At 68.8% G+C, this 57671-nt stretch carries 3 protein-coding genes (1 of these 3 running past the window's edge); all 3 read left to right on the plus strand.

The features are described 5' to 3' along the window. On the plus strand, positions 1–4097 hold a 4097-nt coding region (locus tag GGR61_RS04195; protein ID WP_184620562.1), incomplete at its 5' end, for a non-ribosomal peptide synthetase. Further along, positions 4094–42421 (plus strand): non-ribosomal peptide synthase/polyketide synthase, encoded by a 38328-nt coding sequence (locus GGR61_RS04200; protein WP_184620563.1) that lies wholly within the window; start codon positions 4094–4096, stop codon positions 42419–42421. The genes GGR61_RS04195 and GGR61_RS04200, both read left to right, overlap by 4 nt. Before the next feature lie 6 nt (positions 42422–42427). Further along, positions 42428–57671: the 5' portion of a non-ribosomal peptide synthase/polyketide synthase gene (locus tag GGR61_RS04205; protein WP_184620564.1), read on the plus strand. 7424 nt of this gene lie beyond the right edge of the window; the window shows 15244 of its 22668 coding nt (coding positions 1–15244); the start codon lies at positions 42428–42430; its stop codon lies off the right edge, out of view.

Genomic DNA, 57671 nt, shown 5'->3' on the forward strand with positions numbered 1-57671 from the left:
AGGCGGTGTTCGCCACCCTGCTGTTCGGACGCATGCATGCCAGCGCCGGCGTGGACCGCGTGCTCGGCATGTTCCTCAACACCTTGCCGATCCGCTTGGACACTGCGCGCGGCAGCGTGCTGGACGCGCTGCGTCACACCCAGCTCAGCCTGGCCCAGTTGCTGCATCACGAACATGCCCCGCTCGCGCTGGCCCAGCGCTGCAGCCCGCTGGACCCGTCCACACCGCTGCTCAACGCCTTGCTCAACTACCGCTATGCCGGCGGCAGCGCTGTGCTGGACGAGAACCTGCCACACCACGATCTGCTGCAAGAGGTGCAGCAGTTGGGTGGCCAGGAGCGCACCCACTATCCGCTGGTCGTGTCGGTCAACGACGAACAGGCCAGCGGCGGATTTTCACTGGACCTGCAGTGCGTGCAGCAAATCGGCGCCGAACGCATCGCGGCGATGCTGCTGCAGACCGTGCACATGCTGGTCCAGGCACTGGAGCAAGCACCACAGACCGCCTTGCACGCACTGGATCTGCTGCCGGAAAACGAACGCATGCAGCTGCAGCACTTCAACGCCACCGCCGTCGATCTCGCCGCTAGCGGCTACCTGCACCGGCAGATCGAAGTGCAAGCGCAACGCACGCCGAAGGCCATCGCCCTGGTCGACGGCGAGGGTGAACTGAGCTACGCCGCGCTCGACGCATGCGCCAACCAGCTCGCCCATCACCTGATCGCGCTGGGCGTGGCGCCCGAACAGTGCGTGGCCGTCTGCCTGCCGCGCGGTATCGACCTGGTCGTCGTCCTGCTGGCGGTTCTCAAGGCGGGCGCCGCGTTTTTGCCGCTGGATCCGGATGCGCCACCCGCCCGCCTGGACGGCATGCTCGCCGACGCGCACCCCGCTGTGTTGCTCGCCCGTCGCGACACCGCCGCGCCGCTGGCCCTACGCGACGATCTGCATAGCCTGTTGTTGGATGCCGACCAGGCTTCCTGGAATGACCGGCCCACGCACGCCCCCATCGTGTCGGCGTTGCATCCGCAGCATCCGGCCTACGTCCTCTACACCTCCGGTTCCACCGGACAGCCGAAGGGCGTGGTCATCCCCCATGCTGGCATCGACAACCGCCTGGCATGGGGACAACGGGTGCTGGACCTGCAACCCACGCAGACCGTGCTGCAGAAAACCCCGATCGGCTTCGACGTGTCGGTCTGGGAACTGTTCTGGCCGTTGCGCGTCGGCGCGCGCCTGGTGCTGGCCCAGCCCGATGGCCACAAGGACCCGGTCTATCTGATCGGACTGATCGAGCAGGCAAGCATCGACACCGTGCACTTCGTCCCGTCGATGCTGCGGGTGTTCCTGGAGGCCTTGCCGGAAGGCGCTTGCGCCAGCCTGCAGCGCATCGTCTGCAGCGGCGAAGCCTTGCCGGCGGACCTGGTCCGCACCGTCCACGAACGTTTGCCACAGGCCCGCCTGTACAACCTCTACGGCCCGACCGAAGCCTCGGTGGAGGTCAGCGTCTGGGAATGCACCGACGCCGATGTCAGCAGCGTGCCGATCGGCCGACCGATCGCCAACACCCGCCTGCACGTGCTCGATGCGCATCGCCGGCTGGCCCCGATCGGCGTAACCGGCGAACTGCAGATCGCTGGCGTGCAACTGGCGCGCGGCTATCTGGGCCATCCCGACCTGACCGCCGAACGCTTCGTGCCCGACCCGTTCGCCGACCAGCCCGGCCAGCGCATGTACCGCACCGGCGATCTGGCCCGCTGGCGCGCCGACGGCGCGCTGGACTACCTCGGCCGCAATGACGATCAGATCAAGCTGCGCGGCGTGCGTATCGAGCTGGGCGAAATCGAAACCGCCCTGCGCGGCTGCGCCGGCGTGCGCGAGGCGACCGTGCTGCTACGCCAGGACACCGCCGGCGAGCCGCGCCTGGTCGCCTACCTGGTCACCGACCAGCCCGAACACGCCGATCCGCTGGCACTGCGCGACACGCTTGCCGCAGGATTGTCCGAGGTGATGCTGCCGACCGCCTATGTGCGGCTGGATGCACTGCCGCTGAGCACCAACGGCAAGCTCGATCGCCGCGCACTGCCGGCGCCGGACGCAACGGCAATGATCTGCGGTCAGTATCTGCCGCCGGCCAATGCAATCGAGCGCAGCCTGGCCAAGCTGTGGGCCAGCGTGCTGGGGCCGCAGCGCATCGGTCGCGACGATCACTTCTTCGAACTGGGCGGTCACTCGCTGTCGGCCCTGCGCTTGATGACTGCGGCCAATCGCCTCGGCCTGCCACTGACGCTGAATCTGGTGTACGCGCATCCCACCTTGCGCATGCAGGCCGACAGCCTGCTCGGCGGCGCGCATCGCTGGGGCACCCGCGCCCTGGCCGCGCGCCGCCAAGGCACACGGCCACCGTTGTTCGTGGTACCCACCGGCGTCGGCGATATCGCATATGCGTTCGAACTGGCGGCCCATCTCGATACGGACATCCCGGTCTATGCACTGCCCTGGCCCGATCCGTTACCGGCCACATTGGAGGCACTGGCCGCGCAGATGGTCGAGCTGATCCAGGCGGTGCAGCCGCAGGGCCCCTATCACCTGCTCGGCTACTCCTCCGGCGGCCTGCTCGCCTACGCCATCGCCCAGCACTTCGGCCTGCACGACCAGCCCATCGCCTTCCTGGGCCTGCTCGATTGCGACTGCCCCGACCGCGCACCGGATCCTTTGCCATTGGAGGAGGCGACCAAACAGCGTCTGCTCGATCGCGTCGAGACCATGCTGGAACATGGCGCTTATCGCGATGACGCCATCCATGCCGCCTGCCGCGATCTGCTCGCGAAAGCGGAGCAGGCATCGCTGCAGGAACTGGCCGAACATGCGGCCGAGGATGCGGTCCTGAACGCGCTGGCCGCGCAGGAACAGACCAGCCTGGCCGAGGTGATCGCCACGGCCCGCATGACCGCGGCGTTCGCACGCATGTGGCCCACCTATTGGGTGCAGGCGCTTGCGCCGCAGTGCCCACTCACCGTGTTGCATGCCTCCGAGCCGTTGCCCGACGAGGTGACGCTGGGCTGGACACGCGTCTTGCCGGCGGGCCAGGTGCGAACGATTGCGGTGCCCGGCAATCATGTCTCGTTGATCGAAGCCGAACATCTGCCACGCCTCGGCCAGATCGTCTCCACGGCCATGGCCTGGCGCGGTCCCGAAGCCTCCAGACACCGCGACGAACCGGCCTTCGCGCTGCAATCGGCGCATTCGCATGCCCCGGTCGTCGTCTGCGTCCCCGGTGCTGGCGATAGCGTGACCAGCTTCGTCGATCTGAGCAGCGCCCTCGGCGAGGCCTGCAACGTCATCGGCATGCAACCGCGCGGCACCGATGGCTGCCAGCTGCCATTCGGCTCGGTCGAACTGGCCGCGCAGCGCTATCTCGATGCCTTGCCCGCGATCACGGCCGGGGGCTCGCCACTGCATCTGATCGGCCATTCGTTCGGCGGCTGGGTCGTGTACGAGATGGCGCTGCGTCTGCATGCCCTTGGCCGCCCGGCCGCCAGCCTGACCCTGATCGATACCCGGCCCCCGAACCAGGCCCGCGTGCCGCACGACGCCAGCCGCGACACCATCGTGGACTACTTCCTCGATGCCTTGCAGCTGCGCCTGCACACCCCCTTGGAGATCGACCGGCAGACCCTGCACCGACTCGGCCAGGATGCGCTGCTCCAGGCGCTGCACCAACTCATGGTCAAGCACCGCCTGATGCCGCCACGCTCGCGGCCCGATTCGCTGCGCGGCAGTCTGGCCACCTTCGCGCATTGCTGCCGTACCGCCTACATTCCCGCCAGGCCCTACCCCGGCACCTTGCATCTGGTGCTGGTCGCCGATACCCGGCTGGACCCGGAGCAACAGGCCACCGAGCGCCTGCGGCTGCGCCAGGCCTGGGCCGCCCACGCCGCCGACCTGCATCCCTGGCACGGGCCCGGCAACCACATGAGCGTGCTCGCCAAACCGCATAGCCAAATCTTGGCGCAGTGGTGGACCTCCAGCGTGCGCGACAACGCACGTCCATCTGACCCCCATGCGCCCCTCCCGCCGGGCACGACGGTGAGTGCATGAGCCCTTTCGATCTCGCTCCGGCTGCCAGAGACGCCGTGTACCCACTCAGTTCGACCCAGCAGGCCATCTGGCTCGGTCAGCTGTTCGCACCGGACCAGCCCAGCTACACCATCGGCTGCGTGATGACCTGCGATGGCAGCGTGCGTCGCGCTGTCTGGGAACAGGCAGTCGCGGCAGTGATCGCTCGCCACGACGCGCTGCGCATGGTGCTGGTCGAAGGCTCGCCCTTGCCGAGCCAACGGGTGCTGGAGCAGCTGCCCTTCGCGCTGCCCTGGCACGATTATTCGGCCGACGCCGATGGCGAGCAGCGCGTGCGCGAGCACATCCAGCAGGCGCTGACACGCTCGTTCGCGCACTATGGCCAACCGTTGTGGGACATCCAGTGGTTGCAGGCCACCGCCACCCGCGGCTATTGCGTGTATCTGTGCCACCACATCGTCCTCGATGGCGTCTCGCTGGGAATGCTGTCCCAGCAGGTGGTCGATTGCTACAACCAGCGCCTGCGCGGCGAGCCCGACCAACCGCCTGCCCCCTCCTACCTGCAAGCGCTCGACGCCGATCTGGCGTATATCGACTCAAAGCGTTACCAACGCGACCTGGACTACTGGCGCCAGGCACTGCGTGCGCGGCCGGAGCCGCTATATCCCAGCCCAAACGCCGCCCTCGGCCGCCAGCCGATCGTGCAACGCAGTTGTACGTTGCAGCCGGACCTCTTCCCGGCCTTGAATGCGCTGGCCGAGCGTCTGGATGGCTCGTTCACCACACTGATCGTCGCCTGTGTGACCAGCTGCCTGGCGCGCCTGAACGACCACCAGGCGCCGCTTGCCCTCGGCCTGACCGTCCACAATCGCCACAACGCCGCCGAACGCGCCATGTTCGGCATGCTGTCCACGCAACTGCCGCTCTACCTTGCGGTACCGCCGCACGCGGATATCGCCGCGGCCATGCGTGGCGTGGCCAGCGCGCTGCGCCCGGCCATGCGCCATGCACGCCTGCCCCTGCAACATGCGCTGCGCGAGCTGGGCGAGGCCGGACAGCAGGCACCACGGCCTTTCGACATCAGCGTCTCGGTCGAAGACTTCACCGCCTTCTGCGACGTCCAGATCGAGGGCGGCATGCGCACCATGATGCCGCTGCACGGCGACTACGAAGACGCTGCGCTGGGCATCGTGGTCTGGCGCTACAACGCCGCCTGTCCCACCACCATCCTGTTCAACATCGACCCGCAGCGCGTGCCGTTGCCGCTGGCCGAACGCATCCTGGCCGCGTTTCGGCACATGCTGCTGGCCTTGCTGGAAGCGCCGCACGTGCCGCTGAGCCAACTGCCGCTGCTGTCTGCGGACCAATCCGCCCAGCTGCAAGGCTTCAACGCGACCAGGATCGACCTGGGCGACAGCGCCTGTGTGCACCACCGGATCCAGGCGCAGGCGCAACGCACGCCGCAGGCCATCGCCCTGGTCGACGATGCGCTCGCACTGAGCTACGCCGATCTCGACGCGCGTGCCAACCAGCTCGCCCATCACCTGATCGCCCTGGGCGTGGATCCGGACGTGCGTGTCGCGGTCTGCCTGCCGCGCGGCGTCGATCTGGTCGTCGCCTTGCTGGCCGTGCTCAAGGCCGGCGGCGCCTATGTGCCGCTGGACCCGGTCTATCCGCCCGCACGTCTGGACTTCATGCTCCAGGACAGCGCGCCGCGCTGCCTGCTCACCCACACCGCGCTGGCCGATCTGCTGCCGGGCAATCAGCTTGTGCGCGTCTGCATGGACGATACCGCCAGTTGGGCGATGCACCCCGCGCACACTCCGGCGACGCAGGACGTCAGCCCGCAGCACCTGGCGTATGTCATCTACACCTCCGGCTCCACCGGACACCCCAAGGGCGTGATGATTTCGCATCATGCGCTCAGCCAGTTCCTGGCCGCGCTGCACACCCAGGTGCCGCTGTCGCCCGAGGACCGTCTGTTGGCGGTCACCACTGTCTGCTTCGATATCGCCGGCCTGGAACTGTTCGCCCCGTTGGTCCATGGAGCGCGCGTGGTCATCGCCGGCGACCAGGCGATCCAGGATCCGGCCTACTGGTCGCAATTACTGGACCGGCATGCCATCTCGGTGCTGCAGGCCACCCCGGCGTTCTGGCAGATGCTGCTGGACGCCGGCTGGCAGAGCCGTCCGGGCCTGCGCCTGCTCTGCGGCGGGGAAGCCTTGAGCCAGGAACTCGCGCAGCGCCTGCGTGCCGGCGGCGGCCAGTTGTGCAACCTGTACGGACCGACCGAGGCCACCATCTGGGCCAGCCTGCACCCGGTGCTTGGCGACGACACCGGCAGCGTCGTGCCGCTGGGCCGGCCGCTGGCCAATACCCAGCTGTGGGTGCTCGACACCTCTCACCAGTTGGTCCCGCTGGGCGTGGCCGGCGAGCTGTATATCGCCGGTCCGCAACTGGCGCGCGGCTATCTCGCCCGCCCGGACCTGACCGCCGAGCGCTTCGTGCCCGACCCGTTCGCCGAGCGGCCGGGCGAGCGCATGTACAAGACCGGCGACCTGGCGCGCTGGCGCGCCGACGGCGTGCTGGAGTATCTCGGCCGCAACGACGCGCAGGTCAAGATCCGCGGCTTCCGCATCGAACTGGGCGAGATCGAAGCGGCCTTGCGCGCCTGCGATGGCGTGCGCCAGGCGGCGGTGGTCATGCGCGAGGATAGCCCCGGCGACAAGCGCCTGGCCGCCTACGTGGTCGGCGACACCGATGCCGCCTTTCATGCCGACGCATTGCGCACCCAGCTCGGCGCCCGTCTGCCCGACTACATGCTGCCAGCGGCCTATGTGCCGCTCGCTGCGCTGCCGCTCACCGCCAATGGCAAACTCGATCGCCGCGCCCTGCCCGCACCGGACGTGCAAGCGTTCGACGCGCAGGCCTACCAACCGCCGGAAGGCGAACGCGAAATCCTGCTGGCTGCGTTGTGGAGCGAACTGCTCGGTATCGAGCGGGTCGGCCGCCACGACAGCTTCTTCGCGCTGGGCGGACATTCGCTGCTCGGCGTGCAACTGGTCTCGCGCCTCCGCAGCGCGCTGGGCCTGGAACTGCCCCTGGCTGCGCTGTTCGCCCACCCGCGCCTGGCCGAGCTGGCCCAGGCTCTGGACCACGCGGCGGCCAGCAAACTGCCGGCCATCGTGCCGGTGCCGCGCACAGGCAAACTGCCGCTGTCCTTCGCCCAGCAGCGGCTGTGGTTCCTGGCCCAGTTCGACAGCCGTGCCGCCCTGGCGTACCTGATGCCCGGCGGGGTCGATCTGCACGGCGAACTGCACCTGACCGCACTACGCCAGGCGCTGGATCGCATCGTCGCGCGCCATGAAGCACTGCGCACCACCTTCGTTGCCGGCGACGACGGCGCCACGCAGGTCATCGCACCGCCGGAGATCGGCTTTGCGCTGGACTGCATCGATCTGCGCCAGGCCGCCGATCCTGAGGCCGAGGCCCGCCACCATGCCGAACGCGAGGCCGGCACCGCCTTCGATCTGGCACATGGCCCGCTGATCCGCGGCCGCCTGCTGCGCCTGGCCGAGCATGAGCATCGTCTGCTGGTCACCGTGCACCACCTGGTCGCCGACGGCTGGTCGATCGGCGTGCTGCTGCAGGAACTCGGCGCGCTCTACACCGCCTTCGTGCAAGGCCAGCCCGATCCGCTGCCGCCGCTGCCGCTCCACTACCCCGACTACACCCTGTGGCAGCGCCGCTGGCTCGATGGCCCGCTGCTGCAACGCCAGTTGGCCTTCTGGTGCGACCATCTGCGGGAGGCACCCGCACTGCTGGAACTGCCCAGCGACCGCCCGCGTCCAGCCGAACAGGACTACGTCGGCGACGCGCTGCCGGTGCGCTTGGATGCAGCACTGACCCAGGCGCTGATCGCCCTGAGCCAGCGCCACGGCACCACGCTGTTCATGGCTATGCTCGCCGCCTGGGGCGTGCTGCTGGCGCGTCTGGCCGGCCAGGACCAGGTAGTCATCGGCGTCCCGATCGCCCACCGCACCCGCGCCGAGACCGAGCCGCTGATCGGCCTGTTCGTCAACACCCAGGCCCTGCATATCGACCTGCGTGGGCATCTCTCGGTCGCTGCATTGCTGGCCCAGGTCCGCGCCACCGCGCTGGCCGCACAGGACCATCAGGATCTGCCCTTCGAGCAGCTCATCGAAGCACTGCACCCCGTGCGCAGCCTGGCTCATTCCCCCGTGTTCCAGGTCATGTTCACCTGGCAGAACACGCCCCGGATGGATCTCGCGCTGCCCGACCTGCACAGCCAGGTCACGCTCGGGCCGGCCCACGATGCCAAGTACGATCTGGACCTGGATCTGCGCCTGGAAGACGGGTGCATCGTCGGCAGCCTGCGCTTCGCCACCGCGCTGTTCGACCCGGCCACCATCCAGCGTCAGCTCGACAGCCTGGCCGTGCTGCTGGCGGACATGGCCCGCGACGACCAGGCACGCGTGGCCGGGCTGGCATTGCTGCCGCACGCCCAGCGCCAGCAGTTGCAGACGTTCAATCCCGGCGACACCGCCGCGACCGACCACCGCTACCTGCAGCACTGGTTCGCCCAGCAAGCGGCGGCGACACCGGACGCCATCGCCCTGGTCTGCGGCGATACCGAACTCAGTTACCGCCAGCTCGACCGGCAAGCCAACCAGCTGGCGCACCGGCTGATCGCGCAGGGCGCGCGCCCCGACAGCTGCGTGGCGCTGTGCCTGCGAAGCGGCATCGCGCAACTGGTCGCCGTGCTGGCCGTGCTCAAGGCCGGCGCCGCGTATCTGCCGCTGGAGTCCAGCCAACCGGTCGAGCGCCTGGCCGTGGTGCTGGCCGATGCTCGCCCGTCCCTGCTGATCGTCCACGACGCCGACAGCGCTGGCTGGGCAGTGGATCCGGCGATACCGGTGCTGGCCATCGCCGCCGAGCAGGCCGCCGCCGCGGCCTGGCCGGACCACCCGCCGGTCCTGCCGCCGCTGCATCCGCAACAGCTGGCCTATGTGATCTACACCTCCGGCTCCAGCGGCCGGCCCAAGGGCGTGATGGTCTCGCACCAGGGACTGGTCACGCGCCTGCAGGCCTTGATCGCCACCTATGGGCTGGGCCCGCAGGACCGCGTGCTGCAATTCGCCACGCTGGCCTTCGACGCCTCGGTCGAGGAACTCTTCGGCGCCCTGTGCAGCGGCGCCAGCCTGGTGCTGCGCGACGACACCTGGCTCGACACCGAGCAGTTCTGGCCGAAGTGTGCGCAGGCCGGCATCAGCGTCGTCGATCTGCCGACACGCTTCTGGGCGCAGCTGTGCGCGCAGTCGCTGCAGATCCCCGACGGCGTGCGCCAGGTCATCATCGGCGGTGAAGCGCTGACGCCGGCCATGCGGCAACGCTGGCTGCAGGGCGCACGCACACCGCTGCTGGATACCTACGGCCCGACCGAAGCCATCGTGGTGGCAACCACCCAATCCGTCGCTGCCGACACATCGAGCGGCATCGGCCGTCCGCTCGCAGGCACGCAGGCGCATGTGTTGGATCGCCACGCTCAGCCGCTGCCGATCGGCGCGCGCGGCGAACTGCATCTGGCCGGCGCAGCGCTGGCACGCGGCTACCTGGGCCGCCCCGACCTGACCGCCGAACGCTTCGTCCCCGACCCGTTCGCCGACCAGCCCGGCCAGCGCATGTACAAGACCGGCGATCTGGCCTGCTGGCGTGCCGACGGCAGCTTGGGCTTCCTCGGCCGCAGCGACCGTCAACTCAAACTGCGCGGCTTCCGCATCGAACCCGGCGAGATCGAAGCGGCGTTGCTGGCCTGCGGAGGCATCGACGATGCGCTGGTGCTGGCGCGCGAGGATCAGCCGGGCGAACCGCGCCTGGTGGCCTACATCGCGGCCGAACGGATCGACACCGAGGCAGTGCGCGACCACCTGCGTGCGCGCCTGCCGGACTACATGCTGCCGGCTGCCTACGTGCGCCTGGATGCCCTGCCGCTGACACCCAGCGGCAAGCTGGACCACCGTGCATTGCCGGCACCGCAAGGCGAAGACCTCGGACAGCGGCCGTACGAGGCACCCGATGGTCCGCTCGAGCAAACGCTGGCCGCGCTGTGGTGCGAGTTGCTCGGCATTGAACGCGTCGGCCGCCACGACAGTTTCTTCGCCCTGGGCGGGCATTCGTTGCTGGCCGTGCGCCTGGTCTCGCGCATCCGCAGCACGCTGGGGCTGGAACTGACCCTGGCCGCGCTGTTCGCCCAGCCACGCCTGGCCGAGATGGCCCAGGCCCTGTCCAGCGCCGCCGCCAGCACCCTGCCGGCTATCGTGGCGCTGCCGCGTCCCGCAGCGCTACCGCTGTCCTTTGCCCAGCAACGGCTGTGGTTCCTGGCCCAGCTCGACGCCCGCGCCGATCTGGCCTATCTGCTGGCCGGCGGGGTGAACCTGCACGGCGAACTGGATCTGCCCGCGCTGCAACGGGCGCTGGATCGCATCGTCGCCCGTCACGAAGCGCTGCGCACCAGCTTCGCCTCCAGCGACGACGGCGCTACGCAGCTCATCGCACCGCCGGACATCGGCTTTGCGCTGCACTGCATCGATCTGCGTCAGTCAGCAGATCCGTACGCCGATGCCCAACGCCATGCCGAACAGGAGGCCAGCACCGCCTTCGATCTGGAACACGGCCCGCTGATCCGTGGTCGCCTGTTGCGTCTGGGCGAGCACGCACATCGCCTGCTCGTGACCATGCACCACATCGTCACCGATGGCTGGTCGATCGGCCTGTTGCTGCGGGAGCTCGGCGCCCTTTACGCCGCCTTCGTTCAGAACCAGTCCGACCCGCTGCCGCCGCTGCCGATTCAATACGCCGACTACGCGCTGTGGCAGCGTCGCTGGCTCGAAGGCCCGCTGCTGCAGCGTCAGCTCAGCTTCTGGCGCGCGCATCTGCACGGCGCCCCGGCGCTGCTGGAACTGCCCACTGACCGCTCGCGTCCTGCGCTGCAGGACTATCGCGGCGACAGCATCGAAATCGCCCTCGATGCGGAACTCACCAGCGCCTTGCGCGCCTTGAGCCAGCGTCACGGCAGCACCGTCTTTATGACCGTGCTGGCGGCCTGGTCGGTGCTGCTGTCACGCCTGTCTGGCCAGGATGAAGTCGTGATCGGCGCGCCGGTGGCCAACCGTACCCGCAGCGAACTGGAAACGCTGATCGGCTTCTTCGTCAACACCCAGGCACTGCGCATCGACCTGCGCGCCGCCCCCTCGGTCGCCGAGCTGCTGGCGCAGGTGCGCCGCACCGCCCTGGCCGCGCAGGACCATCAGGACCTGCCGTTCGAGCAGGTCATCGAAGCGCTCAACCCGGCGCGCAGTCTCAGCCATCACCCCGTCTTCCAGGCCGTGCTGGACTGGCAAGACGCCGCCGAGACCGCGCTGGATCTGCCCGGCGTGCGGATTCGCTCGCTGGAGCAAGGCAACTCCACTGCCAAATTCGATCTGCAATTGACCTTGCAAGCGCAGGACGACCGCATCGCCGGCCAGCTCACTTACGCCACCGCACTGTTCGAGCGCAGCACCATCGAACGCCACCTGGCCCAGTTCGTCACGTTGCTGCGCGGCACGGTCGCCGACGACAGCGCACGCGTCGATCGGCTGCCGCTGCTGAGCGCACCCGAGCGCCAGCAATGGCTGCAGACGCTGGCGCAGACGCAGCGCGTGTTCGCCGACGCTCCCTGTCTGCATACATTGTTCGAACAGCAGGTCGCTCAGGCGCCCCACGCCATCGCCGTGGTGCACGACGACCTCGCGCTCAGCTATACCGACCTCGACGCCCGCGCCAACCAGCTCGCCCATTATCTGATCGCCCACGGCATCGGTCCTGAAGATCGCGTGGCGTTGTATCTGGAGCGCGGCATCGATCTGATCGTAGCCATCCTGGCCGTGCTCAAGGCGGGTGCCGCCTATCTGCCGCTGGACCCGGCCTACCCCGCGCAGCGGCTGGCCTTCATGCTCGACGATGCGCAGCCGCGCCTGCTGCTGGCCCATCGGGCGCTGGCAGCCACGCTGCCAACCGATTCCGAGATCGCCACCGTGCTGCTCGACGCCGATGCCGAAAGCTGGGCACAACAGCCGACACACGCGCCGCAGCGCAGCGACGTGCTGCCGCAACACCCGGCCTACGTCATCTACACCTCCGGCTCCACCGGCACCCCCAAGGGCGTGGTCGTGGCCCATGCCCAGGTCGTGCGCCTGCTGCATGCCACCCGCGCCTGTGTCGCACCCAGCGCCGAGGATGTCTGGACGCTGTTCCACTCCTGCGCCTTCGACTTCTCGGTCTGGGAACTGTGGGGCGCGCTGGCCCACGGCGGACGCCTGGTGGTGGTGCCGCAGCACACCGCACGCGACCCGGTCGCGTTCCATGCCCTGCTCTGCCAGCAGCGCGTGAGCGTGCTCAATCAGACCCCCAGCGCCTTCCAGGCACTGCTCGATGCGCAACGTGAGAGCTCTTTGCAGCACAACCTGCGGATGGTGATCTTCGGCGGCGAAGCGCTGCAACCGGCCACCCTGGCGTCGTGGTTCGCCCAGCACGGTCAGCGCACCGCGCTGATCAACATGTATGGCATCACCGAAACCACTGTGCATGTGACCACGCATGCGCTGACTGCGCAGGATGCGCAACGCGCCGGGCGCAGCCCGATCGGCGTGCCGCTGGCCGACCTGCGTGCCTATGTGCTGGCAAGCGACGGCCAGTGCCTGCCGGTTGGCGTGGCTGGCGAACTGCACGTGGCCGGTGCCGGCCTGGCGCGTGGCTATCTGGGCCGTCCCGGCCTGACAGCCGAGCGCTTCGTGCCCGATCCGTTCGCCGAACAAGCCGGCGAGCGCATGTACCGCACCGGCGACCTGGCGCGTTGGCAGGCCGACGGCAGCCTCGAGTATCTCGGCCGTAACGACGAGCAGGTCAAGATCCGTGGCTTCCGCATCGAACTGGGCGAGATCCAGGCCGCCTTGCGCGGCTGCGATGGCGTGCGCCAGGCAGCAGTCATCGCCCGCGAAGACAACACCGGCGACAAGCGCCTGGTCGCCTATCTGGTCGGCGACACCGATATCACGCTCAACGCCGACACGTTACGCACCCAGCTCGGTGCCCGTCTGCCCGACTACATGTTGCCGGCCGCCTATGTGCAGCTCGATGCGCTGCCGCTGACCGCCAACGGCAAGCTCGATCGCCGTGCCCTGCCGGCACCCGATGCCGACGCACTTGCCGCGCAGGCCTACGTTGCACCGGAAGGCGAGCTGGAACTGCTGCTGGCCGCGCTGTGGAGCGAACTGCTCGGCGTCGAACAAGTCGGTCGCAACGACAGCTTCTTCGCCTTGGGCGGTCACTCGTTGCTGGCGGTGCGGCTGTGCTCGCGGATTCGCAAGCAACTCGGCGTGGAGGTCGTCCTGGCCGACCTGTTCGCGCAGCCGCAGCTAGCCGCACTGGCTGCGCGCGTGGCGCGCACGCAACCCAGCGCGCTGCCGCCGATCGTGCCGGTCCCGCGTACCCAGCCGCTGCCCTTGTCCTTCGCCCAGCAACGCCTGTGGTTCCTGAGCCAGCTCGACCCCACTGCCGGTCTGGCCTACCTCATCGATGTGGGCCTGCGCCTGCACGGCAGGTTGCGGCCGGATGCGCTGCAACGGGCGCTGGACCGCATCGTCGCCCGCCACGAGGCGCTGCGCACGCGTTTCAGCAGCGGCGATGGCATGCCTGTGCAACACATTCTGCCCGCCTGCGACGTCGCGCTGGACTACCACGATCTATCGCAACAGCCCGATCCCGACGCTGCGCTGCGCGAACATGCGCAGCTGGAAGCATCGCGGGCCTTCGATCTGGCAGGCGAATCGCTGATCCGCGGCCGGCTGCTGCGCCTGGCCGAGCACGAACACGTCTTGTTGCTGACCCTGCACCATCTCGTCGCCGACGGTTGGTCCATGCGCATCCTGGTCGAAGAATTGGGCGCCCTGTACACCGCGTTCGCCCAAGGACGTCCCGACCCGTTGGCGCCGCTCGCCCTCCACTACGCCGATGTCGCTGCCTGGCAACGGCAATGGATCGACACCGACACCCTGCAGCGACAACGCGCCTTCTGGCAGGCGCACCTGGAGGGCGCGCCGACACAACTGGCCTTGCCAACCGATCGACCACGGCCGGCCATCCATGACTACCGTGGCGCATCGATCCCTGTCGTGATCGACGCGGACCTGACCGCTGCGCTGAAGACACTGAGCGCACGTCACCGCACCACCTTGTTTATGACGGTACTGGCCGCGTGGGGCATCGTGCTGGCGCGCCTGTCCAATCAGGATCAGGTGGTCATCGGTAGCCCGATCGCCAACCGCAGCCGCAGCGAGTTGGAGCCGCTGATCGGCCTGTTCGTCAACACCCAGGCGCTGCGCATCGACCTGCGCGGCAACCCCTCGGTCGCCGAGTTGCTGGCGCAGGTCCGCGGCACCGCCCTGGCGGCCCAGGACCATCAAGACCTGCCGTTCGAACACGTCATCGAAGCCCTCAACCCGCAGCGCAGCCTGGCGTATCACCCCGTGTTCCAGGCGATGCTGGCCTGGCAGGAGCAACTGGATGCAGCGCTGGATCTGCCGGAGCTGCAGGTTCGCTCGCTGGAGCTAGGCGACGCCAGCGCAAAATTCGATCTGCAACTGACGCTGCAAACACAGGACGCGCGCATCGTCGGTCAGCTCACGTATGCCACTGCTTTGTTCGACCACAGCACCATCGAACGCCACCTGGCCCAGTTCGTGACGCTGCTGCACGGCATGGTCGCCGAACAGAGCATCCGTGTCGGCGCACTGCCGCTATTGCCGGCTAGCGAACGCGCGCAGCTGCAGACGTTCAACGCCACCGATGCCGAGCTGGATGGCAGCGGCTATCTGCATCGCGCCATCGAAGCGCAGGTCCGGCGCACGCCGCAGGCCATTGCCTTGGTCGAAGAAAACATCGCGCTCAGTTACGCCGAGCTGGATATGCGCGCCAACCAGCTCGCGCATCACTTGATCGACCTGGGTGTGACACCCGAGGACCGTGTGGCGGTGTGTCTGCCACGCGGGATCGATCTGGTCGTGGCCCTGCTCGCTGTGCTCAAGGCCGGCGCTGCGTACCTGCCGCTGGATGGCGATGTGCCAGCGGCGCGCCTGGACGGCATGCTCGCCGACGCACGTCCCGGGTTGCTGATTGCCCATCGCGAGACCGCCGCAGTGTTGGCCAAACGCGATGATCTGCACACCGTGCTGTTGGATGCCGAACCGGTTGCGTGGGCCTCGGCTCCCACCCATGCTCCAAAGGTCACGGCGTTGCACCCGCAGCACCCGGCTTACGTCATCTACACCTCCGGCTCCACCGGACAGCCCAAGGGCGTAGTCAACACCCATGCCGGCATCGACAACCGCCTGCAGTGGATGCAGCAGGCATTGCAACTGCTGCCCGAGCAGACCGTGTTGCAGAAAACCCCGGTCGGCTTCGACGTCTCGGTGTGGGAACTGTTCTGGCCGCTGCGCGTGGGCGCACGTCTGGTCCTGGCTCAGCCTGGTGGCCACAAAGACCCGACCTATCTGATCAACCTGATCGAGCAGGCTCGGATCGACACCGTGCACTTTGTGCCCTCGATGCTGCGGGTGTTTATGGACGCCTTGCCGCACGGAGCGTGCCTCACTCTGAAACGCATCATCTGCAGCGGCGAAGCCTTGCCTGCGGATCTGGCCCTGGCAGTCCGCGAGCGCCTGCCACAGGTCCGCCTGTACAACCTCTACGGCCCAACCGAAGCGGCGGTGGATGTCAGCATCTGGGAATGCACCGATGCGGATACCAGCAGCGTGCCCATCGGCCGACCCATCGCCAATACCCGCCTGCACGTGCTCGATGCCCATCGCACACTGGCCCCCATCGGCGTGGCCGGCGAACTGCAGATTGCCGGCGTGCAGCTGGCACGCGGCTATCTGGGCCGACCCGACCTGACCGCCGAACGCTTCGTCCCCGATCCGTTCGCAGAGCAACCCGGCCAGCGCATGTATCGCACGGGCGACCTTGCATGCTGGCGCGCGAACGGCGCGCTGGACTATCTCGGCCGCAACGACGATCAGGTCAAGCTGCGCGGATTCCGCATCGAGCTGGGCGAAATCCAGGCCGCCTTGCGTAGCTGCGACGGCGTGCGCCAGGCCGTGGTCGTCGTGCGCGAAGACAACACCGGCGACAAGCGCCTGGTCGCCTACCCGGTCGGCGACACCGATATCACGCTCAACGCCGACGCGTTGCGCACCCAGCTCGGCGCGCGTCTGCCCGACTACATGTTGCCGGCCGCCTACGTGCAGCTCTATGCACTGCCGTTGACCGCCAACGGCAAACTGGATCGCCGTGCCCTGCCCGCGCCGGACGCCGACGCACTCGCAGTGCAGGCCTACGTCGCACCGCAAGGCGAGCTGGAACTGCTGCTGGCCGCGCTGTGGCGCGAGCTGCTCGGCGTCGAACAAGTCGGCCGCCACGACAGCTTCTTCGCACTCGGCGGCCACTCCCTACTTGGCGTGCGCCTGATCTCGCGCATCCGCAGCACCCTCGGCCTGGAACTGCCGTTGGCCGCACTGTTCGCCCAACCGCGCCTGGCCGATCTGGCCCAGGCACTGGCACACGCCGCGACCAGCACGCTGCCGGCCATCGTGCCGGCCGACCGCAGCGCATCACTGCCGCTATCCTTCGCCCAACACCGCCTGTGGTTCCTGGCCCAGCTCGACGCCCAGGCCGACCTGGCCTACCTGATGCCCAACGGCCTGCGCCTGCACGGCCCGCTCGATCGCCAGGCACTACGCCAGGCGCTGGATCGCATCGTCGCCCGTCACGAGACCTTGCGCACCCGTATCGCCCTGCACAACGACGAACCAGTGCAGATCATCGATGCCGACAGCGCCGGCTTCCGGCTGTCCGAATACGACTTCAGCGCTCATCCTGATCCAGAAGCACAGGCCCAACGCCACGCCCAAGAAGAAACGCTGACTGTCTTCAATCCGGCCAACGACACCTTGGCACGCGGCAGCTTGCTGCGTCTGGCCGACGACGACCATCTGCTGTTGATCACCCTGCATCACCTGATCGCCGATGGTTGGTCCATGGGGTTGCTGGTGCGCGAACTGAGCACCCTCTACACCGCCTTCGCGCAAGGCCTGCCCGATCCCTTGCCGCCGCTGCAACTGCAGTACGCCGATATCGCCGTGTGGCAGCGCCGCTGGATCAGCGGCGAGGTGTTGCAACGCCAGCGCGACTTCTGGATCGAGCACTTGCACGACGCCCCGGCACTGCTGGAATTGCCGACCGATCGCCCCCGTCCGGCACTGCCGGACCACTGCGGCGATACGCTGGAATTTGCCGTGGATACGGAACTGAGCGCGGCCCTGAAAACCTTGAGCCAGCGCCACGGAACCACCGTGTTCATGAGCCTGCTCGCCGCCTGGGGCGTGCTGCTGGCGCGCCTGTCCGGCCAGGACCAGGTCGTCATCGGCACCCCGATGGCCAACCGTCACCGCAGCGAATTCGAACCGCTGATCGGTCTGTTCGCCAACACCCTGGCGCTGCGCATCGACCTGCGCGCCAATCCATCGGTCGCCGAACTGCTGGCCCAGGTCCGCGCCACTGCCCTGAACGCGCAAGCGCACCAGGATCTGCCCTTCGAACAGGTCATCGAAGCGCTCAACCCGGCGCGTAGCCTGTCCCACCATCCGGTGTTCCAGGTGATGTTCGCCTGGCAGAACACGCCCGGCACAGACATCGCCCTGCCTGGACTGGCGCTGCAGCCGATGCAGCAGACGCTGGCAGTGCGCAAGTTCGATCTGGAACTGACGCTCGAAGAGCGGCACACGGGCATCTTCGGCGCCATCGGCTATGCCAGCGCATTGTTCGAACGCAGCACCGTGCAGCGCTTCCTCGCCTGCTTCCTCCAACTGCTTCGGGCCATGAGCACGCAAGACAGCGTCCGTGTGGCCCAGTTGCCCTGGTTGCCCGCAGAGCAACGCGACCAGCTGCTACATGTCTTCAACGCCAACGAGACCATCCAGCCCGCGCCCGCGACCCTGACCCAGGGACTGCACGCACAGGTCCAGCGCACCCCTGCGGCACCCGCACTGATCGACGGCGAGCGCGTGGTCAGCTATGCCGAGTTGCAGGCGCAGGCCACTGTGCTGGCCCAACGGCTGCTCGCCTCCGGCGTCACGCCGGGTGCCTGCGTGGCGCTGCTGCTGCCGCGCTCGGCGCTGTTGGTCGTGGCCGAACTGGCGGTGCTGATGTGCGGCGCCGCCTATGTCGCCCTGGACCCGGCGCAGCCGCAAGCGCGCCTGCGCGCACTGCTGCACGACTGCGCCGCCGCCGCGCTGCTGTGCAACGCCGATAGCCCGCTCGATGAGCTGTCTATTCCTCGTTTGGAGCTGGACTGGGCAGCCCTCGCGGGAGAAGTCGACGCACCGCTCATCAGCGTCACGCCCGGCAGCCTCGCCTATGTCGTCTATACCTCCGGCTCCACCGGCACTCCGAAAGGCGTGGCCGTCTCGCATGCAGCCGTGCTGGCCTTCGCGCTCAGCCAGCAACATGCGCCGTTGCAGCCGCAGGACCGGGTCGCCTTCCTCGCCAATCCTGCCTTCGATGCCAGCACGTTCGAAGTGTGGGCCACGCTGCTGCATGGCGCGGCCATCGTCGTCGTCGATCAGCAGACCCTGCTCGATCCGAGCGCACTGGCGCAGTACCTGAGCGCCAGCGAGGTCAGCATCCTGCATCTGACCGCCGGCCTGTTGCCCGGCTACTGGCAGGCCATGCGTACCTTCCTGCCGGGGTTGCGCTGCCTGCTCACCGGCGGCGACAGCGTCGATGCCGGCACCGTCGCCGCGATCCTCGCCCAGGCCGCACCGCAACGGCTGCTGCATTGTTATGGCCCGACCGAGACCACCACCTTCAGCGTGGTCCACCCGGTCGCGACAGTGGCCGCGGACGCGGCGCGGATTCCGCTCGGCCGGCCATTGCCGGGCAGCCGTGCCTATGTGCTCGACCACCACGGTCAGCCGGTTCCGATCGGCGTGGCCGGCGAACTGCATCTCGCCGGCGCGCAGCTGGCGCAGGGCTATCTGCACCGCCCCGACGTGACCTCCGAACGCTTCGTCCCCGATCCGTTCGCCGCACAAGCCGGCGAGCGCATGTACCGCAGCGGCGACCTGGCGCGCTGGCGCGATGACGGGCTGCTGGAGTTCCTCGGACGCAACGACGATCAAGTCAAGATCCGTGGCTTCCGCATCGAACCGGGCGAGATCGAAGCGGCCTTGCGCGGCTGCGCTGGCGTGCAGGAAGCAGTGGTCGTCGCGCGCAATGACAGCGGCGAAAAACGCCTGGTCGCCTATCTCGTCGGCGACGGGTCGGCGTTGGAACCAGCCAAACTGCGTGCCGACCTCGCCGCGCGTCTGCCCGAGCACATGCTGCCGGCCGCGTACGTGCAGCTGGACGCGCTGCCGCTGACGCGCAACGGCAAGCTCGATCGCGCCGCGCTGCCGGCACCCGACGCGCAGGCACTCGACCTGCACACCTATGTCGCCCCGCAGGGCGATCTCGAACACGTGCTGGCCACGCTATGGAGCGAGCTGCTCGGCGTCGAACAGGTCGGCCGCAACGATGATTTCTTCGCACTCGGCGGTCACTCGCTGCTGGCGGTCAAACTGATCGAACGCCTGCGCCGGCTTGGCTGGCAGCTGGATGTACGCAGTCTGTTCAGCACACCGACCCTGTCGCGCTTGGCAGCAACGTTGGCGGCGGCGTCCGACGTGATCGTCCCGCCCAACCCGATTGGTCCCGACTGCACGCGCATCACCCCCGAGTTGCTGCCGCTGGTCGCGCTGACCCAGCCGGAGATCGATACGGTCCTGGCCAGCGTCGACGGCGGTGCGGCCAACGTGCAGGACATCTATCCGCTGGCGCCGTTGCAGGAAGGCCTGCTGTTCCACCACCTGGCCGATCCGCTCGCCGATCCGTATCTGCATTCGTTCCTGCTCAGCTTTCCGTGCCGCGACCAACTCGATGCGTTCCTCGACGCGCTCGATCAGGTCATCGCCCGCCACGACATCCTGCGCACCGGATTCGTCTGGCAAGGCCTGCCTGCACCGCTGCAGGTGGTCTGGCGCCAGGCCACGCTGGCGCGTCGCCTGCATGTCTTCGACGGACCCGAGCCTGCGGCTCAGTTGCAGGCTTGGATGCATGCGCCGACCGCCGCGCTCAGCCTGCAGCAAGCACCGCTGATCCGCGCCCATCTGGCCCACGACCCGAACGCCGGACGCTGGTTGCTCGGCCTGCAACAGCATCATCTGGTGATGGACCACACCAGCCTGGAACTGGTCATCGAGGAGGTGCGCGCCTACCTGGGCGGGCAGCAGCGGCATCTGCCGGTGCCACTGCCGTTCCGCGATTTCATCGCCAACGCGCGCAATGGAATGTCCGAGCAGGACCACCAGGCCTTCTTCACCACGATGCTTGCCGACATCGATGCGCCCACCGCCCCGTTCGGCGTGCTCGCACCGGTACACGACCCGGAGACCCTGCAGCAGATTCACCGGCCGTTGCCCGCAGCGCTGGCCCAGGCGCTGCGCACCCAGGCACGCCGCTGGGGCGTCAATGTCGCCAGCCTGTTCCACCTGGCCTACGCGGTGCTGCTGGCCCGTACCAGCGGGAGCGACGAGGCGGTGTTCGCCACCATGCTGTCCGGGCGCATGCACGCCAGCGCCGGCGTGGACCGCGTGCTGGGGATGTTCCTCAACACCTTGCCGATCCGCCTGGGTGGCGCACACCACACCGTCCTGGATGCCGTACGCCATACCCAGGTCTGCCTGGCCCGGCTGCTGCAGCACGAACGTGCCCCGCTCGCGCTGGCACAGCGCTGCAGCAACCTGGACCCGGCGCTGCCGCTGCTGTCTGCCCTGCTCAACTACCGCTTTGCCGGCGGCAGCAAGGTGCTGGCGCCTGACGCTCTTCCGAGGCACGATCCCTTGCGCGAGGTGCAGGAAATCGGTGGCCAGGAGCGCACCCACTATCCGCTGGCAGTGTCGGTCAACGACCACGTCGAAGAGGGCGGCTTCTCCCTGGACGTGCAGTGCGTGGCCCGGAGCGGCGCCGAGCGCATCACGGCGATGATGCTGCAGATCGTGCACGCCCTGGTCCAGGCGCTGGAGCAGGCGCCGGATGCCCCGCTGCACGCACTGGAACTGCTGCCCGCAGACCAACGCACGCAATTGCTGCAGCAGTTCAATCGCAGCAGCGCGCCATGGCCGCAGGTGCCCTTGCTGCAGCCGCTGTTCGACGCGCAGTGCCGGCGCAGCCCCGACGCACCGGCCCTGTCCGATGCGCAGTTGCAACTCACCTACGCCCAGCTCGATGTGCGCGCCAACCGCCTGGCCCATCGCCTGATCGCCGCCGGCGTGCGTCCGGATACCCGCGTGGCGCTGTACCTGCCACGCGGCGCCGAGCGCCTGGTCGCCCTGCTGGCCGTGCTCAAGGCAGGCGGTGCCTATGTGCCGCTCGACCCCGATCACCCCACCGAGCGCCTGGCCTTCATGCTCGCCGATGCGCGCGTGCGCGTGGTGCTGACCGACGCCCAGCTGCAGCAGCAACTGCCCGCCAGCCGCGCCCTGCAGCGCACCACCGTGATGCTGCTCGATGCGCCGCTCCCCGCAGCGGACCCGGCCCACGACCATGCGCCGCTCATCGACGGCCTACACCCGGACCACCTGGCCTACGTCATCTACACCTCCGGCTCCACCGGACAGCCCAAGGGCGTCATGGTCAGCCATCGCGGCCTGGTCAACCTGGCGTTGGCCCAGATCGCCGCCTTCGCTGTGCAGCAGGACAGCCGCGTCTTGCAACTGGCCAGCATCGGCTTCGACGCCTGTATTTCCGAACTGTTGATGGCCTGGCTGGCGGGTGCCTGCCTGCACGTCCCGCCCGCCGAGGCGCTGGCCGGACAGGCGCTGCTGGAGGTCATCAACGACCAGCGCATCACCCATCTGACCGTGACCCCGACGGTACTGGCCTCGCTGCCCGCGCAGGCCCGCTGCCCCAGCGTGCAGACCCTGGTGCTGGCCGGCGAGGCGGCCGACGCCGACCTGGCCCGCGACTGGCAGGCGCAGACACGGGTGATCAACGCCTACGGCCCCACCGAGGCCAGCGTCTGCGCCAGCCTGCATCTGGACGGGGTCCAGGACGGCGAGCACCTGCCGATCGGCCGGCCGCTGGCCAACGTGCGCCTGTACGTGCTCGATCCGCGCGGCCGCCCCGCGCCGATCGGCGTGAGTGGCGAACTGCATATCGCCGGCCATGGCCTGGCGCGCGGCTATCTCGGCCGTGCGGACCTGACCGCCGAGCGCTTCGTGCCCGACCCGTTCGCCGAGCGGCCGGGTGAGCGCCTATACCGCACCGGCGACCTGGCACGCTGGCGTGCCGACGGCACGCTGGACTTCCTCGGCCGCAACGACGCGCAGGTCAAGATCCGTGGCGTGCGCATCGAGCTGGGCGAGATCCAGGCCGCCCTGCGGACGTGCCACGGCGTGCGCGAGGCGGTGGTGCTCGCCAGTGCCGACAGCAACGGCGACAACCGCCTGGTCGCCTATCTGGTCGGCGACGCCGAGGTCACGTTCGAGGCCGACGCCGTGCGTACCCAGCTCGGCACCCGCCTGCCCGAGGTCATGCTGCCGACCGCCTATGTGCAGCTGGATGCGCTGCCGCTGACGCCCAACGGCAAGCTCGATCGCCGTGCGCTGCCGGCACCCGATGCCGATGCGCTCGCCGCGCAGGCCTACGTCGCACCGGAAGGCGAACTGGAGATCCTGCTGGCTGCGCTGTGGAGCGAGCTGCTTGGCGTCGAACGGGTCGGCCGCCACGCCAACTTCTTCGCCCTGGGCGGGCACTCGCTGCTGGCGATCAAGCTGATCGAACGCCTGCGCCGGCATGGCTGGGAGCTGCAGGTGCGGGCCCTGTTCGGCGCCACCACCCTGGCCGAGCTGGCCGCCGCGCTGCGTCCCAGCGGTGCGGTGGAGGTGCCGCCCAACCGTATCCCGCCCGACTGCACCCGCATCACCCCCGAGTTGTTGCCGCTGGTCCAGCTGACCCAGGCCGAGATCGACGCGGCCGTGGCCAGCGTCGAAGGCGGCGCGGCCAACGTCCAGGACATCTACCCGCTGGCGCCACTGCAGGAGGGCTTGCTGTTCCATCACCTGGCCAGCCCTCAAGGCGATGCCTACCTCGGCACCAGCGTGCTGGCCTTCGACACCCGACCACGACTGGACGCCTTCGTCGCGGCGCTCAATGCAGTCATCGCCCGCCACGACATCCTGCGTACCGGCTTCACCTGGCAAGGCCTGCGCGAGCCGATGCAGATCGTCTGGCGCCATGCCTCGCTGCCGCTGCACGAACACACCGCCAGCGACTCCGATGCCCTGGCCGCGCTGACGGCCCGCATCGATCCCAGCCACTGCCGGCTCGATGTCACCCAGGCGCCGCTGCTGCGCGGACACATCGCCCAGGACACCGCCCAGGACCGCTGGCTGCTCGGCCTGCAGACCCATCACCTGGTGATCGACCACACCACCCTGGAACTGCTCGTCGAGGAAATCCAGTTGCACCTCGGCGACCGCGCCGAGCAGTTGCCCATCGCATTGCCGTTCCGCGACTTCGTGGCCCAGGCGCGCCTGGGCGTGAGCGAGGACCAGCACCGCGCCTTCTTCACCCGACAACTGGGCGACCTCGATACGCCCACCACGCCATTCGGGCTGCGGGAGGTGCACGGCACTGGCGCGGACATCGAACAAGCCATGCTGCCCCTGCCGGCTCCGCTCTGCGCCGCCGTGCGCCTGCAAGCGCGCCTGTGCGACGTCAGCCCTGCCAGCCTGTTCCATCTGGCCTATGCGCTGGTGCTGGCGCAGGCCAGCGGCCAGGACGACGTGGTGTTCGGCACCGCCCTGTTCGGGCGCATGCACGCCGGCGCAGGCGCGCACCGCGCGCTAGGCATGTTCCTCAACACCCTGCCGATCCGCCTGCGGCGCGACGGCAGCAGCGTGGCCGACGCCGTGCGCCACACCCAGGCGCGGCTGGCCGAGTTGCTGCATCACGAACATGCGCCCTTGGCACTGGCCCAACGCTGCAGCGGCATTGCGCCGCCTGCACCGCTGTTCACCGCATTGTTCAACTACCGCCATGCCGGCGGCAGTTCGGTGCAGGCGGCGGCAACCGAAACGCCGCACGCGGACTGGCGCGGCATCGAGATGCTGGAGGTGCAGGAGCGCAACAACTATCCGCTCACGCTGTCGGTCGACGACATCAGGACGAACGGCGAGTTCGCGCTGATCGTGAAGGTGCACCCGCGCATCGGCGCCGAACGTGTCGCGGCGATGATGCTGCAGGCCATGCAGGCGCTGGTGCAGGCGCTGCAAGATGCCCCGGACACCGCCTTGCACGCCCTGGATCTGCTGCCGCCGGACGAACGCGCCCGATTGGAAGGCTTCACGTCCACCGCGGCCGCGCCGCACCAAACGGACTGCCTCCATCAGCTGTTCCAAGCACAGGTCCGCCGCACCCCACACGCCATCGCGCTACTCGCCGGCGGCAGCGAACTCAGTTATGCCGCGCTTGAGGCCCACGCCAATCAGCTGGCCCACCAGCTCCGTCGCTTGGGTGTCGGGCCAGAACATCGCGTGGCCTTGCATCTGCCGCGTAGCCTCGTGCTGGTGGTGGCGCTGCTGGCCACGCTCAAGGCCGGCGCTGCCTACCTGCCGCTGGACCCGGACCTGCCCGACGAACGCCTGGCCTTCCTGCTCGCCGACAGCGGCGCATGCACGGTGCTGACCTGCGCCGAGCTGCAAGATCGGCTCCCGGCCAGGGACACCATGCCCGACATCGGCGTGCTGTGCCTGGACGCGCTGCCTACGCCCTGCGCCGCAGATCCCGGTGCGCCGAATGTCCCGGGCCTGTGCCCGGACAACCTGGCCTATGTGATCTATACCTCCGGTTCCACCGGACAGCCCAAGGGCACCCTGCTCACTCACCGCGCGGCCGCACACTACCTGCAGTGGGCGGCCGAGACCTATCGTCCGCATCCCAGTGCGCTGGTGTCTTCCTCGCTGGCCTTCGACGCAACCTTGACCAGCGTGCTGGCACCGCTGCTGTGCGGCGCACGGGTCGAACTGCTGCCCGAGCGCGACACCCTGGACGCGCTGCGCCGCCGCCTCTGCGACTCCACTCCATTGGGTCTGGTCAAACTGACCCCGGCCCATCTGGAGGTGCTGGGCCAGCAACTGGCCGGGCATGCGGAACCGCTCAGTCCCGCGACGATGGTGATCGGCGGCGAAGCCTTGCCGGTGGCCACCCTGGCGCGCTGGCAGACGCTGATGCCGCAGCTGCGTCTGGTCAACCAATACGGCCCCACCGAGGCGGCGATCGCATGCGTGATGCATGAGACCACCGCTGCGGATGCCTTGGCATCCAACGAGCGGGTGCCGATCGGCCGACCCATCGCGCACATGCGCATTTACCTGCTCGACCAGCGCGACCGGCTCGCCCCGATCGGAATCGCCGGGCATCTGCATATCGCCGGGGTGCAACTGGCGCGCGGCTACCTGGGCCGCCCCGATCTGACCGCCGAGCGCTTCGTCCCCGATCCGTTCGCAGAACAACCCGGCCAACGCATGTACCGCAGCGGCGACCTGGCCTGCTGGCGTGACGACGGGAGCCTGGACTTCCTAGGCCGCAACGACGACCAGATCAAGCTGCGCGGCTTCCGCATTGAACCCGCTGAGATTGCCGCCGCCCTGCGCGATTGCCCCGGCGTTCAAGACGCCACCGTGCTGCTGCGCGAGGACACCCCGGGCGAGCCGCGTCTGGTCGCTTATGTGGTCGGCGCAGCCCGGCATCTGGCCGCCGAAACGCTGCGCACGCAGCTGGCCGCGCACCTGCCGGAGTACATGCTGCCCACCGCCTACGTCACGCTCGATGCGCTGCCACTGACCGCCAACGGCAAGCTCGATCGTCGTGCCCTGCCGGCGCCGGACGCCGACGCGCTCGCCCTCCAGGTCTACGAAGCACCCAACGGCGAGTTGGAAACCCTGCTGGCCGATCTGTGGCGCGAGCTGCTCGGCGTCGAACGCGTCGGTCGCCACGACGACTTCTTCGCCCTCGGCGGGCACTCCTTGCTTGCGGTGCGCCTGATCTCGCGCATCCGCAGCAGCCTCGCCCTGGAACTGCCCCTGGCCGCGCTGTTCGCCCAGCCAAGCCTGGCCGGACTGGCGGCGGCTCTGAACAACGCCGCCGCCAGCACCTTGCCGGCCATCGTGCCGGCCGACCGAAACGCGCCGCTGCCGCTGTCCTTCGCCCAACACCGTCTGTGGTTCCTGGCCCAGCTCGACGCCCAGGCCGATCTGGCCTACCTGATGCCCAGTGCCCTGCGCCTGCGCGGTCACCTCGATCGCGACGCCCTGCGCCGGGCCCTGGACCGCATCGTCGCCCGCCACCAGACCTTGCGCACCCGCATCGTCCTGCACCACGACGAACCGGTGCAACGCATCGACGCCGACAGCGTCGGTTTCTCGCTGTCCGAACACGATCTCAGTCGCTCTCCCGATCCGGAAGCACAGATCCAACGCCACGTCGAAGAAGAAACGCTAACGCCCTTCGACCTGGCCCACGACACCCTGGCACGCGGCCAATTACTGCGCCTGGCCGACGACGACCATGTCCTGCTCGTCACCTTGCACCACCTGGTCTGCGATGGCTGGTCGATGGGACTGCTGGTGCGCGAACTGAGCACCCTCTACGCCGCCTTCGCGCACGGCCTGACCGATCCGCTGTCGCCGCTGGCGCTGCAGTACGCCGACATCGCCGTGTGGCAACGCCGATGGATCACCGGCGAGATCCTGCAGCGCCAGCGCGACTTCTGGGTCGCGCATCTGCAGGGCGCCCCGACCCTGCTGGACCTGCCCACCGACCGGCCACGGCCAGCGCTGCAGGACGCCCGCGGCGACACGCTGGCCATCGCGCTGGAAGCGCCGCTGACGGCGGCACTCAAAACCCTCAGCCAGCGGCACGGCACCACGCTGTTCATGACCCTGCTCGCGGCCTGGGGCGTGCTCCTCGCGCGCCTGTCCGGCCAGGAGCGGGTGGTCATCGGCACCCCGGTGGCCAACCGTCATCGCAGCGAGGTCGAGCCGCTGATCGGCCTGTTCGTCAACACCCAGGCCCTGTGCGTCGACCTGCGCGCCGATCCCTCGGTCACCGAACTGCTGGACCAGGTTCGCACCACCGCCCTGGCCGCCCAGCACCACCAGGACCTGCCCTTCGAGCAGGTCATCGAAGCGCTCAACCCACCGCGCAACCTGGCCCACCCGCCGGTGTTCCAGGTCATGTTCGCCTGGCAGAACACCCCCGAACGCAGCATCGACCTGCCTGGACTGGTCGCCGAGCGCATCGGGTCGACCTTACCCACGATCAAGTTCGATCTGGACCTGTCCCTGCAAGAGGTCGATGGCCGCATCGCCGGCAGCCTGAGCTATGCCACCGCCCTGTTCGACCGCCGCACCATCGAGCGGCACCGGGCGCAGTTCGTCCAGCTGCTCGCCGGCATGGTGGCGGCCGACGCACAGGCCCGCGTCGCGCAGCTGCCGCTGCTGCCCGCCGACGAACGCGCGCAGTTGCAGCGCTTCACCGTCACCGAGACCGCGCCATGCGCAGCGGCCACGTGCATCCATCACCTGTTCGAAGCGCAGGTGCGCCGCACGCCCGAGGCCATCGCCCTGCGCGAAGGCACGCGCACGCTGCGCTATGCCGAACTGGAGGCACGCGCCAACCGGCTGGCGCTTCGGCTCCGCCGCGCGGGGGTCGGCCTGGAGAGCCGGGTCGCCGTGTACCTGCCGCGCAGCATCGACCAGGTCGTCGCGGTCCTCGCCACGCTCAAGGCCGGTGCCGCCTATCTGCCGCTGGATCCGGAGCTGCCCCGCGAGCGGCTCGCGTTCATGCTTGCCGACAGCCGTCCGCGGGCGGTGCTGACGCGCACCGACCTGGGCGCGCGCTTGCAGGCCACGCACGGCATGCCCGACAGCCGCGTATTGCGCCTGGATCTGCAGGCCGATGCGGGCTCGGAAACCGAACTGGCACTGCACGATGCCGCTGCAGCGTCAGTCCCCGGCCTGTGCCCGGACAACCTGGCCTACGTCATCTACACCTCCGGCTCCAGCGGCCAGCCCAAGGGCACCTTGCTCACGCACGCCAGTGCCACGCACTACCTGCAATGGGCCGTGCAGACCTATCGGCCGCACCCCAGCGCGGTGGTGTCCTCCTCCTTGTCCTTCGACGCCACCCTGACCAGCCTGCTCGCCCCGCTGCTATGCGGCGCCCAGGTCGAACTGCTGCCCGAACACGACACCCTCGATGCGCTGCGGCAACGCCTGTGCGACCCCACCCCGCTGGGCCTGGTCAAACTCACCCCGGCGCATCTGGAAGTGCTCGGTCAGCAGTTGGCCGAGCACCAGGAACCGCTCAGCCCGGCGGTGATGGTGATCGGTGGCGAAGCTCTGTCCGCGGCCACCTTGGCGCGTTGGCAAACGCTGGCGCCGCATACCCGCCTGATCAACGAATACGGCCCCACCGAGACCGTGGTCGGCTGCGTGGTGCATGAAGCCACTGCGGGCGACGCTCACGCCGCGCATGGCCGCGTGCCGATCGGCCGGCCGATCGCCCATCTGCGCATCTACGTCCTCGATCCCCACGGCCAGCCGGCGCCGATCGGCGTGGCCGGACACCTGCATATCGCCGGCCCGCAGCTGGCCCGCGGCTATCTCGGGCGCCCGGACCTGAGCGCCGAATGCTTCGTGCCCGATCCGTTCGCCGAGCAGCCCGGTGCGCGCATGTACCGCAGCGGCGACATGGCTTGCTGGCGCGCCGACGGCACACTCGAGTATCTCGGCCGCAACGACGATCAGCTCAAGCTGCGCGGCTTCCGCATCGAACTCGGAGAAATCGCCGCCGCGCTGCGTGCGTGTGCCGGCGTCGTGGACGCCGCCGTGCTGCTGCGCGAAGACAATCCGGGCGAGCCGCGTCTGGTCGCCTATCTGATCGGCGCTATCGACGCGCACAGCGCCGACAGCCTGCGCAGCCAGTTGGCCGATCGCCTGCCGGAGGTGATGCTGCCGACCGCCTATGTCTGGCTCGACACCTTGCCGCTGACTTCCAACGGCAAACTCGACCGCGGTGCCCTGCCGGCGCCCGACGCCAACGCGCTCGCCGCACAGCGCTACGCCGCCCCCGAAGGCGCGCTGGAAACCCTGCTGGCCGAACTCTGGCGCGAGTTGCTCGACGTTGCACAGGTCGGCCGCCACGACAACTTCTTCGCCCTGGGCGGTCACTCGCTGCTGGGGGTGCGGCTGATCTCGCGTCTGCGCAGCGCCCTTGGAGTGGAACTGCCATTGGCGACGCTGTTTGCGAAGCCATGCTTGGCCGATCTGGCACTGGCCGTGGAGAGCAGCGCCGCCAGCACCTTGCCGGCCATCGTGCCGGCCGACCGAAACGCGCCGCTGCCGCTGTCCTTCGCCCAACACCGTCTGTGGTTCCTGGCCCAGCTCGACACCCAGGCCGACCTGGCCTACCTGATGCCCAACGGCCTGCGTCTGCACGGCCCGCTCGATCGCCAGGCCCTGCGCCAGGCCTTGGACCGCATCGTCGCCCGGCACGAGACCTTGCGCACCCGTATCGCCCTGCACAACGACGAACCGGTACAGATCATCGACGCCGACAGCGTCGGCTTCCCGCTGTCCGAACACGATCTCGGTGGCTCTCCCGATCCGGAAGCACAGGTCCAACGCCACGCCGAACAAGAAACGCTGACGGCCTTCGATCCGGCTCACGACACCTTGGCACGCGGCCGCTTGCTGCGTCTGGCCGATGACGACCATCTGCTGTTGATCACCCTGCATCACCTGGTCTGCGATGGCTGGTCCATGACCGTGCTGGTGCGTGAACTGAGCACGCTCTACACCGCCTTCGCCCAAGGCCAGCCCGATCCCTTGCCGTCGCTGCAACTGCAGTACGCCGATATCGCCGTATGGCAACGCCGCTGGATCGGCGGCGAAGTGCTGCGACGCCAGCGCGACTTCTGGGTCGAGCACCTGCAAGACGCCCCGGCGCTGCTGGAACTGCCGACCGACCGCCCGCGCCCGGCGCGACAGGACGCCGGCGGCGACACGCTCGCGTTCGCGCTCGACGCCGAGCTCAGCGCCGCGCTGACAGCGCTGAGCCAGCGCCACGGCAGCACTTTGTTCATGACCCTGCTGGCCGCCTGGGGCGTGCTGCTGGCGCGTCTGGCCGGCCAGCAGCAGGTGGTCATCGGCACCCCGGTCGCCAACCGCACCCGCAGCGAACTGGAGCCGTTGATCGGCCTGTTCGTCAACACCCAGGCGCTGCGGATCGACCTGCGGGGCCAGCCCTCGTTCGCCGACCTGTTGGGCCAGGTGCGCGCCACCGCGCTGGCCGCACAGGCGCATCAGGACATTCCCTTCGAGCAGGTGATCGAAGCGCTCAACCCGGCGCGCAACCTGGCCCACCATCCGCTGTTCCAGGTCATGTTCGGCTGGCAGAACACCCCCAGCGTCGCGCTGGAGCTGCCCGATCTGCGCCTGCACAGCGTGCAACGCCCATCTCCCGTCAGCAAGTTCGATCTGGAGCTGACGCTGCAGGAAGACGGCGCGTGCATCGTCGGCAGCCTGCGCTATGCCACCGCCCTGTTCGATGCGGCCACCATCCAACGCTGGTGGCACTGCTTCGATCAGCTGCTGCATGCGCTGACACGCTCGGAAGACATCAACGTCTGGCAACTGTCCTGGCTGGATGCGCCGCAGTGGCAACAGCTGTTGGCTGACGTCGGCATGGGCGCGATCACCATGGTGCCCGCGCAGCCAGTGCACCGGCTGTTCGAAGCGCAGGCGCAGCGCACGCCCGATGCCATCGCCGTGGTCGCCGACCAGCAGTGCGTGCGCTATGCCGCACTCGATGCCCGTGCCAACCAACTCGCCCATCATCTGGTGGCGCTGGGCGTGGGGCCGGAAAGCGTCGTGGCCGTGTGCCTGCCACGCGGCATCGACCTGATCGTGGCCTTGCTGGCGATCCTCAAGACCGGCGCGGCCTATCTGCCGCTGGACATCAACGCACCGCCCGCGCGTCTGGACGACATGCTTGTCGCCGCACGCGCGCAGGTCCTGCTCGCGCAGCGCCAGATCGCCGTGCAGCTGGCACCACGCGAGGAGCTGCAGCGTGTGCTGACGGACGCCGACGCGGCGTTGTGGGCATCGTCTCCCACCCACGCTCCCGCCGTTGCCGCATGGCATCCGCAGCACCCGGCCTACGTCATCTACACCTCCGGCTCCACTGGCCAACCCAAGGGGGTGGTGATCTCCCATCACGCCCTGGTCAACTTCCTCGCCGCCCTGCACGCCCAGCTGCCGCTGTCGCCGCAGGACCGCCTGCTGGCCGTCACCACCATCTGCTTCGACATCGCCGCCCTGGAACTGTTCGCACCGCTGATCCATGGCGCCTGCGTCGTCATCGCCGCAGCGCAGATCCAGGAACCGGCGCAGTGGATGCAGCTGCTGGCCGAACAGCGCATTTCGGTGCTGCAAGCGACCCCGACGTTCTGGCAGATGCTGCTGAATGCCGGTTGGCAGAGCGCGCCGAGCTTGCGCCTGCTCTGCGGCGGCGAAGCCTTGCCGCAGGATCTGGCCCAACGCCTGCAAGCGGGCGGCGGCCGGCTGTGGAATCTGTACGGTCCCACCGAGGCCACCATCTGGGCCAGCGCGCACCCGGTCCTCGGCACCGAACCCGGCACTGTCATGCCGCTGGGACGGCCCTTGTCCAATACCCGGATGCATGTGCTCGACGCGCATCGGCAGTTGCTGCCGTTGGGCGTGGTCGGCGAGCTGTGCATCGCCGGCCCGCAGCTGGCGCGCGGCTATCTGGGCCGGCCCGATCTGACCGCCGAACGCTTCGTCCCCGATCCGTTCGCCGAGCAACCGGGCCAGCGCATGTACCGCAGCGGCGATCTGGCGCGCTGGTGCGCCGACGGCAACCTGGAGTATCTGGGCCGCAGCGACCAGCAGATCAAGCTGCGCGGCTTCCGCATCGAACCGGGCGAGATCGAAGCGGTGCTGCGTGGATGCGACGGCGTGCGCGAGGCGGCGGTCGTGGTGCACGCGCACGGCGACGACAACCGCCTGCTCGCCTATCTGGTCGGCAACGACACGTTGAGCACCGAGCAGCTGCGTGCCGCGTTGGCCGCGCGCCTGCCCGACTACATGATCCCGGCCGCCTATGTGCAACTGGATGCGCTGCCGTTGACCCCCAACGGCAAGCTGGATCGTGCTGCCTTGCCCGCGCCGGATACCGACGCGCTGGCGACGCAGACCTACGTCGCTCCCGAAGGCGAACTGGAAACCCTGCTCGCCACACTGTGGAGCGAGCTGCTCGACGTCGCACAGGTCGGCCGCCACGACAGCTTCTTCGCCCTCGGCGGTCACTCGCTGCTGGCGGTGCGGCTGATCTCGCGCGTCCGCGCCGCGCTCGGCCTGGAACTGCCCCTGGCCACGCTGTTCGCGCAGCCGCGCCTGGCCGATCTGGCCCAGGCCCTGGCCAGCGCCGCTGCCAGCACCTTGCCGGCCATCGTGCCGGCCGAGCGCAGCGCACCGCTGCCGCTGTCCTTCGCCCAGCAACGGCTGTGGTTCCTGGCGCAGCTCGATCCTCAGGCCGACCTGGCCTACCTGATGCCCAACGGCCTGCGCCTGCACGGCACGTTGGATCGCCATGCCCTGCGCCAGGCACTGGACCGCATCGTCGCCCGCCACGAGAGCCTGCGCACCCGCATCGCCCTGCACCAGGACGACCCGGTCCAGATCATCGCCCCCGCCACGATCGGCCTGCGCGTGCGCGAACACGATCTCAGCGGCCATCCAGCGCCCGAGACCGAGCTGCTGCGTCTGGCCGAACAGGAAACGCGCACGCCCTTCGACCTGGCCCACGACAGCCTGGTCCGCGGCCAGCTGCTGCGCCTGGGCGAGGAGGAACATGTCCTGCTCGTCACCTTGCACCACCTGGTGACCGACGGCTGGTCGATGGGCGTGCTGGTGCGCGAACTGGGCACGCTCTACGCCGCCTTCGCCCAAGGCCAGCCCGATCCGCTGCCGCCGCTGCCGATCCAGTACGCCGACTACAGCCTGTGGCAACGCCGCTGGCTCGATGGGCCGCTGCTGCAACGCCAGCTCGACTTCTGGCGCGAGCATCTGCAGGACGCGCCGGCGCTGCTGGAACTGCCCACCGATCGCCCGCGCCCGGCGCGACCGGACGCGCGCGGCGACACCGTCGCGTGCGCGCTCGATGCCGAGCTCAGCGCTGCGCTGACAGCGCTGAGCCAGCGCCATGGGAGCACTTTGTTCATGACCCTGCTGGCGACCTGGGGCGTGCTGCTGGCACGTCTGGCCGGCCAGGAGCAGGTGGTCATCGGGATGCCGGTCGCCAACCGCACGCGCAGCGAACTGGAGCCGTTGATCGGCCTGTTCGTCAACACCCAGGCGCTGCGCATCGATCTACGTGGCGAACCCTCGTTCGCCGACCTGTTGGACCAGGTGCGCGCCACCGCACTGGCCGCACAGGCGCATCAGGACGTGCCCTTCGAGCAGGTGATCGAAGCGCTCAACCCGGCGCGCAACCTGGCCCACCATCCACTATTCCAGGTCATGTTCGCCTGGCAGAACATCCCCAGCGTCGCGCTGGAGTTGCCCGATCTGCATCTGCACAGCGTGCAAGCTCCATCTGCGATCAGCAAGTTCGATCTGGAGCTGTCGCTGCACGAGCGCGACGGAACCATCGTCGGCACGCTCGGCTATGCCACGGCGCTGTTCGAGCGCAGCACCGTGCAGCGCTTCCTCGCCAGCTTCGTCCATCTGCTGCGGGCCATGCCCTCGCACGACCACGTGCCGGTGGGCCGCTTGCCGTTGCTGGATGCGCCGCAGCGACAGCAGCTGTTGGCCGTGTTCGGCACGGGGCCGACCGTCGCCATGCCGGCGCAGCCGGTGCACCGGCTGTTCGAAGCCCAAGCGCAGCGCATGCCCGACGCTATCGCCGTGGTCGCCGGCCAGCAGTGCGTCAGTTATGCCGCCCTCGACGCACGCGCCAACCAGCTAGCGCAGCGCTTGCTCGCGCTGGGCCTGCGCGCAGGCGCGCAGGTGGCCATCGCGCTGCCGCGCTCGATCGAATTGATCGTCGCGCAATTGGCCGTGCTCAAGTGCGCGGCGGCCTATGTGCCGCTGGATAGCGCGCATCCGCGCGAGCGCCTGCTCGCGCTGATCGCCGATGCACAGGCCACGGTGCTGATCCAGGAACGCGACGGCACGCTCGCTCCGGCAGGCGTGGCCTGCCTGAGCTTGACCGCTCTCGACGAGGCGAACACGGCCGCGCCACCGGCCATCGCCGTGCCGCCCGCGGCCACGGCCTACGTCATGTACACCTCCGGCTCCACCGGCACGCCCAAGGGCGTGGCGGTGTCGCATGGCGCCATCCTCAACCTTGTGCTGCAGGACGGGCCGGCGCGGTTGCACTCCCAGGACCGGGTCGCCTTCGCCTCCAATCCCGCCTTCGACTCGGCCACACTGGAGGTCTGGGGCAGTCTGCTCAACGGCGCCACCGTCGTCGTCGTGCCGGCGGCGGTGATGCGCGATCCGGCCGCATTGGGCGCCTTGCTGGAACAGCAACGCCTGTCGGTGCTGATCCTGGTCGCCGGTGTGCTGCGTGCCTATGCACCGTCGATGGCCTCGCCATTGAGCGCCCTGCGCCTGCTGTTGACCGGTGGCGATGTCGCCGATCCGCACGCGCTGGCACAGGTCCTCGATGCCGGCGGCCCGGTGCGCGTGCTGCAGACCTACGGCCCCACCGAGAGTACCCAGTTCGTCACCGCATTGACCGTGGACAGCGCACCCGATCCACGGCAGCGCGTGCCGATTGGCCGACCGCTGGCCAATACCCGGCTCTACGTCCTCGATCGCACTGGTCAACCGACGCCGATCGGCGTGGCCGGCGCACTGCATATCGCCGGCGCGCAGCTGGCCCACGGCTATCTGCAGCGGCCGGACCTGACCGCCGAGCGCTTCGTCCCCGATCCGTTCGCCGAGCAGCCCGGCCAACGGATGTACCGCAGCGGCGACCTGGCCCGCTGGCGTGCCGACGGCAGCCTGGACTTCCTCGGCCGCAACGACGAGCAGGTCAAGCTGCGCGGCTTCCGCATCGAGCCCGGCGAGATCGAGGCCGCCTTGCGTGCCTGCGGCGTGCGCGAGACGGTGGTCGTCGCCGATGGCGCCGAAGACAAACGGCTGATCGCCTATCTGGTCGGCGACAGCGCGGCCGCAGATCCGACCGCGCTGCGCGCCCAGCTCGCCACGCGCCTGCCGGAGCACATGATCCCCGCGGCCTTCGTCCAGTTGGACATGTTGCCGCTCACGCCCAATGGCAAGCTGGATCGTGCCGCCTTGCCTGCGCCGGACACCGACGCACTGGCCGTGACTGTCTATGCCGCGCCCGAAGGCGAACTGGAAATCCTGCTCGCCGCGCTATGGCGCGAGTTGCTCGAGGTCGCACAGGTCGGCCGCCACGACGACTTCTTCGCCCTCGGTGGACACTCGCTGCTTGCGGTCCGCTTGGTTTCGCGGCTGCGCGAGCGCCTGGGGGTGGAACTGGCCCTGGCCGACGTCTTCGCCCATCCGCGGATTTGTGCCCTGGCCAGCGTACTCGCCGGGGCTACGGCCCAGAGCCTGCCCGCGATCGTTCCGGTACCGCGCGATCGCCCGCTGCCGCTGTCCTTCGCCCAGCAACGGCTGTGGTTCGTCGGCCAGCTCGATCCGCAGGCGCATCTGGCCTATTTGATGCCCCTGCGCATCCGCCTGCAGGGGCCGCTGCACGTCCCGGCCTTGCGCCGCGCACTCGATCACCTGGTTGCCCGGCATGAGCCACTGCGCACGCGCATCGACGTGATCGACGGCAGCGCGGTGCAACAGATCGCGACGGCCGACATCGGCTTCGCACTGACCGACATCGATCTATCGCGGCATACCGCGTACGACGAGGCCATCCAGCAGCACGCCGAACAGGAGACGACGATCCCGTTCGATGGCGCCGATCGCGCGCTCGTGCGCGGGCGCCTGCTGCGTCTGGCCGATGCGGATCACGTCCTGCTGCTCACCGTGCATCACCTGGTGGCCGACGGCTGGTCGATGGGCGTGCTGGTGCACGAACTTGGCACGCTCTATGCCGCCTTTGTGCAAGACCAGCCCGATCCGCTGCCGCCGCTGCCGATCCAGTACGCCGATATCGCCGTGTGGCAACGCCGCTGGCTCAGCGGCGAGGCGCAGCAGGGCCAGCGCCGGTTCTGGGTCGAGCACCTGCACGCTGCGCCGTCCGTGCTGGAACTGCCGACCGATCGCCCGCGCACCGCAGCGCAGGACTACCGCGGCGACAATGTGCAAATCGCCCTGGATCCCGGCCTCACCGCCGCACTGACGGACCTTGGTCAGCGCCACGGCAGCACTCTGTTCATGACTCTGCTGGCCGCCTGGGGCGTGCTGCTGGGGCGCCTGGCCGGCCAGGAGCAGGTGGTCATCGGCACGCCGATCGCCAACCGCACCCGCAGCGAACTGGAGCCGTTGATCGGCCTGTTCGTCAACACCCAGGCGCTGCGGATCGACCTGCGCGGCAACCCCTCGTTCGGCGACCTGCTGGGCCAGGTGCGCACCACCGCGCTGGCCGCACAGGCGCATCAGGACCTGCCGTTTGAACAGGTCATCGAAGCGCTCAACCCGGCGCGCGACCTGGCCCATCACCCGGTGTTCCAGGCCATGTTCGCCTGGCAGAACGCGCCGACGCCCACCCCCGCGTTGCCGGGTTTGACGGTGCAGCCGATCGTCGTTGCCGAGAGCTCGATCAAGTTCGATCTGCAACTCACCCTGCAAGTGCACGACGACCGCATCGTCGGCAGCCTGAGCTACGCCACCGCGCTGTTCGACCGCAGCACCATGCAGCGCCACCTGGCCCAGTTCGTGACGTTGCTGCAGGGCATGGTCGCTGACGACCACGCATGCGTCGCGCAACTGCCGCTGCTGCCGGCCGACGAGCACGCGCAGTTGCGAGGCTTCAACGCCACCGTCACCGATATCGACGGCACGGGCTATCTGCACCGCGCCATCGAAGCGCAGGCGCAGCGCTCGCCCGACGCCATTGCCGTGACCGACGACCACGGCACCCTCAGCTATGCCGACCTCGTTAGCCGCTCCAACCAGCTCGCCCATCATCTGATCGGCTTGGGCGTGGTGCCGGAAAACAGGGTCGCCGTGTGCCTGCCGCGCGGTATTGACCTGGTCGTCGCCCTGTTGGCGATCCTCAAGGCCGGCGCCGCCTACCTGCCGCTGGACGTCGACGCACCGCCCGCGCGCCTGGACGGCATGCTCGCCGATGCCAAGCCCTGTGCATTGCTCGCCCATCGCCTCACTGCCGCCCTGCTGGCGCAACGCGACGCGCTGCACACCGTGCTGTTGGATGCCCAACCCGCTGTGTGGACCGCGGCCCCCGCACACGCTCCGATCGTGACCGCGCTGCACCCGCAGCATCCGGCTTACGTCCTCTACACCTCCGGCTCCACCGGCACACCCAAGGGCGTGATCAACACCCATGCAGGCATCGACAACCGCCTGCAATGGATGCAGCAGCACCTGCAGTTGCAACCCGAGCAGCGCGTCCTGCAGAAGACCCCGGTCGGCTTCGACGTGTCGGTCTGGGAACTGTTCTGGCCGCTGCGTGTCGGCGCGCGCCTGGTGCTGGCCCAACCGGATGGCCACAAGGACCCGGCCTATCTGATCGACCTGATCGAGCAGGCCGGCATCGACACCGTGCACTTCGTGCCCTCGATGCTGCGGGTCTTCCTGAATGTCTTGCCCGAAGGCGCATGCGCCAGCTTGCAGCGCATCGTCTGCAGCGGCGAAGCCTTGCCTGCGGATCTTGCCAACGCCGTACGCCAGCGCCTGCCACACGCCCGCCTGTACAACTTGTATGGCCCGACCGAAGCGGCGGTGGATGTCAGCGTCTGGGACTGCACCGACGCCGACACCCACAGCGTGCCGATCGGCCGGCCGATCGCCAATACCCGCCTGCACGTGCTCGATGCGCAGGGCCAGCTGGCCCCGATCGGCGTGGCCGGCGAACTGCAGATCGCTGGCGTGCAACTGGCGCGCGGCTATCTCGGTCGTCCCGACCTGACCGCCGAACGCTTCGTCCCCGATCCGTTCGCCGAGCAACCCGGCCAACGCATGTACCGCAGCGGCGATCTGGCGCGCTGGCGCGCCGATGGCGCCTTGGACTATCTCGGCCGCAACGACGATCAGGTCAAGTTGCGCGGGGTACGCATCGAACTCGGCGAGATCGCAGCCGCACTGCGTGCTTGCGCCGGCGTGCGCGATGCGGCCCTGATGCTGCGCCAGGACAACCAAAACGAACCGCGCCTGGTCGCCTACGTGGTCGGCGAGGCCGAGGGGCTCGCCGCCGAGACGCTGCGCACGCAGCTGGCCGCGCGCCTGCCCGACGCCATGTTGCCCAGCGCCTACGTGCACCTGGACGCGCTGCCCCTGAGCGCGAACGGCAAGCTCGACCGACACGCCCTGCCCGCACCGGATGCCGACGCACTGGCGACGCAACCCTACGCTGCCCCCGACGGCGAGCGCGAAATCCTGCTGGCCGGCCTGTGGAACGAGCTGCTCGGGGTCGAGCAGGTCGGCCGTCACGACAGCTTCTTCGCCCTCGGCGGGCATTCGCTGCTGGCGATCGCCTTGATCGAGCGCCTGCGCCAGCACGGCCTGACGCTGGAGGTGCGCACCCTGTTCGGCCACCCGCGGCTGCTGGACATGGCCGCCCGGCTACATCGCGGACAGGTAACCGTTCCGCCCAACCGCATCGCCGCCGACTGCACCCGGCTCTCTCCCGACCTGCTGCCGCTGCTGCAGCTGACCCAGGCCGACATCGACAGCATCACCGTTGCGGTGGATGGCGGCGAGGCCAACGTCCAGGACATCTATCCGCTGGCGCCGCTGCAGACCGGCATGCTGTTCCATCATTTGGCCAACGCCGGTGCCGACGCGTATCTGCAAACCAGCCTGATGGCGTTCGACACGCGCGAGCGTCTGGACCGTTTCCTGGCTGCACTGGATTGGGTGATCGCGCGCCACGACATCCTGCGCACCGGCTTTGCATGGAACGGCCTGCCGCAGCCGGTCCAGGTGGTCTGGCGGAATGCGCCGGTGCAGGTGCATACGCATGCGCTGGACGGCGCGAGCGAAGTGGCGGCGGCGCTGCAGGCCATCCTGTCGTCCAGGCACTACCGGATCGACCTGCAGCGGGCGCCGCTGCTGCAGGCGCATCTCGCCTACGATCCCGTGCAGGCGTGCTGGCTGTTGAACCTGGCCCATCACCATCTGGTCATGGATCACACCACGCTGCAGATCGCGATGCAGGAAATCGACGCGTACTTGAGCGCCCGCACGCATGTGCTGCCAGCCCCCGTGCCGTTCCGCAACTTCATCTTCGAGACAAGCAACGGCGTCCCGGAAGCCGAACACGCACGCTTCTTCGCACAGACGCTCGGCGACGTCGACACGACCACCGCGCCGTTCGGCCTGACCGACATCCACGGCGATGGCGCGCGGCTGCGCACTGCGCAACAAGCGCTCCCCGCAGAACTGGCAACGGCGATCCGTCGGCATGCGCGGCGGCTCGGCATCAGCCCTGCGGCGGTCTTCCACCTCGCCTACGCGCTGGTGCTGGCCAGCGCCAGCGGCCAGGACGACGTGGTGTTCGGCACCGTGCTGTTCGGCCGCATGCGCGGTGGCGCAGGTGCCGACCGCGCCATGGGCATGTTCCTCAACACCTTGCCACTGCGGCTGCGCCGCGACGCCACGCCGGTCGAACAGGCGCTGGCGCAGACCCATGCGCGCCTGGCCGCCCTGGTCGGACACGAGCATGCGCCACTGGCCCTGGCCCAGCGCTGCAGCGGGCTGGATGCGACGCATCCGCTGTTCTGCGCGTTGATGAACTACCGCTACAGCAGTAGCCGCGATGCCGTCCGGCAGGCGGCCGACGCCGGGCCACACGCGCTGGCGTTCTGGGAGGGCGTGCAGACGTTGGGCAAACGTGACGTCAACAACTATCCACTGACCCTTTCGATCAACGATGGCGGCGAGGGATTCACGCTGGACGTGAGCCTGGACCAGAGCGTGCCCGCCGAACGCCTGTGCGACCTGATGCAGCACACGCTGACGCACCTGATCCAGGCGCTGGAGCAGCGTCCGCAGGCCCCGTTGCATACGCTGCCGATCCTGCCTGCGTCCGAACGCGACGCCGTGCTGCACGGGGCCGGCGCTGCGCCGGCCAGCATCGCGGCCCGCTGCGTGCATGCGGCAGTGCAGGCCCAGGCGCAGCGCACGCCGCAGGCGCTGGCGCTGGTGCAAGGCCAGCAGTCGTTGACATACGCGCAGCTGGACGCCCAGGCAGCGCAACTGGCCCGGCAACTGCAGACCCTGGGCGTCGGGCCGGATACGCGGGTGGCGATCTACCTGACCCGCAGCAGCGCGATGGTCGTGGCCTGGCTGGCCACACTGAAGGCCGGCGCCGCCTACGTGCCCCTGGATCCGGCCTATCCGCCCGAGCGCCTGGCCTACATGCTCGACGACTGCCGGCCGCGCGCCGTGGTGACCTGCGCCGCGCTGGAAGGGCAATTGCCGAGCTGCCGTGCGATGCGCAGCGCACGGGTGCTCACGATCGACCCCTCGCAGCCGACCGAGGCAACCGAGCCGACGACGATCGCGGCCAGCACCGTCACCGACGCCGCGCTGGCCTATGTGATCTACACCTCCGGCTCCAGCGGCCGTCCCAAAGGCGTGATGGTCGAACACCGGCAACTGGACAATCTGGTCCGCTGGCATGGCGAACGCTTCGGCCTGCAAGCGGGCGTGCACTGCAGCGCCGTCGCCGGCCTGTCCTTCGACGCCGCCGCCTGGGAGCTGTGGCCGGCGCTATGCCATGGCGCCAGCGTGCACCTGGCCCCGGCCGACGCGTCAGCAGACCCCTCGGCCCTGCTCGCCTGGTGGCAGGCGCAGCCGGTGCAGATCGGCTTCCTGCCGACGCCGCTGGCCGAACTGGCGCTGCAACAGGCGCAGTGGCCCGCTGGCCTGCGCACCCTGTTGACTGGCGGCGATCGGCTTGGTCCGCTACGCCAGCCGCTGCCGTTCGAGCTGATCAACAACTATGGCCCGACCGAAAACGCGGTGGTCGCGACCTCGGGGCCAGTCGAAACCAGCGCCACCCTGCCCGACATCGGCATGCCCATCACCGGCGTGCGCGCCTATGTGCTGGATTGCTGGGGCCAGCCGGTTCCGCTCGGTGCGGTCGGCGAACTGCATGTGGCTGGCGCCAGCCTGGCCCGCGGCTACCTGGGCCGCCCCGGATTGACCGCCGAGCGCTTCGTGCCCGATCCGTTCGTGGCGCAGGCCGGGCAGCGGATGTACCGGACCGGCGATCTGGTCCGCTGGACATCCGCGCGCACACTGGACTTCGTGGGCCGCAACGACCAGCAGGTCAAGGTGCGCGGCGTGCGCATCGAACCGGGCGAGATCGAAGCGGTGCTGCGTAACGCGCCGAGCGTGCGCGAGGCGGCCGTGGTCGCCCATCCGGCGCCAGAAGGCGGCATCCGCCTGATCGCCTACGTGACCGGCCAGGCGCAGATCGAGGCGCTGCGTGCGCATGCGGCTGCGCAGCTTCCCGAGGCGATGCGCCCGCTGGCGTACGTCGCGGTGGATGCGCTGCCGCTGACACCCAACGGCAAGCTCGATCGCAACGCCTTGCCGGCGCCGGACGAACACGCCTTCGGCGTGCGCCCCTACGCGCCCCCGCAGGGCCCGGTGGAGGAGCGCCTGGCCGCCCTGTGGAGCGACTTGCTCGGCATCGAGCGCATCGGACGTTACGACAACTTCTTCGAAATCGGCGGGCATTCGCTGCTGGCCATGCAACTGGCCTCGCGCGTGCGCACCGGCTTGCATGCCGAGATGCCGCTGGATCGCTTCTTCGCCAATCCACAGCTGCATGAACTCGCGCAACAGGTGCTCGCCAGCCGCCTGCAACGGCGTGCGCAGACAGATGCCGACACGCTGCTCGCCAAAGCCAAAACCGGAGCCTGACCGACCATGCCATCGCCCCCCGCACTGCCTGCAGACCTGTCCGCGTTGAGCGCCGATGAAATCGAGCGCCTGTGGAATCTGTTGGAGGACGCCGATGCGGCCGATGCGGACAGCGACAGCATCCCGCAGCGCGACCCGGATCGGCCGATACCGTTGTCGTTCGCCCAGCAGCGCTTGTGGTTGCTCGCACAACTGGATCCAGGCAGCGCGTCGGCCTACCTGATCCCGGCCGGAGTGCGCCTGCGCGGCGCGTTGCAGGTAACGGCATTGCAGCAGACGCTGGAACGGATCGTCGCCCGCCACGAGGCCTTACGCACCCGCATCGTGACGGTGAACGGCGCTGCCGAACAGTTGATCGATCCGGCGGGCAGCGGCTTCGCACTCACCCACGTCGACCTCTCCCGGCACAGTCCAGCGGAGGCCCAGGCCGAGGCGCATCGGCATGCGTTGCAGGAGGCCTCCACCCCGTTCGACCTGGCACACGGTCCGCTGATCCGCGGCCGTCTGCTGCGTCTGGCCGCAGACGATCACGTGCTGCTGTTGACCATGCACCACATCGTCTCCGATGGCTGGTCGATGCAGCTGCTGATCCGCGAACTGGGCACGCTGTACACCGCCCTGGCGCAGGGCGTGGACGATCCGTTACCAGCCTTGTCCCTGCAATACGCCGATATCGTGGCCTGGCAACGGCGCCAGGCCGAGGGTCCCGGGTTGCAGCCGCAGCTCGATTTCTGGCTTGCGCATCTTCGCCAGGCACCGACGTTGCTCAGCCTGCCCAGCGATCGCCCACGCCCAGCGGTGCAGGATCACGCCGGCGATCGCGCGGAGATCGTGCTCGATGCCGATCTCGGCCACGCACTCGCCGCACTGAGCAAACGCCATGGCGTAACGGTGTTCGTGACCTTGCTGGCGAGCTGGGCCATCTTGCTGTCGCGGCAGTCCGGTCAAGACAGCGTGGTGATCGGCAGCCCAGTGGCCAATCGCCATCGCGCCGAGTTCGAGCCGGTGATCGGTTTTTTCGCCAATACCCAGGCGCTGCACGTCGATCTTTCCGGCAATCCCACCGTCGCCGCGTTGCTCGCCCAGGTGCGTGCTCTCGCGGGAGCAGCGCAGGCACATCAGGATCTGCCGTTCGAGCAACTCGTCGAAGCGCTCAATCCGGTCCGCGACCTCTCCCGCCATCCGCTGTTCCAGGTGTTGCTGAGTTGGCAGGAGGGTGCACCGGAGACGTTCGCGCTGCCCGGACTGAGCCTGGAACGTTTCCGCGCCGACCATCACAGCGCGAAGTTCGACCTGGAACTGTCGTTGCGCAATACCGGCGGGCGCATCGCCGGCCAGCTCACTTACGCCACCGCACTGTTCGAGCGCAGCACCATCGAACGCCACCTGGCCCAGTTCGTCACGTTGCTGCGCGGCACGGTCGCCGACGACAGCGCACGCGTCGATCGGCTGCCGCTGCTGAGCGCGCCCGAGCGCCAGCAATGGCTGCAGACGCTGGCGCAGACGCAGCGTGTGTTCGCCGACGATGCCTGTCTGCATACATTGTTCGAACAGCAGGTCGCGCAGACGCCCCACGCCATCGCCGTGGTGCACGACGACCTCGCGCTCAGCTATACCGAGCTCGACGCCCGTGCCAACCAGCTCGCCCATCACCTGATCGCCCAGGGCATCGGGCCGGAAGATCGCGTGGCGTTGTATCTGGAGCGCGGCATCGATCTGATCGTAGCCATCCTGGCCGTACTCAAGTCAGGCGCCGCCTATCTGCCGCTGGACCCGGCCTACCCCGCGCAGCGGCTGGCCTTCATGCTCGACGATGCGCAGCCGCGCATGCTGCTGGCCCATCGGGCGTTGGCAGCCACGCTGCCAACCGATTCCGAGATCGCCACGGTGCTGCTGAACGCTGACCCGGTATGGGCGCAGCAGCCGACACACGCGCCGCAGCGTAGCGACGTGCTGCCGCAACACCCGGCCTACGTCATCTACACCTCCGGCTCCACCGGCACCCCCAAGGGCGTGGTCGTGGCCCATGCCCAGGTCGTGCGCCTGCTGCATGCCACCCGCGCCTGCGTCGCACCCAGCGCCGAGGATGTCTGGACGCTGTTCCACTCCTGCGCCTTCGACTTCTCGGTCTGGGAACTGTGGGGCGCGCTGGCCCACGGCGGCCGCCTGGTGGTGGTGCTGCAGCACACCGCACGCGACCCCGCCGCGTTCCATGCCCTGCTCTGCCAGCAGCGCGTGAGCGTGCTCAATCAGACCCCCAGTGCCTTCCAGGCGCTGCTCGATGCGCAACGTGAGAGCCCTCTTCAGCACAGCCTGCGCCTGGTGATCTTCGGTGGCGAAGCGCTGCAACCGGCCAACCTGGCGCCTTGGTTTGCCCAGCACGGCCAGCGCACTGCCCTGCTCAACATGTATGGCATCACCGAGACCACGGTGCATGTCACCGCGCATGCGCTCAGTGCGGACGATGCGCAACGCCCGGGGCACAGCCCGATCGGCGTGCCGCTGGCCGATCTGCGCGCCTATGTGCTGGCAAACGATGGCCAGTGCCTGCCGGTTGGCGTGGCTGGCGAACTGCACGTGGCCGGTGCCGGCCTGGCGCGTGGCTATCTGGGCCGTCCCGGCCTGACAGCCGAGCGCTTCGTGCCCGATCCGTTCGCCGAACAAGCCGGCGAGCGCATGTACCGCACCGGCGACCTGGCGCGTTGGCATGCCGACGGCAGCCTCGAGTATCTCGGCCGTAACGACGAGCAGGTCAAGCTGCGCGGCTTCCGCATCGAACTGGGCGAAATCCAGGCCGCCTTGCGTAGCTGCGACGGCGTGCGCCAGGCCGTGGTCGTCGTGCGCGAAGACAACACCGGCGACAAGCGCCTGGTCGCCTACCTGGTCGGCGACACCGATATCACGCTCAACGCCGACACGTTACGCACCCAGCTCGGTGCCCGTCTGCCCGACTACATGTTGCCGGCCGCCTATGTGCAGCTCGATGCGCTGCCGCTGACCGCCAACGGCAAGCTCGATCGCCGTGCCCTGCCGGCACCGGACGCCGACGCACTCGCAACGCAGGCCTACGTTGCACCGGAAGGCGAGCTGGAACTGCTGCTGGCAACACTGTGGAGCGAACTGCTCGGCGTCGAAAAAGTCGGCCGCCACGACAGCTTCTTCGCCTTGGGCGGTCACTCGTTGCTGGCAATCAAGCTGATCGAACGCCTGCGCCAACACGGCTGGCAACTGGACGTGCGTGCACTGTTCACCCACGCGACCCTGGCCGCGGTGGCCGGCACGCTGAAACCCAACTCCGACGCCGCGATTCCACCGAACCGTATCGCAGCCGACTGCACCCGCATCACCCCCGCCTTGTTGCCACTGGTGCAGCTGACGCAAGCCGAGATCGATGCCATCGTCCGCAGCGTCGACGGCGGCGCGGCGAACGTCCAGGACCTCTATCCGCTGGCCCCGCTGCAGGAGGGCCTGCTGTTCCATCACCTGGCCGATCCAGATGCCGATCCCTACGTGAACACCACGGTGTTGGCCTTCGAGACCGAACAGCACGCGGCCGCATTCCTGAGCGCCTTCGACCAGGTGGTGGGGCGTCACGACATCCTGCGCACCAGCATCGTCTGGCAGGATCTGCCTGCACCGGTGCAGGTGGTCTGGCGCAGCGCCGCCATCCAGGTCCACCGGCACGCACTGCAGGGCCAGGACGTGCAGGCACAGCTGTTGACCAGGATGGGACCCGAACATGCCCGCCTGGACCTCGCCAAGGCACCGTTGTTGCAGGCCCATCTGGCCGAAGACCAGGCGCAGCAGCGCTGGCTCGTCGGTGTGCTGGCACACCACCTGGTCATGGATCACACCACGCTGGACCTGATCATCGAAGAGATCGGCGCGTACCTGTCGGGCAACCAGCAGCAACTGCCCGCGCCGCTGCCGTTCCGCAATTTCGTCGCCCAGGCGCAGCGCGCCGGGGACACCGCGCACGTGCCTTTCTTCAGTCGCATGCTGGGCGATGTCGATCATCCGACCACGCCGTTCGGTCTGCTTCGCAACGACATGCAGGGCGGCGAACCAGCGCAGCAGCGGGTGCCGGTCGCACACGACACTGCGCACTCGCTGCGTGCGCATGCCCGCCGCCTCGGTGTGAATGCGTCCAGCCTGTTCCACCTGGCCTATGCGCTGTTGCTGGCACGCATCAGCGCACGCACCGACGTGGTGTTCGGCACCGTCCTGTTCGGCCGCCTGAGCGGTAGCGACGGCGCCGACCGTGCCCTGGGCATGTTCCTCAATACGCTGCCGCTGCGCGTGCGGATCGACGCCACCAGCGTGACCGATGCCGTGCGCCGGATGCAGGCAGATATGGCCGAACTGCTGTGCCACGAAGACGTCGCGCTGACTGCGGTGCGCAAATGCAGCGCCATCCGTGCGCCGCTGCCGCTGTTCTCGGCCCTGCTCAATTACCGGTACGTAGGCCACACGCCGGCCGCAGCACAAGAAGGGACGCAGCACGATGCATGGCAAGGCGTGCGCGTAGTACAGGCGCGCGAACGCACCACCTATCCGTTGTCGCTGTCGGTCAACGACGACGGCGATGGATTCTCGCTCGACCTGCAGATCGACCCATGCCTCTCAGCCGAGCGCGTGGCCGGCTTCATGCTGCACGCGCTGCAGCAACTGGACGCGGCACTGAGTGGCGCAGCGGACACACCGCTGTGCGCCTTGCAGATTCTTCCGGCCGGCGAGCGCGAATGGCTGCTGCACGACGCCAACGCCAACCCCGCCGCAGCGCCTGCGATCGGCGACACGCTGCTCACCCGCCTGCAGGCGCAGATGCGTCAGCGTCCTGCGGCACCCGCACTGATCGACGGCGACCTGGTTGTGAGCTACGCCGAACTGCAGGCGCGGGCCACTGTGCTGGCCCAACGACTGCTCGCCTCCGGCGTCACGCCGGGTGCCTGCGTGGCGCTGCTGCTGCCGCGCTCGGCGCTGTTGGTCGTGGCCGAACTGGCGGTGCTGATGTGCGGCGCCGCGTATGTCGCCCTGGACCCGGCGCAGCCGCAAGCGCGCCTGCGCGCACTGCTGCACGACTGCGCCGCCGCCGCGCTGCTGTGCAACGCCGACAGCCCGCTCGATGCAGTGTCCATGCCATGTCTGCAGCTGGACTGGGCAGCCCTCGCGGGAGAAGCCGACACACCGCTCATCAGCGTCACGCCCGGCAGCGTCGCCTATGTCGTCTACACCTCCGGCTCCACCGGCACCCCGAAAGGCGTGGCCGTGTCGCATGGAGCCGTGCTGGCCTTCGCGCTCAGCCAGCAGCATGCGCCGTTGCAGCCGCAGGACCGCGTCGCCTTCCTCGCCAATCCTGCCTTCGATGCCAGCACGTTCGAAGTGTGGGCCACGCTGCTGCATGGCGCGGCCATCGTCGTCGTCGACCAGCAGACCCTGCTCGATCCGAGCGCACTGGCGCAGTCCCTGAGCGCCAGCGAGGTCAGCATCCTGCATCTGACCGCCGGGCTGTTGCCCGGCTACTGGCAGGCTATGCGCACATTCCTGCCGACGCTGCGCTGCCTGCTCACTGGCGGCGACAGCGTCGATGCCGGGACCGTCGCCGCGATCCTCGCCGACGCTGCACCGCAACGGCTGCTGCATTGTTATGGCCCGACCGAGACCACCACCTTCAGCGTGGTCCACCCGGTCGCGACAGTGGCCGCGGACGCGGCGCGGATCCCGCTCGGCCGGCCATTGCCGGGCAGCCGTGCCTATGTGCTCGACCACCACGGTCAGCCGGTTCCGATCGGTGTGGCCGGCGAACTGCATCTGGCCGGCGCGCAGCTCGCGCAGGGCTATCTGCACCGCCCCGACGTGACCTCCGAACGCTTCGTCCCCGATCCGTTTGCCGAACAAGCCGGCGAGCGCATGTACAAGACCGGCGACTTGGCGCGCTGGCGCGATGACGGGCTGCTGGAGTTCCTCGGACGCAACGACGATCAAGTCAAGATCCGTGGCTTCCGCATCGAACCGGGCGAGATCGAAGCGGCCTTGCGCGGCCGCGCTGGCGTGCAGGAAGCAGTGGTCGTCGCGCGCAATGACAGCGGCGAAAAACACCTGGTCGCCTATCTCGTCGGCGACGGGTCGGCGTTGGAACCAGCCAAACTGCGTGCCGACCTCGCCGCGCGTCTGCCCGAGCACATGCTGCCGGCCGCCTATGTGCAGCTGGACGCGCTGCCGCTGACGCGCAACGGCAAGCTCGATCGCGCCGCGCTGCCGGCGCCCGACGCTCAGGCACTCGACCTGCATGCCTATGTCGCCCCGCAGGGCGAACTCGAACACGTGCTGGCCACGCTATGGAGCGAGCTGCTCGGCGTCGAACAGGTCGGCCGCAACGATGATTTCTTCGCACTCGGCGGCCACTCGCTGCTGGCGGTCAAACTGATCGAACGCCTGCGCCGGCTCGATTGGCAAATCGATGTACGGGCGTTGTTCGCCCAATCCACGCTCGCCGGCCTGGCCGCCAATCTGCAGGCCGCATCCAGCGTTGTCGTGCCACCCAACCGCATCGGTCCCGATTGCACCCGCATCACCCCGGACCTGCTGCCGCTGGTCGCGCTGACCCAGCCAGAGATCGACGCGGTCGTGGCGAGCGTCGACGGCGGCGTGGCCAACGTGCAGGACATCTATCCGCTGGCGCCGTTGCAGGAAGGCCTGCTGTTCCACCACCTGGCCGATCCGCTCGCCGATCCGTATCTGCATTCGTCCGTGCTCGGTTTCCGGTCGAAAGCGCAGCTCGACGCCTTCCTCGACGCGCTCGACCAGGTCATCGCCCGCCACGACATCCTGCGCACCGGGTTCGTCTGGCAAGGCGTGTCTGCGCCGCTGCAGGTGGTCTGGCGCAAGGCCACGCTGGCGCGTCGCCTGCATCGCTTCGATGGTCCAGACCCGGCCACCGGGCTGCTGGCCTGGCTGCACGCGCCCGAGGCCGCACCCAGCCTGCAACAGGCACCGCTGATCCGCGCCCATCTGGCCCAGGACCCGAACGCAGGACGCTGGCTGCTCGGCCTGCAACAGCATCACTTGGTGATGGACCACACCACCCTGGAACTGGTCATCGAAGAAGTGCAGGCATACCTGGGTGGACGGCAGCACCAGCTGCCGCCGCCGCTACCGTTCCGCGACTTCATCGCGCATGCCCACGCCGGGGTCTCCGAGCAGGAGCACACCGCATTTTTCACCGCGATGCTCGGCGACATCGATGCACCCACCGCGCCTTTCGGCGTGCTCGCACCGGTACGCGATCCGGCCTCGCTGCATTTTCTCCACCAAGCGTTGCCCATGCCGCTGGCCCAAGCGGTGCGCGCCCAGGCGCGCCGTTACGGCGTCAGTGCCGCCAGCCTGTTCCATCTGGCCTATGCCTTGGTGCTGGCGCGTAGCAGCGGCCGCGACGAGGCGGTGTTCGCCACCCTGCTGTTCGGACGCATGCATGCCAGCGCCGGCGTGGACCGCGTGCTCGGCATGTTCCTCAACACCCTGCCGATCCGCCTGGGCACAGCGTGCGGCAGCGTGCTGGACGCGCTGCGCCACACCCAGCTCTGCCTGGCCCAGCTGCTGCACCACGAACATGCACCGCTTGCACTGGCCCAGCGCTGCAGCGGCTTGGATCCGTCCACACCGCTGCTCAACGCCTTGCTCAACTACCGCTATGCCGGCGGCAGCGCTGTGCTGGGTGGGTCCCAAGACGCCAAGCCACTCGGGCCTCTGGAGGAGGTGCAAGAGATCGCCGGTCAGGAGCGCACGCACTACCCATTGATGGTATCGGTCAACGACGAACAGTCCGACGGTGGATTTTCATTGGACCTGCAGTGCGTGCCACAGATCGGTACCGAACGTATCGCCGCGATGCTGCTGCAGACCGTGCAGGTGCTGGTCCAGGCGCTGGAGCACGCACCGCAGACCGCCTTGCACGCGCTGGATCTGCTGCCGGAGAACCAACGCGCGGAACTGCGCAACTTCAACGCCACTGCCGTCGATCTGACCGGTTCCGGCTACCTGCACCGGCAGATCGAACAACAGGCGCAACGCACGCCGCAGGCCACCGCCCTGATCGACGCTGAGATCGAACTGAGCTACGCCGCGCTCGAGGCCCGCGCCAATCAGCTCGCGCATCACCTGGTCGATCTCGGTGTGGCGCCTGAAGACCGTGTGGCCATTTGCCTGCCGCGCAGTATCGATCTGGTCGTGGCGCTGCTCGCCGTCCTCAAGGCCGGCGCCGCCTACCTGCCGCTGGACGTCGACGCACCGCCCGCGCGCCTGGACGGCATGCTCGCCGATGCGCGGCCCAGCGTATTGCTCGCCCATCGCGCCACTGCCGCGCTGCTGGCGCGACGCGATGGCCTGCATACCCTGCTGTTGGATGCCCAACCCACGGCGTGGACGTCGGCTCCCGCGCACGCTCCCACGGTTGCGGCGTTGCACCCGCAGCATCCGGCCTACGTCCTCTACACCTCCGGCTCCACCGGCACGCCCAAGGGCGTGGTCAACACCCATGCCGGCATCGACAACCGCCTGCAGTGGATGCAGCAGGCGCTGCAGCTGCACCCCCAACAGCGCGTGTTGCAAAAAACCCCGGTTGGCTTCGATGTCTCGGTATGGGAGTTGTTCTGGCCGCTGCGCGCAGGCGCGTGTCTGGTGCTGGCGCAACCCGGCGGCCACAAGGACCCCGCCTATCTGATCGACCTGATCGAGCAGGCACACATCGACACCGTGCACTTCGTGCCGTCGATGCTGCGGGTGTTCCTGGAAGCCTTGCCCGAAGGCGCATGCCACAACCTGCAACGCATCGTCTGCAGCGGCGAAGCCTTGCCTGCGGATCTTGCCCACGCCGTACGTCAGCGCCTGCCACACGCCCGCCTGTACAACTTGTATGGCCCGACCGAAGCGGCGGTGGATGTCAGCGTCTGGGAATGCACCGACGCCGACCTCAACAGCGTGCCGATCGGCCGGCCGATCGCCAATACCCGCCTGCACGTGCTCGATCCGCATCGCCAGTTGGCTCCCATCGGCGTGCCCGGCGAACTGCAGATCGCCGGCGTGCAGCTGGCGCGCGGCTATCTGGGCCGCCCGGATCTGACCGCCGAACGCTTCGTCCCGGATCCGTTCGCCGAGCAGCCCGGCCAGCGCATGTACCGTACCGGCGATCTGGCGCGCTGGCGTGCCGACGGCGCGCTGGACTATCTCGGCCGCAACGACGCCCAGATCAAGCTGCGCGGCGTGCGTATCGAACTGGGCGAAATCGAAACCGTCCTACGCGGCTGCGCTGGCGTACGCGAAGCGGTGGTCGTGGTCCGCGACGCGTTGCCAGACGCCACGCGGTTGATCGCCTATCTGGTCGGCGACAGCGACGCCGTGCTCGACGCCGACGCGTTGCGCGCCCAGCTCAGCGTATGTCTGCCCGAGGTGATGCTGCCGGTCGCCTACGTGCAGCTCGATGCACTGCCACTGACCGCCAACGGCAAGCTCGATCGCCGCGCACTGCCGGCACCCGATGCCGACGCGCTCGTTGCGCAGGCCTACGTTGCACCGCAAGGCGAGTTGGAAACGCAAGTGGCCGCACTGTGGAGCGAATTGCTCGGCATCGAGCAGATCGGTCGCCACGACAACTTCTTCGCCCTCGGCGGACACTCCCTGCTGGCGATGCGGCTGATCTCGCGTCTGCGCGGCGCGCTGGGCCGGGAGCTGCCGCTGGCCACGCTGTTCGCCCAGCCACGCCTGGCCGATCTGGCCCATGCGCTGGAAGGCGCCGCCGCCATCGCCCTGCCGGCCATCGTGCCGGCCGACCGTCGCCAGCCGCTGCCGCTGTCCTTCGCCCAGCAGCGCCTGTGGTTCCTCGCCCAACTGGACGCGCGCGCCAACCTGGCCTGCCATATCCCGGTCGGCCTGCGCCTGCACGGTGCACTCGCGGCCGACGCCCTGCAGCAGGCGCTGGATCGGATCGTGGCCCGGCATGAAACGCTGCGCACGCGGTTCGTCGCCGCCGATGGCGGAGCGGTACAGGAGATCGACCCGCCCGACAGCGGCTTCGCCCTGCGCCGTTTCGATCTGTCGCAGTGCACCGATCCCGAAACCGACATCCAGGCCCACGCGCAAGACGAGGCCAACTGTGTCTTCGACCTGAGCGAAGGCCCGCTGGCGCGCGGACGCTTGTTGCGGCTCGGCGACCACGCGCATGTGCTGTTTCTGACCCTGCACCATCTGGTCGCCGATGGCTGGTCCATCGCCGTGTTGGTGCGCGAGTTCGTCGCGCTGTACGGCGCGATGATCGACGGCTTGCCCGATCCGCTGCCGCCGTTGCCGCTGCAGTACGCCGATGTGGCGGCCTGGCAGCGGCGGGCGCTCGGCGAACAGGCTCTGCAACGCCAGCGCCGCTTCTGGCAGGAGCATCTGCAGGGCGCGCCGGAGCTGCTGGACCTGCCCACCGACCGGCCACGGCCGGCGCTGCAGGACTATCGCGGCGACGCGCTGAGCTTCCAGGTGGACCAGGACACCAGCCTCGCGCTGAAGGCCCTGGCCCAGCGCCACGGCACCACCCTGTTCATGGCCTTGCTGGCCGGTTGGGCGGTGCTGCTGGCGCGGTTGTCGGGTCAGCAAGAGGTCGTCATCGGCTCCCCGGTGGCCAACCGCAGCCGCAGCGAACTCGAACCGCTGATCGGCCTGTTTCTCAACACCCAGGCACTGCGGATCGACCTGTCCGCCGATCCGTCGGTCGCCGAGTTGCTGGCCCAGGTACGCGCCATCGCGCTGGCGGCGCAGGAGCATCAGGATCTGCCCTTCGAACAGGTCATCGAAGCGCTCAACCCCAGCCGCAGCATGGCGCATGCACCGCTCTACCAGGTGGTCCTGGCGATGCAGAACACGCCGGAAGAGGAGCTGACGCTGCCGGGACTGCAGATCGCCTCGATGCCGGTCGGACAGGTCTCCGCCCAGGTCGATCTGTGGTGGTCGATCAACGACAGCGATGCGGGTCTGCGTGGCTCGGTGATCTACGCCAGCACGCTGTTCGATCGCGCCACCGTGCAGCGCTGGACGCGGATGTGGATCGCGTTGTTGCAGGCCATGGCCGCACAGACGGACTGCGCAGTGAGCGCGCTGCCGCTGCTGCCCGCAGACCAACGCACGCAATTGCTGCAGCAGTTCAATCGCAGCAGCGCGCCATGGCCCGAGGCGCCCCTGCTGCAGCCGCTGTTCGACGCGCAATGCCAGCGCAATCCCGACGCACCGGCCCTGTCCGATGCGCAGTTGCAACTCACCTACGCCCAGCTCGATGTGCGCGCCAACCGCCTGGCCCATCGCCTGATCGCCGCCGGCGTGCGTCCGGATACCCGCGTGGCGCTGTACCTGCCACGCGGCGCCGAGCGCCTGGTCGCCCTGCTGGCCGTGCTCAAGGCCGGCGGCGCCTATGTGCCGCTCGACCCCGATCACCCCACCGAGCGCCTGGCCTTCATGCTCGCCGATGCGCGCGTGCGCGTGGTGCTCACCGACGCCCAACTGCAGCAGCAATTGCCCGCCAGCCGCGCCCTGCAGCGCACCACCGTGATGCTGCTCGATGCGCCGCTCCCGGCAGCGGACCCGGCCCACGACCATGCGCCGCTCATCGACGGCCTGCACCCGGACCACCTGGCCTACGTCATCTACACCTCCGGCTCCACCGGACAGCCCAAGGGCGTCATGGTCAGCCATCGCGGCCTGGTCAATTTGGCCCAGGCCCAGATCGCCGCCTTCGCGGTGCAGCAGGACAGCCGCGTCTTGCAACTGGCCAGCATCGGCTTTGACGCCTGTATCTCCGAACTGTTGATGGCCTGGCTGGCGGGCGCCTGCCTGCACGTCCCGCCCGCCGAGGCGCTGGCCGGACAGGCGCTGCTGGAGGTCATCAACGACCAGCGCATCACCCATCTGACCGTGACCCCGACGGTACTGGCCTCGCTGCCCGCGCAGGCCCGCTGCCCCAGCGTGCAGACCCTGGTGCTGGCCGGCGAGGCCGCCGACGCCGACCTGGCCCGCGATTGGCAGGCACAGACCCGGGTGATCAACGCCTACGGCCCCACCGAGGCCAGCGTCTGCGCCAGCCTGCATCTGGACGGGGTCCAGGACGGCGAGCACCTGCCGATCGGCCGGCCGCTGGCCAACGTGCGCCTGTACGTGCTCGATCCGCGCGGCCGCCCCGCGCCGATCGGCGTGAGTGGCGAACTGCATATCGCCGGCCATGGCCTGGCGCGCGGCTATCTCGGCCGTGCGGACCTGACCGCCGAGCGCTTCGTGCCCGACCCGTTCGCCGAGCGGCCGGGTGAGCGCCTATACCGCACCGGCGACCTGGCACGCTGGCGTGCCGACGGCACGCTGGACTTCCTCGGCCGCAACGACGCGCAGGTCAAGATCCGTGGCGTGCGCATCGAACTGGGCGAGATCCAGGCCGCCCTGCGGACGTGCCACGGCGTGCGCGAGGCGGTGGTGCTCGCCAGTGCCGACAGCAATGGCGACAACCGCCTGGTCGCCTATCTGGTCGGCGACGCCGAGGTCACGTTCGACGCCGACGCCGTGCGTACCCAGCTCGGCACCCGCCTGCCCGAGGTCATGCTGCCGACCGCCTATGTGCAGCTCGATGCGCTGCCGCTGACGCCCAACGGCAAGCTCGATCGCCGTGCCCTGCCGGCACCCGATGCCGATGCGCTCGCCGCGCAGGCCTACGTCGCACCGGAAGGCGTGCTGGAGATCCTGCTGGCTGCGCTGTGGAGCGAGCTGCTCGGTGTCGAACGGGTCGGCCGCCACGCCAACTTCTTCGCCCTGGGCGGGCACTCGCTGCTGGCGATCAAGCTGATCGAACGCCTGCGCCAGCATGGCTGTGAGCTGCAGGTGCGTGCCCTGTTCGGCGCCACCACCCTGGCCGAGCTGGCCGCCGCGCTGCGTCCCAGCGGTGCGGTGGAAGTGCCGCCCAACCGTATCCCGCCCGACTGCACCCGCATCACCCCCGAGTTGTTGCCGCTGGTCCAGCTGACCCAGGCCGAGATCGACGCGGCCGTGGCCAGCGTCGAAGGCGGCGCGGCCAACGTGCAGGACATCTACCCGCTGACCGCCTTGCAGGAAGGCTTGTTGTTCCATCATCGGGCCAGCCCGGTGGGCGATGCCTACCTGAGCTTCAGCGTGCTGGCCTTCGACAGCCGCGCGTACCTGGACGCCTTCGTCGCCGCGCTGGACGCAGTCATCGCCCGCCACGACATCCTGCGCACCAGCTTCGCCTGGCAAGGCCTGCCCATGCCGGTGCAGATCGTCTGGCGCCATGCCTCGCTGCCGCGGCACGAACACAGCATCGATGCCCCCGATGTACTGGCAGCACTGAAGCGGCACATGGATCCACGCAGCATCCGCATCAATGTCGGCCAGGCACCGCTGCTCCGTGGTCATCTCGCCGAAGATCCGCAGCAGTCACGCTGGCTGCTGGGCCTGCAGACCCATCACCTGATGATCGATCACACCACCCTGGAATTGTTGATCGAAGAAGTACATGCGCATCTGGACGAACGACAGCAGCAGTTGCCCGAGCCTCTGCCATTCCGCAATCTGGTCGCCCAGGCACGCCTGGGCGTGAGCGACGACGAGCACCGCGCCTTCTTCACCCAGCAGTTGGGTGATCTGGACACCCCCACCGCGCCGTTCGGCTTGTGGGAAGTGCGCGGCAGTGGCGCGGATATCGAACAGATCCGGCAGTCCTTGCCACAACCGCTCTGCACCGCCTTGCGCCTGCAAGCGCGCCGTCTCGACGTCAGCCCCGCCAGCCTGTTCCATCTGGCCTACGCCCTGCTGTTGGCCCAAAGCAGCGGCCGGGACGATGTGGTGTTCGGCACGACCCTGTTCGGACGCATGCACGCCGGCAGCGGTGCACACCGGGTGCTGGGCATGTTCATCAACACCCTGCCCATCCGCCTGCGACGCGACGGTCGCGGCGTCGCTCAGTGCGTACGCGACACCCAGCAGCGGCTCGCCCAATTGATCCATCACGAACATGCCCCGCTGGCCCTGGCACAGCGCTGCAGTGGCATCGCCGCGCCCGCACCGCTGTTCATCGCATTGCTCAACTACCGCCATGCCGGCGGCAGCGCGGTGCAGACACCGGCCGAGACGTCGCAGGCCTGGCTCGGTACGCAAATGCTGGAGTCGGAGGATCGCACCAGTTACCCACTGACGCTCTCGGTCGACGACATCGCCGCGAACGCAGGCTTCTCGCTGGAAGCACAGGTGGACCAACGCATCGGCGCAGCGCGCGTCATCGCGTTGATGCTGCAGGCCGTGCAGGGATTGGTGCAGGCATTGGAGCAGGCGCCGGACACGAGCTTGCGCGCCCTGGATCTGCTACCCGCCGACGAACGCGCACAGCTGCAGCGCTTCACCGTCACCGAGACCGTTCCGCTGGCGCAGGCCCGGTGCGTCCACCACCTGTTCGAAGACCAGGTGCGCCGCACGCCCGATGCCATCGCAGTGCGCGCCGACACCGTCGAACTCAGCTACGCCGCGCTCGAGGCGCGCGCCAACCGGTTGGCCCATCGCCTGCACAAACTGGGCGTTGGACCGGAGAGCCGGGTTGCCCTGTACCTGCCGCGCGGCATCGAACAGGTCGTTGCGCTGCTGGCCACGCTCAAGGCCGGCGCCGCCTACCTGCCGCTGGACCCGGACCTGCCCGACGAACGCCTGGCCTTCCTGCTCACCGACAGCCGCCCGCGCGCAGTGCTGACCTGTGGCGAACTGCGCGAGCGGCTCCACTCCATCGGCAGTGCCATGCAAAGCATCAGCGTGCTGACCTTGGATACGGACGCACACACTGAAGATCCCGGCGCACCGAGCGTGCCCGGCCTGTGCCCGGACAACCTGGCCTATGTGATCTACACCTCCGGCTCCACCGGCCAGCCCAAGGGCACGTTGCTCACTCACGCCGGTGCCACGCATTACCTGCAATGGGCCATCGCCACCTATCGTCCATTACCGAGCGCGGTGGTGTCTTCCTCGCTGGCGTTCGATGCAACGCTGACCAGTCTGCTCGCGCCGCTGCTGTGTGGTGCCCGGGTCGAACTGCTGCCAGAGCACGACACGCTCGAGGCTTTGCGCCAGCGCCTGTGCGATCCGACCCCGCTGGCCTTGGTCAAACTCACCCCGGCACATTTGGAAGTGCTCGGTCAGCAGCTGGTTGAGCATGAAGGACCGCTCAGCCCGGCAGTGA

The sequence above is a fragment of the Xanthomonas sp. 3058 genome (assembly GCF_014199765.1).
Taxonomy (GTDB): domain Bacteria; phylum Pseudomonadota; class Gammaproteobacteria; order Xanthomonadales; family Xanthomonadaceae; genus Xanthomonas; species Xanthomonas campestris_B.

Bases quoted from the DNA above. Each gene is read 5' to 3' on its own strand.
- GGR61_RS04200 (WP_184620563.1), top strand. From the start codon at position 4,094: ATGAGCCCTTTCGATCTCGCTCCGGCTGCCAGAGACGCCGTGTACCCA.